Origin of the sequence: Luteibacter sp. (genome assembly GCF_036499525.1) — a bacterium.
Taxonomy (GTDB): domain Bacteria; phylum Pseudomonadota; class Gammaproteobacteria; order Xanthomonadales; family Rhodanobacteraceae; genus Luteibacter.
In genome coordinates, this window is record NZ_DASYDO010000011.1 from 1 (window position 1) to 57192 (window position 57192).

Sequence of the window (57192 nt, forward strand, 5' to 3'; positions counted from 1 at the left end):
CTGTGGCGCCGACGATCGCGATAGCTTCTTGCCGCCCGGGCCGCGTCGTAAGGGGCGTTCTGCACAATGCGACGGACCTCACGGCTTATCGTCGAAGGCGAGCGGCCGAGGCGAGCCGCGATGTGACGCAGGCTGCTTCCGTTCTGCCGCTCGATCATGATCAGGGCACGCTCTTCAGCACAAAGGTGATGGTAGGTTCTTGGCATGGCAACGCCTGTAGGTGGGGGCGTTGCACTTGGAATTTGAGTCTAAGCCGCCATGTACGCACAGGCGATGATGACGATGCCCAAGATCATCTGGATTGTCTGACGGATTTTCATGATGAACTCCCTTTCAATGGCGTTCGCCAAGGGGCGCATCGTCCAGGTGGATGCTGGGAGTACGTTGCGTGCGATGCGTCGTTGACTAGCGCACATTAGTCCGTTGTGATGGACATACACATACCGCGTTGATCGAAATCGCCATGGGATTACGTCAACGCTTTCTCTATGTATCGTGTGGCAATGAAATTACTCGGATAGCTCCCGCGCGAACGAGCCGGATTCGATGAATGTCCGAATCGTTATCGAGGGCGTTACCGATAGGCTCGCCGTACTGTTATTACCTCATGTGGATTTTTGAGCGGCCTCTCTTTCGCGCCTGTCTAACTCAGGTTTGAGCTTCTCCCACCAGAGTCTTTGCTCTTCCCGCTTGCTTTTGTAGTACTCGCTCAGTCGCTTCAAGGTAGCTTCGTCCGCGCAGCGATCTGTCTTGGCCAGAGGAAACCCGTTGACTCTGATGACACGATGACCGATGGAGCGTTCATCCCCCCAGTTGTATCCATCGAAGGCTGAGGGCGGGTCATAGACGATGGTCTCACCCAGGAATGTCCCGGTGCTGGCCTCATAGGCGCGGCGGAATACGGGAGCCTCCCATAATGCCCCCCAACGTGTCGACGCCTGCGGATCGGGATGGGGTAGTCCATGAAACGGCGATGGGAGTATCCAGAACGGATCGAAAGTGTCCACGCGTATGCAGCCATCGGGACTCGTTTCCGAGAAGTCATAAGTACCCCATGCCTTCTCCCACCAGTTGGAGGCGACATAAAGCAGGACGGCGACAAGGGTGAAGAACGCGACAAGGGTGGTCCGCATGCATTCAGCCCAGGTCGATCCAGAAATCGATGGCTTCCCAGTGGACGTCGGAATAGATCACGAAGTCGCCACCGCGGCCGCTTGCTTGACGGAACGCATTGAAGTCGTGATTGAAGACATTGCCGATGGGCTCGCCGTGCCATTGAAACACCATGCTGTCGAGCATCGTGTTCATGACCATGTGCGCCTTGGTAAGGACACCGCCATGTGTCCAGGTGCCGAGGAACTGGAATCCATTGAAATCGTAGTTGTCGCGAAGATAAAAACCAGCGTGCGTCACGTGCAGTGCCGTCCGATCTGTCCATTCGTTGCGTACTGCTTCACCGATCAAGGCCACTTTCAGCGTGGCCGCACCAAGTGCCCCGTACATGTCGTCCAGGGTGTCGTAAAGCTCACCGAAACCCCGGCTGTTCACCTGACATCTTTGGTCTAGTTCGATGGCGCCCATATTCCGATGTCCGAATTCCACAGAGTTCCTACCAGCCCAGTCCAGTGCTCCGACTCTCTCTTGAAGCAAGTCAATCGCCGCCGGATTGGACATGTCCTGGCGCAGCAATTCCATGGCCTTATGACACCGATGGAACGACCGCGCCCAGTCCATGCTTACGATTGATGTATTCAGATGATCGACTGGGATGTCTTTGGGTTCAGGCTGGGTTTCTTTCTTCTTCCACTCCTTCGGCATCGTCCAGGCAGGCGCCTCGAACCACCGCTCCATCAGCGCCGCCGACACATCCCAACTCATGCGCCGCATCGCCCCGGGGATCTCCCGGATGTGCATCGTCGGAATGACGACCTTCGTGGGCTCCGGGTCGCTGATGGGCTTCAGGCGCAGCTCCATATGCTCCGGGGTGATCATCGTGTCGGGGCCCAGGCCATCGGACGCGCGGGAGAAATCGATCAGGCTCACGGTGTCACCTCCATGGACGGAATACCAAATGCGGCACGGGCTGTTCCCGACGCCATCTGGACGAGCTGTCGGGTAGCGCCGCCGGCCGTCGTTTCGCCCTGTGTCTCGGGCATGGTGGCCGAACACTTGCGGTAGCGAAGATCGGCATGAGGGCGGCCGCCGGCATCGCAGGTTTGCAGGATCAGGTGAAACGACCGATCCAGCGAGGACAACGCCGTCGGCGCGCGGTGCGTGCTTCTCGATGCCTGGTTTTCGAAGGATGCGGTCGAGAGGACCGCATCCAGGCGAGCTGGATCCATCCGGCCCGGCGCTGGCCCGCAGACGTTCGCATGCCTATCCTGGCTGGCAATCAGTCGGGGCCGCGGTGAACACAGACAGGCACACTCGTCGTCGGACAGGGCCAGTTGGCGCCCCCTGACAAGAAACGAACCGGAGCGAGGACCGACGCAGACGATGCGCCCGATGGTTCCGCACGCCGGACAGGCAACGGGATCGCCTTCGACCGCCGCCGGCACATCGTCAACGACCATGCGGGGACCTTCGCCGCGCCTGATCGTTCCACCGTTCGTCGTCTTGTCGCCTTCACGGCAGGTATAGCGCTGATACATGAGTCATCCTCCACATGCGTGCGACGTGCGCGCCGCGAGGACGAGACGATAGGGCGATAGCGGGGGGTATGTCTTTGGGAGGATTCTGAAAGATCCGACAAGTTTCGACGCGTTGGCCTACAGAACTACGATGAATCTGAAGAACGGGCGAACATCCATTTCTGAAACCGAACGATTCGGCGCCCGGGCGGGTCGCCGGTGAAACCGTGAGAGTGAAGGGCCAGAAGATGGCGCATTCGCTTGAAAGCATCGACATGCTGATGCGGCTGGGATTGGAGTGCGCGGCGCAGGCGCACGCCTGTGTGACCGTAGAACTCTGAGAGTCGGTAGCTTCGGCGGAGTAGCCGCGAGGAACCATCGTGGTCCCTTGGGTAACGCTGGCGGATGACGCTCTCCGGATCAGCTGGCCGCGCCGTCGAATCCCGCCTGCCGCCAGGCCTCGAACACCGCGACCGCCACGGCGTTGGAGAGGTTGAGGCTGCGATTCCCCGGACGCATGGGCAGGCGGATGCGCCGGTCCTCGGGAAGGCCGTCGATCACGTCGCCGGGCAGGCCGGCGGTTTCGCAACCGAAGAGCAGCGCGTCGTTTTCTTCGAATGCCACGTCGGTATGCAGGCGCCGGCCCCGGGTCGAGAAGGCGAAGACGCGCGGATGGCCGATGGCGGCGAGGCAGGCGTCCAGGTCGTCATGGACGGCGACGCGGGCGAACTCGTGGTAATCCAGTCCGGCGCGGCGCAGGCGGGTGTCGTCCAGCTCGAATCCAAGCGGTCGCACGAGGTGCAAAGCCGCGCCGGTATTGGCGCAAAGGCGGATTACGTTGCCCGTATTGGGCGGAATCTCAGGTCGGAACAGGATGACGTGGGGCATGCGCCCATTATGAGGCCGAGAAGGGGCAGACGACGCCGTCCGGGGGCAGGGTGCAAACCGTGGCGGTGACTGTGGTGCGGGCGGCGCCCAGGTTGGCAAGCTGGATGGGTTCGCCGGCGTAGGTGAGCATGTTGCCGAGGATCAGCCCGCAGACCAGCAGCGAGGCCACCAGCAGGCTGCGCAGCATCAGGAGTTCGTGTTTCATGGTGTTCTCCAGGTGGGTGCCGGGTGGAAAGGCCAACCGGCTTGGCATGACTGGTAACGCAAACGCCGTGCCAGTCTTTAAGAACACGCAATCAGCTGATTCGCATGAAGTTTGTCAGGTCGGTCTCGCAGGGTCGGTTGTCCGCGGACACTGACCGCCTGTCAGCGGACAGCGTCCGTGTCCGGAACGGGCGAGCGATTGCGTCGGAAGGACGGCGCGGGCTAGCCTCACCGGAGAGTCGAGGCCACGAAGGCCCTGAGGAGCCGTACATGAAGAAACGTCAAGCCCTGCTCGCCGCGGGATTGCTGTCCCTGGTCGGTGCCGCGTCCGCCGCCCCCGCTTCGTCCGATGCCATTCCGGACATCCCTTATTCCCGCTTCCAGCTGCCCAATGGGCTCACCGTTGTGGTCCACGAGGACCACAAGGCACCCGTGGTGGCGGTAAGCATCTGGTACCACGTCGGCTCTGCCGACGAGCCCGCGGGGAAGACCGGCTTCGCCCACCTTTTCGAACACCTGATGTTCTCGGGATCGGAGAACCGCAAGGGCACCTACTTCCAGCCCTTCGAGCTCGCCGGCGCCACCGACATGAACGGCACGACGTGGTTCGACCGCACGAATTATTTCGAGACCGTACCGACCACGGCGCTCGACATGGCCTTGTGGATGGAGTCGGACCGCATGGGCCACCTGCTGGGCGCCATCGGCCAGAAGGAACTCGACACGCAGCGCGGCGTGGTGCAGAACGAGAAACGCCAGGACGAGAACCGTCCGTATGGCCGCGTGGACGAGAACATCCTGCTGAACACCTATCCCGCCGACCATCCCTACCACCACGACACCATCGGTTCGATGGCCGACCTTGACGCGGCCTCACTCGCCGACGTCAAGGGATGGTTCCACGACTACTACGGCGCCGCGAACACCACGCTCGTGCTTGCCGGCGACATCACCGCGGCGCAGGCGAAGGCGAAGGCCGAGAAATACTTCGGCGACATTCCCGCCGGCCCCCCGGTGCCGCGCCAGCAACCGTGGGTCACGCCGCTGCAGACCTCCACGCGCGGTACGCAGCACGACCAGGTCGCGCAGGTCCGCATCGTGCGCACCTGGGTCGTACCGCAGCTGGGCAGCGACGACGCCATCCAGCTGGACCTTGCCACCACCGTACTCGGCGGCGGCAAGACGTCGCGCCTCTACCAGCGTCTGGTCTACCAGGACAAGCTCGCCGACGACGTGAGCATCGGCATCGCGCCGTTCGCGCTCGCCAGCCAGGTGCAGCTCAGCGTCGATGTAAAGAACGGCGTGGACCCCGCGAAGGTCGAAGCCGCCATCGCCGATGTGTGGAAGGATTTCCTCGCCAAGGGCCCGACCGACGACGAACTGGCGCGCGCCAAGGTCGTCAACAGCGCAGGTTTCATCCGTGGACTGGAGAAAGTGGGCGGCTCGGGCAAGGCCGCGATCCTCGCCGCGGGGCAGGTGTACCGGAACGATCCCGGCGCCTACAAGAAGGATCTTGCCCGCGCTCAGGACGCGACCGTGGCCTCGGTGCTGACCGCATCGAAGACCTGGCTGGCCAAGGGCGATTACACGCTCACCGTACTTCCCGCCGGTCCGGGTTTCGATCCCGCCGCGGAGGACAAGGCCGTCGCAGGTCTCGGTCTTTCCGGGAAGAAGCCGACGCCACGCCTGCCCAGGCCGGGCAATTACTCGGTCACCAAGTCCGACGTGGACCGCTCCACGGGCGTGCCCTCGGTCGACAGCTTCCCCGACCTCGTCTTCCCCGCGTTGCAGCGGGGCAAGCTGAAGAACGGTGTGGAAGTCGTCCTGGCCGAGCGTCATACGGTACCGGTGACTCAGGTGCAGTTGCTGTTCGACGCGGGCTACGCCGCCGACCAGGGCGGCAAGCTGGGCACCGCCAGCTTCACGTCCACGCTGCTCGAGGAAAGCACGACGTCCCTCGATTCCGTCGAGGTGGCGCGGCGCAAGGAGCGCCTCGGCGCCTTCGTCAGCGCGAACTGCTCGCTGGACACCTGCGCGGTCGGGCTCAATGCGCTCAACGCGGAACTGAAGCCCTCATTGGATCTCTTCGCCGACATCGTGCGGAATCCCGCCTTCAAGCCGGAAGACATCGAACGGATTCGCGGCCAGTGGCTGGCCGGCATCGCGCAGGAAAAGACCGAACCCACGGGCCTGGCGCTGCGCACGCTTCCGCCGTTGCTCTATGGCCGCCACCATGCCTATGGCATTCCGTTCACCGGCAGCGGCACTGAAAAGGCCATCGCGTCGCTGAAGGCCGACGATCTCAAGGCGTTCCAGCGCGATTACCTGCGTCCGGACAACATGCGCATCCTCGTCGCCGGCGACACCACGCTGGCGAAGATCCTGCCGCAGCTCGACGCGGTGTTCGGCGACTGGACGCCGCCGGCCACGCCGGTGCCGAAGAAAAACATCGGCAAGGTGGCCATCCAGGCCAAGCCGCGCGTGTTCCTCATCAACCGCACCGACGCGCCGCAGTCGCTGATCCTCGCGGGCCTGATCGCGCCGTCGACCAAGGCGAAGAACGCCCTCGACCTGGGCATTGCCAACGGTGCATTCGGCGGCACCTTCACCTCGCGCCTGAACATGAACCTGCGTGAGGAGAAGCGTTGGGCCTACGGTGCCGGCAGCATGCTGTCGGATGCGCAGGGTCAGCGGCCGATGCTCATCTACGCCCCGGTGCAGACCGACAAGACGGCCGAATCCGCAGCGGAAATCCTCAAGGAGGCCAATGCCGTCGTCGGAACGAAGCCGCTGACGGACGACGAAATCGCGAAGATCCGTGCCCAGCGCATCCGTGCGTTGCCGGGCAGCTTCGAGACGACGGGCGCCGTGCTCGGCGCCATGACCGGTATCGTCGTGTACGACCGGCCTGACGACTACGTGCAGACGTTGAAGTCGCGTATCGAAGGCATCGATCGCAAGGCCGCCGAGGGCGCGCTGTCCGAGGTCATCCATCCGGACGCGCTCACATGGGTGATCGTGGGCAATCTGCGCGAGATCGAAGCGCCCATCCGGGCGTTGAACCTCGGCGAGGTGCACGTCGTGGACGCCGACGGCAATCCGGCGAAACCGGCGCACGTGAAGCCGGCGAAGGCCGGCGCCGGGAAGTGAGTACGGGTGGAGGTGCGATCGATAGATCGCGCCTCCACGTCCATCCGGCTAGCATAGACCCCGATCGTTCCCCCGGAGTTACCCATGCGCAAGATCCTTCTCCTCATCCTTCCGCTCGCACTCTCGGGTTGCGACTGGGGTATCAAGCTCGACGACGGCGCGCGCAACGTGCGCACCGCCTGGAACGGCGATGTCGGCAGCTGCCGCGAGCAAGGCAAGGTCACCGTCTCGGTGACCAGTCGCGTCGGTCCGGTGGACCGCAACGATCTCAAGGTCCGCGACGAACTGGAAGTGATGGCGCGCAACGAGGCCGCGAAGATGGGCGCGGATACGGTAAAGCCGCTAGGCGAGCCTAGCGAAGGTTCGCAGGAATGGGGCGCCTACACGTGCGGTAGCCGCACCGTGGCTCCCGCGCGCGGCAACAACCCGCCGCCGCCGTCGAACACCACCCCGCAAGGCGGCTTCGAAACCGTTCCCCTCAAGAACTAAGTGATTTTCCGACCCCTCATGGGGTCGGACGCCGCTACGGCATTCCAGTGCCGGCTTCTAACTTCCATGTTTCATCAGCATGGAAGGAGCGGCATGAAAATATCCATCGTTACCAGGCACCTGGCGAGGTTCGTGTTATTCGCTTCGCTCACGGCGGCCTGTGCCGGTAGCTCCGTGGCAGGCGGAGTCGCCTATAAGCGGCTGCGCTTGCCCAACGGACTCACCGTTCTCGTTCACGAAGATCACAAGGCCCCGATCGTCTCGGTAGGCGTCTGGTACGGGACCGGTTCCGCGGATGATCCGGCCGGTGAATCCGGCCTCGCGCATCTGTCCGAACACCTCATGTTCTACGGATCTGAACATCATGATGCCCCGCATCTCGAAACGATTCAGGCAATCGGTGGCACCGATATTCAGGGTGCGACTGATTTCGACGAGATGATCTACTCCGAAACAGTGCCGACGGAAGCTCTCGACAAGGTCTTGTGGCTGGAGTCCGATCGCATGGGCCATCTCACGGGAGCACTCGACGAGGCAAGGCTGCGAACGCAACGCGGCGTCGTGCTCAACGAACGCCGCGACATGCTGGAGAGTCCGAGCGGCAGGTCCCAGGCCAATTTCCTTCGGCATATCTTTCCTGCCAATCATCCCTATCATCGCGATGGGTATGGCCTGCCCGGCGATCTCGAAAAGGTTTCGCTGGAGCGTGTCCGGTCATGGTTCCACCAGCACCATGGTGCTGCCAACGCCACCGTGATCATGGCGGGCGATATCACACCCGAGGTCGCTCGCGAGAAAGCCATGGCTTACTTTGCCGATATCGCCCCAGGCCCGGACCAGGAGCGCCAACAACCATGGGTCGTTCCGCTTGCCGTGTCCTCGCGCGGAGTCATGCACGACAAGTTTGCGCACCGGCGTATCGTGAAAGCATGGCCGGTTCCCCAGTCTGGCTCGGCGGCGGTGGCGCCGCTCCGGCTCAGCGCGACCATCCTCGGCCACGGCGAAAGTTCGCGGCTTCATCGCCGGCTGGTGATAACGGACGGTCTTGCCACCGACGTGGGCGTGACGCTGTCGAGCCGGGCGCTCGCCAGTGCGTTCGTCATTACCGTGGATGTCGCTGAGGGTGCCGACCTTGCCGCCGTCGAATCCGCGATCGACGGCGAACTCGCGACATTCATCACGCAAGGGCCGAGCGAGGACGAGCTGATCCTGGCCCGGACGCGCGAGGAAGCCGACTTCCTCGCTTCCACTGAAACGATGTCCGGCGTGGTGCAAGCGATGGCGCTGGGCCAGGTCAGGCATGGCGATCCCGAGGCGGAATGGGGATTTCGCGAACGCCTGGGGACCACCGCGGCTGCCCATCTACGCGAGGTGGCGTCGACCTGGTTGGGCCGGCCCGGATACACCCTGACCGTGATGCCCGCACCGGATGGGTTCGACGCTGAGGCGGAAGACGCTTCCGACGCCGGGCGGGGGCCCGCTGCGGGTAAGCCTTCGACGGAAATCATGTCCACGCGCCACTTGACGGCGACGGAGGGGTGGAGCATCGACAGGAACCTTATTCCCGCCGTCGGCGGCGGATTTCCGAAGCTGTCGTTTCCGGTGCTGGAACGCGGACGGCTGGCGAACGGCGCGGAACTCGTCCTGGCCAGGCGCGAGGGCGCCGCGCTTACCGACGTGCGTTTCCAGTTCGGCGGAGGAACCAGGAGCGATCATCCTCCGGGCATGGCGGACTTCGTGATGTCGATGGTCCTGCAGGGTACATCCAGGGCAAGCGCGCCGGAGTTCGCACGGCAGATCGACCGGTTGGGGGCCAAACTAAGCAGTGATTGCGATGCCGATACCTGCTACCTCGACCTCAAGGTGCCGCGCGGTCGGCTGACGGACGGCGTGGCTCTCGTGGCCGAGGCACTACGGCATGCGGCTTTTCGTCCCGGTGACATCGAGCGGGTTCGCCGACAGCACCTGGCAATCGCCAGTGCCAGGCAAGCGGACTCCTACGAGCTCGCGGCAGGAATCATGGCCCGCTTGCACATCGACGAAAATCACCCCTATACCGGCGCGGTCCACGGGCCCGGCATGCATGAATCGATCGGCGTGGACACAAGGGACCTGCTGAGCTTTCGCGATGACATTCTTCGTCCCGACAACCTTCGCGTGATCGTGGTGGGGGATGAATCGAAGGAAACCGCGCTCGCTGCGCTGAAGATCGCGATCGGCGATTGGAAAGCCCCCGGCAAGCCCATGGCGTTACCGTCCTTCGAATTGGCCGAGGCCACGCCGGGGGAGGTTGCTTACCTCGTGGACCGTCCACAATCGCTACAGTCGCATATCCTTCTTGGCCTGCTGGCGCCGCGCGCTTCGAACACCCTTTCATTCGAATTAGCCAACATGGCTTTCGCCTCAGGCTCCGGTTCGCGGCTGGATGCCAATCTGCGCGATGCGAAAGGATGGACCTATGGCGTACTGGCGAATCTGGTCAGGCAACAAGGGCCCAGGCCGCTGATCATCGATATGCCGGTACAGGCGGATCGCACGGGCGACGCCATTGGGGAAGTTCGTCGGGAGATAGCCGTGCTCGTCGATGGGCAATCGCCTCTCACGGATACCGAGGTGCGCCAGCACACGATGGGGGTCGCACGCTCCCTCGCTGGAGGACTCGAGAGAGGCAGGTCCGTCCTGCTCCAGATCGCAGACGACGTCACGTTCGGGCGAAGCGACGACTTCCTGCAAACCCTCCCGGAAACACTCCGCCAGACGGCCGCCCGGGACGTCAACCAGGCCCTGAAGGATGTGTTGCAAACGAGTCGGAGGACATGGGTGATCGTCGGTGACCGGAAACATATCGAAGGCCCGCTGCGACAGCAGTTTCCGGGCCTGCGCATCCTCGACGTGGAAGGTCGAGTCATCGAATGACATGGAATGGCGTCAGGACATCCTGACGCCTTCGCCCGCCCGGGCTTTGAACGCCTCGGTGAGCCAGTCGATGAAGACCCGCACGCGCGGCGACAGCTGGCGGCTATGCGGGTAGAGCAGGGAGACCGGCAACGGTCTCGGCGGTAAGTCGGGCAACACCTCGACCAGCGTGCCGGCGGCGAGGTCGGCCGCCACGTGGTAGCGAGGCAGCTGGGTGAGCCCGAGGCCAAGGCGTACGAGCGCCGTATTGGTTTCCGCGCCCGCCACGGTCACCACCGACGGCAACGTGACATGGCGCAGTTGACCACCTTCGATGAATTCCATGGGCAAGGTGCTGCCGGTCGCCGTCGACAGGAAGCCGATGGCGACGTGGCCCTCGAGTTCCGCCAACGACTGCGGCATGCCATGCCTCGCCAGGTAATCCGGGCTGGCGCAGGTCACCTCCTCCAGCACGGCCAGACGCCGGCCCACCATGCTGCTGTCGTGGAGGTCGCCCACCCGCAGCACGCAGTCCACGCCTTCGCGCACCAGGTCCACCCAGCGATCGCCTTCGCCGATGTGCACGCGCAGGCCCGGGTATCGCGCCAGGAAATCGGGGAGGGCGGGAAGGACGAATGTGCGCGCCAGCGTGCCGTGCATGTCCACGCGGAGCAAGCCTGTAGGTCGCGCATCCACGAACGCGGCTTCCGCATCCTCGATATCCGCCAGGATGGCGATGCAGCGGCGATGGTAGGCCTCGCCGTCGAGTGTCGGGCTGACCTGGCGCGTGGTTCGCTGGAGCAGGCGCACACCCAGCCGGGCTTCCAGCCGCTTGATGGCCTGCGTCGCGGTGGAGCGCGGCAGGTCGAGGTCGTTCGCTGCCAGGGTGAAGCTGCGCCGTTCTACGATCCGGACGAACAGCCGCATGGTTTCGAACCTGTCCAAGGCCATAGTTTGTTCCACGTGGCGGAATAGTGAAGCTGGATATTGAGCGATTATCCGGACACCGACAACGCGCATGCTGTTCTCGCCTGGCAATCAAGCCGGTGCCGGAGAAACGACATGAACGTGAATACCCAGACCAGGATCGCCATCGTCACGGGTGCCTCGCGCGGTATCGGTGCCGCCGTGGCCCGGCGCCTCGCCCGCGACGGCTTCACCGTGGTAGTGAATTACGCGGGGGGTGCCCAGGCCGCCGAGAACGTCGTCGGCGACATCGAGGAAGCCGGCGGCAAGGCGATCACCGCGCAGGCCGACGTTTCCAAGGCGGCCGATGTCCGCCGCATGTTCGATACCACCGAAGAGGTTTATGGCGGCGTCGACGTGCTCGTGAACAATGCTGGCGTCATGGCCCTGTCCACCGTCGCCGACCTTAAGGACGAGGACTTCGACCGCCTTTTCGACGTCAACGTGAAGGGCAGCTACAACACGATGCGCGAAGCGGCCAAGCGCCTGCGCAGCGGCGGCCGCATCGTCAACTTCTCCTCAAGCGTGGTCGGCCTGTTGCAACCCACCTATGCGCCGTATGCCGCCACCAAGGCCGCGATCGAAGCGACCACGATGATCCTCGCCCGGGAGTTGCGTGGCCGCGGGATCACCGTGAACGCCATCGCGCCGGGCCCGACGGCAACGGATCTCTTCCTCGATGGCAAGTCGGCAGAACTGATCGACCGCCTTGCGAAGCTTGCGCCGCTCGAGCGTCTGGGAACGCCCGACGACATCGCCGCCGCGGTCGCCTTCCTCGCTGGCCCCGACGGTGCCTGGATCAATGGCCAGGTCCTGCGCGCCAACGGCGGCATCGTCTGAACCCCACACCTTCGACCGGAGAGACGTCATGAAGCAGATCATCCTCATCACCGGTGCGTCGAGCGGCTTCGGCCTATCGACCTGCTGGCGACCGAGGCCTGAAGACGCACCAAGAGTTACCTCTGTTGAATATACACAAATGAACTATATACTTCTGAGGTAACCAAGTCAGGACCTTCCCGATGCGCGATTTCGCCCCCACCGAGGCTCGCCTGGACGTCACCCGGGCCAAATATCCCGCCTTTCCGCGGGAGCCGGCGGTGCTGGTGCGCCTGATCAAGCACCTCTTCAAAGAGATCCACGACGAGGCGAACGGGAAGCTGCGCGCTTACGGTCTCAACCATCCCGAATACAACATCCTCATGATGCTGTACGGGTCGCCGGACAACCGCATGCACCCGTCGGAACTGGCCGACGCCGCGGGAGAAAAATCCGCCAACGTCACCCGGCTCACCACCCAGCTTTGCGAGAAGGGCTACATCGTTCGCTCGGGCAGCGAGGAAGACCGGCGCAAGGTCACCCTCACGCTTACACCGGAGGGCCTTGCCGCGATCGCGGACTTCCTGCCGGACATCGTCACGTTGCTTCACCGGCAGACGCGTAATCTCGCGAAGAACGAGCAAGAACAACTCGAGCTCCTGCTCAAGAAGATGCTGGCCGGGTTCGGGGGAATAGGCGGGCGCGCTTCATGACCGGCTCCGATCTTTCAGGCAATGTTCCCGTCACCCGGCAACTCGTCGTCGAAACGCTGCGCGAGGAAGCCTCGGTGTGGCTGTTCGCGACCAAAACGCTGGTCGCGCTCTTCCTCACCGGCTGGATCGCCATGCGCCTGGACCTGCCGTCGCCGTCCACGGCGATGATCACCACGATCATCGTGGCGAACCGCCAGACGGGCATGGTGCTGGCAAAGAGTTTCTATCGTGCTATCGGCACCGTCGCCGGGGCGACGGCTGGGATCGGCATCGTCGCCGCCTTCCCACAGCAGCGCGATCTCTTCCTCGTCGCGTTGTCGCTGTGGCTCGGGCTCTGCGCCGGCGGCGCCACCCTCTATCGCAATTTCAAGGCCTATGCCTTCGTGCTTGCCGGCTATACGGCCGCCATCATCGCGATACCCGTCATCGACCATCCGCCGGGCGTGTTCGACTCCGCCGTCGCCCGCTTCAGCGAGGTGATGCTCGGCATCCTGGTCAGTGGCGCCATCAGCGACATCGTGTTCCCCAGCCGCATGCGCGATGTCCTGCGCCGCAGCGCGCGCTCCCAGTTCAGCGATTTCCTCGGGTTCGTGCGCGGCAGCATGGGCGGCGCGATCCCGCGCGATGCCATGGAGAAGGCGCATCTGCGCTTCGTCCGCGCCGCGGTGACCCTCGAGGATCTACGCAGCTCGGTCATCTTCGAAGACGTGGAGACCCGTGCGCGCAGCAACCACCTGCGTCTGTTCAACCAGCGCTTCATGGCGGCGTCGACCAGCTTCCAGTCCCTGCATCATCTGATCAACCGGCTCAAGCGCGCGCGTCGCGATCTGGCTGCGAATACCCTCATCCATCTATATGTTCCCCTCGGCGAGGCACTGGATGGGCCGCTCGAAGCGGGCGAGGGCGCGCGCATCCTCCTGACGCGCCTGCTCGCCGCGCGCGAGCGCATGCGCACGAATACCGAGGCCGCCCGCGCCGGTCTCGCCGACGAGGACCTGCGAGACGTCGACACCGGCGCTTCGCTTCTGCAGCGCTTCGCCGGCGAGTTATACGACTATGTCGACGCGGCCACGAGCTTGCTGACGCCCCGCATCGTCAACGCGTCGGTGGAGCGCGTGCGCTTCGACCGCGGTAACGACTATCTCGGCGCCGGTATCGCCACACTGCGCACGACGCTGACCATGCTCGTCCTCGGCACGTTCTGGATCGCCAGCGCGTGGCCCCTGGGATCCAGCGCCATGCTGATCGCGACGATCTTCGCCGGCCTGTTCGCCGTGACGCCGAACCCGACACGGGTGACCTGGGATGTGACCTACGGTTACCTGATCGGCATGTTGCTCGGCTTCGTCTGCAACTTCTTCGTGCTCACCCAGCTCGATGGCTATGGCCTCCTGATCGCCGGCGTGCTTCCCTTCCTGCTCGTCGGTGTCGTCCTGCTGGCAAGTCCGCGCTGGGGCGGGCTCGGCCTCGGCTGGGCGCTGGGACTGGTCTATATCCTGGCCTTCCGCAATCTCCAGTCCTACGATCCCGCGTATTTCATCAACGACGCGATCGCACAGATCGTGGGCCTGATGGCGGCGGTAGGGTCGTTCGTCGTCATTCCGTCGGCCATCGGGAGTCCGTGGCTGCGTCGCCGCCAGATGGCTCGTCTGCGCGGTCAGGTGGCGCTGGCCGCCGAAGCCCCGCTGCCGGGTCTTCGCCATCGTTTTGAAAGCGTCAACCACGATCTGTTCAGCCAGGTGGTGGCGCAGACCGAACCTGGCAGTGCCGATTCGCGCGCGCTGATTGCATGGGCGCTGGCGGTTCACGAAACCGGCCGTGCGCTGATCGAACTGCGCCACGACATGGCGCGGGGCGACCTGCCGTCGACGCTGAGGCCGTACCTCGACGACGCATTGTCGTCGCTTTCGCGCTTCTACGAGAGGCCCGATCCGGCGAGCTACCTGCTGGCGCGCGATGCCGTTGCCACGGCCATTGCCGGCGTCTGCGAACACGAAGGCCACCGTTACCTGCTTGAACACCTCCGGCTCGTCCGCATGGCCCTGCTCGACGGCGAGTCCGTCCTCGCCGCCTACATGCCGGGTACGCGACTTGCCCAGGAGATCGCCCATGCCCCGTGAAATCGCCCTTGGCGACGCGCTGGTCCCGGGACTGCTCGTCCTCTTTGTCCTCGCACTGCTGGCGCTCTGGCTGCTGGACTGGCTGGCGGGCCGCTTCGGCCTGTACCGCCTGGTCTGGCATCCGCCTCTGTTCCGCCTTGCGGTCTTCGTCTGTGTCTTCGGCGCGTTCGCGCTGTTCCTTTACTGAGTGATGCCGTCATGAAACTCGCCACCCTTGTCCGCTTCGCCGTCACCGCTGCCGTCGTGATCGTCGCTGCCGTGGTCGGGCATGCGTTGTGGAAGCACTACATGTATTCGCCGTGGACACGCGATGGCCGTGTGCGCGCCGAGATCGTGCGCATCGCGCCCGACGTGGCGGGTATCGTCACCGGCGTGTGCGTGGTCGACAACCAGGCCGTGAAGAAGGGCGACCTGCTCTTCGTCGTCGACCAGGCGCGCTATGAGAACGCCGTCGCCCAGGCGAAGGCGAACCTCAACGCGGCCGAGGCCGCTGCGCGCGCCGCCGGTGCAAACATCAACGCCGCCTTCGCGGGTGCGCAGCAGAGCCGTTCGAACTACGAGATGTACGAGGCGCAGTCCGAGCGACGGCAGAAGCTCATCAACAATGTGATCTCGGCGGAAGACAAGGCGAACGCCGCGGCTGCCGCGAACGCGGCCCGCGCCGGATGGCAGCAGGCCCAGGCCGGCACGAAGCAGGCCGGTGCCGCGCAGCAGCAGGCCCTCGCCGCCGTGGCGCAGGCCGAGGTGGAACTGGCTTCCGCGCAGTTGAACCTCGATCGCACGCGCGTGCTAGCGCCGGTTGACGGCTATGTCACCAATCTCGACGTGCGCATCGGCGACTATGCGAGCGCAGGCACGCCGCGCCTCGCACTGATCGATCAAAATTCGTACTGGATCTACGGCTATTTCGAGGAAACGAAACTGCCGGGCCTGCGCGTGGGCGATCCGGTGGACATCCGCCTGATGAGCGGCGGCGTGCAGCTGAAGGGCACGGTGGAAAGCATCGCCCATGGCATCACGGATGCCGATAACCCCACCGGCAGCGACCTGCTCGCCGACGTGAATCCCACCTTCAACTGGGTGCGCCTCGCGCAGCGCGTGCCGGTGCGGGTGAAGATCGACACCACGCACCTGCCTCCCGGCACGGTGTTGTCGGCGGGCATGACGGCTACGCTGATCGTGCGGCCATCGCACGACGACACCGTGGCGGCCCGGTAGGGGCGCGCTTGCAGGCGCGCAGCACGCCCTCGCGTTTCGTCCCGGGTTTCCCGATGGCGCGCGACGTGGGCATTTTCCCGCCGAACGTGCGTCATCGGCGGGTTCAGGCGTCCAGATCGGGGATCAGCCGGCTTTCGATCCGGGCGATGGTGTCTTTCAGGAGCAGCTTGCGCTTCTTCAGGCGGGTGAGTTGCAGCTCGTCCCGGCTGATCGAGACCGCCAGGTGGTCGATGGCCGCGTCCAGGTCGCGGTGCTCCATCTTCAGTTCGGTGAGGCGCTGGGCAAGCTGTGCGGGATCCTGAACCTGCATCGCATTCGGCCGGCGGCGAGGGAAGGGACGATTGTAACTCCGGGCGGGGGCCATCGCAGCGGCTACAATAGGGTTCCCCTCCAGGTCCCTCCCGCAGCATGTCCGCCACCCAAGACGCCACCCGCAAGCAGACCTTCGAAGCCGGCAAGCTGGCCAAGCGCCTGCGCCGCCAGGTTGGCCAGGCAATCGCCGACTACGGCATGATCGAGGACGGCGACAAGGTGATGGTGTGCCTTTCCGGTGGCAAGGACTCGTACACATTGCTGGAGATGCTGCTTTCGCTGCAGGCGAAGGCGCCCGTGCGCTTCGAACTGATCGCGGTGAACCTCGACCAGAAGCAGCCGGATTTCCCGGAGCACGTGCTGCCGGAATACCTGACCGCGCGCGGTGTGCCGTTCCACATCATCGAACAGGATACGTACAGCGTCGTCACGCGGGTCATCCCGCAGGGCAAGACGATGTGCAGCCTGTGTTCGCGCATGCGCCGTGGCGCGCTGTACCAATGGGCCGCGGATAACGGCGTCACGCGCATCGCCCTTGGGCACCACCGCGACGACATCCTGGGTACCTTCTTCCTGAACATGTTCTACCAGGGCAGCCTGAAGGCGATGCCGCCGAAACTGCTGTCGGACGATGGCCGCCACGTGGTGATCCGTCCGCTCGCCTACTGCCGCGAGGACGACATCGCGGCCTATGCGGAAGCCAGGCAATTCCCGATCATCCCGTGCAACCTCTGCGGCTCGCAGGAGAACATGCAGCGCAAGGTCGTCAAGCGCATGCTCGCCGACTGGGAAAAATCGCATCCGGGCCGCAGCGAGACGATCTTCCGTGCCATGGGCAATATCGCGCCCTCGCAGCTCACCGATCGCCACCTGTTCGATTTCGTGTCCCTCGGCGCTCGGGAAGGCGCACCGCGCGCGGACGCGCACACCTGGCTTGCCGGCGGCGACGCCGTCGACGATAACGACTGATTCCTCCCTTTACACATGCTTCAAGGCCTGCCGACCATGACCCTGTTCTCCTCCGTCGAACTCGCCCCGCGCGATCCGATCCTCGGCCTCAACGAGGCGTTCGGTGCCGATAGCCGCACCGACAAGGTCAACCTCGGTGTCGGCGTGTACTACGACGCGAACGGGCACGTACCCCTGCTGCGTGCCGTGCGCGAGGCCGAGAAAGCGCGCGTGGAAGCGGCGCTGCCGCGTGGCTACCTGCCGATCGACGGCATCGCCCTTTACGACCTGGCCGTGCAGAGACTGCTGTTCGGTGACGATTCGCCCCTGCTTGCCGATCGCCGCGTTGTCACGGCACAGTCACTCGGTGGTACCGGTGCGCTGAAAGTCGGCGCGGATTTTCTCAAGCGCCTGAACCCGTCGGTGCCGGTGGCGATCAGCACGCCCAGCTGGGAAAACCACCGCGCGCTGTTCGAGAGCGCCGGCTTCCAGGTGCTGGAATACCCGTATTACGACGCCGCCACCCACGGGGTGGATGTGGAAGGCATGCTCGCCGGCATGGCGAAGCTGCCAGCCGGCGCGATCGTCGTGCTGCATGCCTGCTGCCATAACCCGACGGGCGTCGATCTCACCACCGGCGACTGGACGCGCGTGGTGTCGGTCGTGCGCGAACGCGGCCTGGTGCCATTGCTCGACATCGCCTACCAGGGTTTCGGTGACGGCATCGAGGCCGATGCCGAGGCGGTGCGCCTGTTCGCCGCGGCGGAGGTGCCGTTCCTCGTTGCCAGTTCCTTCTCGAAATCGTTCTCGCTGTATGGCGAGCGCGTGGGCGCGTTGTCGATCGTCACCGCATCGCACGACGAAGCGGTGCGCGTGCAGTCGCAGTTGAAGCGCGTGATCCGCACCAACTATTCCAATCCGCCGACGCATGGCGCGGCCGTGGTCTCCGCCGTGCTCAATCACGACGACCTGCGCGCGATGTGGGAAGCCGAGCTGGGCGAGATGCGCGAGCGCATCCGCCTGATGCGCCGCAGCCTCACCGAGCGCCTGTCGAAAGTCGGCGATTTCGCCTTCATCGAGCGGCAGCGCGGCATGTTTTCATATTCCGGCCTGTCGGCGACGCAGGTAGAGCGCCTGCGTGCGGAATTCGGCATCTATGCCGTAAGTACGGGACGCATCTGCGTCGCGGCGCTCAACGAGGGCAACATCGAACGCGTGGCCGAAGCCATCGCCCGCGTCGTGTAAATCTTCCGGACCCCCTTCGCCGGCGGCTGCATATGCGGCCGCCATGGCTCTTCTTTTGCATGGGATTCTTCGATACATGTTCTTTCGCAACCTGACGCTGTTCCGCTTTTCCCAACCTGTCGCCGCCGACCTGGAACGCCTCGACGAGGTGCTGCCCGAGCACAGGCTGCGCCCGGTGGGCCCCATGGAGTTGACGACTCGCGGTTTTGTTTCTCCACTCGGGCGCAACGAGGAGGGCCTGACCCACGTTGTCGGTCGCAACACGATGGTCACGGTGGGGAGCGAGGATAAGCTCCTGCCGTCGTCGGTGGTCAACGACGAACTGGCCAACCGAGTGCAGAAGATCGCGGAAGAAGAAGGTCGCAAGGTGAGCGGCCGCGAGCGCAAGAAAATCAAGGACGACGTGATGAACGAGCTTCTGCCGCGCGCTTTCGTGCGCAGTTCGCGCATGAAAGCCTATGCGGACCGGAAAAACGGATGGCTGGTGCTGGATACGTCCAGCCGAAAGTCGGCGGAAAATACTCTGAGCCAGGTACGCGAGGCCTTGGGCAGCTTCCCGGCGGTGCCCTTGGCCCCGGAAGAATCGCCCCGGCTCCTCATGACCCATTGGGTGGCCACGGGCGAGCTGCCGGCTGGTCTGGCGCTGGGTGACGAGTGCGAACTGCGGGACCCTGCCACGGCTTCCGGCGCCATCGCGCGCTGCCGCCGCCAGGATCTCGACACCGATGAGATTCGAGAGCACCTACGCACGGGAAAACAGGTGTTCCAGTTGGGTTTGGTCTTCGACGACCGCATCTCCTTCGTGCTCGGAGAGGACCTGATCCTGCGTAAAATCAAGTTCACCGACGTGGTGCTGGACGAACAGGCCGACAGCCCGGAGTCCGCCGCGGCGGAAATGGATGCGAATTTCGCCCTCATGGCGCTGGAGTACGAGCGCCTGCTGGGCAAGTTGGAAGAATGGTTCAAGCTGCCGCGGCCGGAGTGACGGACGAAGGCGTCGCAGGCATTGATACGGGTTCGTGGAATGTTCGTCGGGATCGATACGAGACTCGCGACATGGCATCGGAAGACGGCGACTGGCTGGAACTGGCGACTCCCACCGGAGGCACCATACGGGTGCTGAAGGCGGCGCATCCGCGTGCGCGCCGCCTGCGCCTCACGGTAACGCCCAAAGGCGCCCGGCTTACCTATCCGAACGGCACCCACGTGGCGCAGATCACGGCCTTCCTGCGCCACCATGCAGACTGGCTCGAGCAGAAGCTGGGCGAGTTCCATCTGGACGCCGTGCCGCTGCCACCCTTGCGCGTCGGCGTACCCACCACGTTTCCCTTTCGTGGCGAGGACATCGTGCTCGATTGGGCCGAAGGTACGTATCCGCGCGTGGATCACGAGGCGGGTGCCCTGGTGCTCAGCATCCCGCGTCCGCATACGCGCGCGCTTCTGGTCGCGCGTGGCCTGTTGGCCACCCACTTCGAGGCGCAGATCCGCCGCGACGTTTCGCGCTGGCTTCCCGCTTACATTCCGCAGGTCAACGCCGCGCCCACGGCCTTGCGTATCCGACCGCTGAAGAGCCTATGGGGCAGCCTGGATACACGCGACAGGATCAACCTCGACCTGGCGTTGGCGCTCGCACCGCCCGCAGCGTTGCGTTACGTGCTGGTGCACGAGCTCTGTCACCTGAAGGTGCGCAATCATTCGCCGCGCTTCTGGCATTGGGTGGAAAGCGTGTTCCCCGACTACAAGGAACAACGCGCATGGCTGCGCGCGAACGGCAGCGGTTTGAAGCGTCAGCTCGACAGGTTGATCGCCGACGTGGCCGACTGATCGGCTTCGTAGGAGCGCGCCCTGCGCGCGACAGCTTTTCGCGAAGAGCAACAGGTCCTGCCTCTCACCGCCTCAAAGGCTGTCGCGCGCAGGGCGCGCTCCTACGCATCGACGCTGGAGTAGCGAATGGCCACCGACTTTGTAGGAGCGCGCCTTGCGCGCGACAGCTTTTCGCCTCTGTCGTCATGTATACGCGCCAGCTTCCAGGCTCGGCCTCAAAACATGTCGCGCGCAGGCGCGCTCCTACAACAGCGTGCCCTGCGCGAAACGGCGTGCCCTGCGCGAATATCAATGCGCCAGCGCGAAGCCCGTGATGATCCGTGCGGTTTCCACCGGCTTCTCCAGCATCGGCATGTGGTTGCAGCCGTTCATGACGGTGGCGCCGATGGACGGCGAGCTCTTCAGGCCGGCGCGCAGCGTATCCAGCGCCGACACGTCGATGATCTTGTCGTCGTGGCACCACAGACCAAGCACCGGCATCGACAGCTTGCCGATGACCGGATCGAGCGAATACGCCTGCGCGGGCTCCTTCAGTTCGTCGAACGTGCGCTCGATGAAGGCCTGGTCCTTCTGGTTGCGCGCGATCAACGCGTCTTCGAGCCGCCCCGGAATATGCGGCGGCTTGACGAAGATGCGCGCGAGCAGCGCCTCGAGCCCTGCACGGTCGTGGTAGACGAAGGGGTTGTTCCCCGCCTTCACCTGGCGAACGAACGCGTTCTCCTTGAACGTGAGCCCGAGTGAACTCATCAACACGAGGCTGGCGACGCGCTCCGGATGCTTGTCGGCATAGATGCCAGCGATCGCACCGCCCATCGATTGTCCGACCAGGAGGAAGCGCTGTGCCCCGATGGCGGTGGCGAAGCTCTCCAGGCGTTCGGCCTGTGCGGGGATGCCGTAGTCGCCGTCGTCATGCCGGGAAGATTCGCCCCAGCCGGGCAGGTCGGGAATCACCACGTGGAAATGGTCGGTGAGGCCCTTGGCCATTTCCAGCCAGGTTTCCTTGTTCGCGGCAAATCCATGCAGCAGCATGATGGTGGGACCATCGCCGCCTTCGTAATACGACCAGGTCGTATCGCCGGCGGCGACGGTCTTCTTTTCGAGGTGCGCCGACATCGCCAGCCTCGTGGCATCCGCCTTGAGCAGCAGCGCTGGAGCGAGGAAGTACACCAGGCCCGCTCCCAGGCCCAGCACCACCGCCACCACGACAAGGAATTTCAGCCGGCGTAGCAACAGCCGTTGCCAGAGGGGGCGGTTATCGGGAGTGACGAGCTTGGGATTCCTGGCCATGCTTTTACTTCTTCTTGGACTTGCCGGCGAGGATGCGTTCCACCGCCTGTTGGGTCATCGGGTGGTAGCCGGCCTTCGCCTTCGCATAGGTTTCCTTCGCGAAGGCCAGACCTTCAGGCGTGCGGGCAAAAGCACGGTACACCGGCGTGGTGAGGTACAGCCGGCCGATGCGCGTCATGTGCTCGGCAGCAGCCGTCCACACGTCCTTGTCGCCTGCGGCGATGGCGTGCGCATACCAGCGCATGCCGATCTCGGCGTTGGGCGTGCCGGTGAGGTGCCAGGCCGCATCGATGTCCTTGATCTTCGGCAGCGGGGTCACATCGGGCAGGCGGTCGAGGAAGTACATCCACTCCTGGGTGTTCCAGCCCTTCGCATCGAGCTTGCCGGCGTCGAGTTTGCCGGCGAGGAAATTCGTGCGCTCCTTGTCGATGGCGTCGAAACGCGGCGACGAAGGCAGCGGGGCATCTTTCGGGATACCCGGCTGCCAGATCCATGCGCGGGCCTCGGCTTCGCTCATCTTGCCCGGATACTTGTCCAGGAGATTGGCCTTGAGGTACGCGAACATCGTGTCGGTGTCGATGCTCTGGAAGGCGAAGTGGGCGAAGTAGCCCTTCAGGTAGGTATCGAATGTGTCGCGACCGAAACGCAATTCGAGCGTGCGCAGGAACCATGAGCCCTTGTCGTACGCAACGTCCGAGAGCGCGTCATCGGCACCGGCGCCGCGCGGATCGGGGGTGAGCTTCTGCACGTTCGCGGGCATTTGTCCGATCGACTTCTGCAGCGCGCGCGCCGACAGCAGCGCTTCTTCGTCGGCCAGTGCCTTGCCGTACACGGCCTCGGTGATGCGGCCCTGCACGTAGGTGGTGAAGCCCTCGTTCAACCAGATGTCGCGCCACGCGGCGCTGGTTACCAGGTTGCCAGACCAGGAATGCGCCAGTTCATGCGACACCAGCGAGACCAGGCTCTTGTCGCCTACCAGCACGGTGGGCGTGGCGAAGGTCATGTTCGGGTTTTCCATGCCGCCGAACGGGAACGAAGGCGGGAGCACGAGGATGTCGTAGCGGCCCCATGCATACGGCCCGTAGAGCTTTTCGGTAGTGGCGATCAGCTTTTCGGTGTCTTCGAACTCGTGCGCCGCCTTGCCGGCGACGCTGGGCTCGGCGTAGACAGCGCTACGCGGGCCGGTTTCCTTCACCGCGATGTCGCCAGCGGCGATCGCGAGCAGGTACGAGGGAATCGGATGCGGCTGGTCGAAGGAGAAGTCGCCGTCCAGGGGATGCTTCGCATCGTTGATGGCGCTCATGACCACGCGGACGTCCTTCGGCGCGCTGACATGCGCGTCGTAGGTGAAGCGGATCGCCGGCGAATCCTGCAGCGGCACCCAGGAGCGCGCGTGGATCGATTCCGACTGCGAGAACATGAAGGGCTGCTTCTTGTCCGCGGTCTGCTCCGGCGTGAGCCACTGCAGGCCGGACGCTTCAGGGACGGTCGCGTAAGCGATCCGCACCGCGGCCGGGTGGGCCGGGGCCACGATGGTCAGCTTCGAGCCGAGCTCCTTGTCGCGCGGGGCGAGCGCGAAGGTCAGCGGCGTACCCTTGCCGGATGCGTCGACCGCTTCGACGCCGTCGATCTTCAGGTCGCGCGTGTCGAGGACCAGGTCCTTCGCCTTGGCATCCTTCCAGTCGAGCTTCAACGTGGCGTTGCCTGCAAGCTCGCGCTTGCCGAAGTCCAGCTTCAGGTCGAGGTCCAGGTGGGTGACGCGAACAGCGTCCGGCTGAGCATAGGAATGCGGATCGGCCGCGAACGCCACGACGGGGTACGCCATGGTGAGGGCAACGACGGGCAGCAGGCGCATGGCATGGTTCCGGTGGAAGAAGCGGGCAGTATGCCACCGCGGCCCCCATGCCGGATCGCGAACGTCGCCCGGGGCATTGACCGGTCATTGGATGTAACCCACTGTAAATTCGCTGCCATTCAATATAAACGGGCCGTTCATACGCAGGACGAACCCCGTTCCTCCGCTGCCGGCCACCTCGAGCAACTGGACGGATGGTGAGCTGGCCGAAACGATCGGCCGCATGGATAGTTGATTCAAGTTGATGCGAATCCAGCCGCCGTACACGCTGCCGAGATTGGTATTGGCTGACGCTCCTGCCTGACGAGGCAGCAAGGGAAACAATCCGGACGGCACCGAGGTCATGGGTGTCACGGGCGGCAAAGTGGTCACGGGGATGCCGTCGGTAGCGAGATCGAGCCGCAGGGACGGTAACAGCACACTATTTCCCGTCCCCATCCTGACAGTGTGGGCGGGGACGTACGCGTAAACCTCCGCTGGCCACTGCCGGGCGACCTGTGTCGTCACCAGGCCGGCTATTGGCGGGGACGAAATAGTTTGGATCCTGCCGATCGCGAGCGTCTGGGTGCCGGCGGTCGTCGCGGGGGCGGTACTGGCTGGTGTTCGCCTGGCCGTGTCAAGCGCTGAGTCCCAGGCAAGTAATTGCGCCGGCGACAGAACGCCCGGGCGTGGAATGCGGTCGACCATGCTTCGCAGGACGAAAACGTATTCGTAGAACGGAAGACTGGCATGGAGCGATTCGATCAGCACCGCGCGCTGTTCGACCGTGAGCGGAATAAGGGCCGGATTTACCCGCGCGTTATCCAGCAGTTGCTGGCCGGCTCGCCGCAGATTCCGGTGAGTAAAGGTTGTGTATGCGGAGAATGGGTACGGCGTACTGGTGCCCGTGCTGCCGGCTTGCGCCCCGGCGGTGCTGGTCCCCGCTCCACTGCTTGATCCCGGCCGCACCGAGAAATCGATGGGTTGCGCCGTGGCCGTGGCACTCGCCGGTAGGCGTCTGGCTTCCTCGAGCGAAAGCTCCCAGGCGCGCAGTTGCGAGGATGACAGGGCGATGTCATCGCCAGGGCCGCGGTCGATCATGGTCCGTAGCGTAAGGGCGAATTCGCTTTCCGGAAGACGGGCGGACAATTCATTCGTAAGGCACTTGCGTTGGGCGACCGTCAGGGCGGCCACGGCCGGGTTTCGCGGCGTACCGTCCCTAAGAATCCGGACGGTCTCATGAAGTTGCGGCCTGCCGGAGCCGCCCGAAAGTCCGACTTTCCGGAAGTGCCATTGGCCGTTGGCGAGACGCTCGATGGCCGGGCCCGTGAAGTGGGTGTCGAGTACGTTTGGACGGGTGAGGCGCCAGCCATTGATGGCAGAGTCGAAACGCACCTGATAGAGCTTGCCTGCCTGGCGGATGTAGCGGTCGGCACCCATGGTGAAGACGCCCAAGGCAGGTTCGCGGGCCGGGGCGGTAACACCGCGGGCGAGGAAGCGCGACTCGAAGAGCGTGTCGGGCGCCGGCACGGGGCGGGCGTTGGTGGCGAGCCTGCTCGAACCCGTCGCGACGCGCACGCGGGCGCCGGCTAGCGCGGGTACCTGCGTATAGAACGGCAGGACGTTCAGTGCCGAGGTATACCCGTCTACAAAGGCGAGGAAGGCGCCCGTGGCATCGCCGGCCTTCACGTCGTCGTAGACGCGCCACGCGGAATTTGCTGCGCGCGGGATGCTCTGGACCATGCCGGTGACGAGTTCCTTGCCCACTTGGACGGGCAGGTTCCAACCCCAGAACACATCCCATGCGCCGCTGGTGTCGGCCGCCAGCGTGGAGCGGGTAAGGTCGTTCGCGTTGCGCTTGGCCAGCGCGATGGCGGTGTCGTAGCCGGCGTCGAGGAAGGAGGTGGCGACCTCACGCTCCTGGAAGCGCTCGGCGAGCTCGGTGCACCTGGTCGGGGCACATTGGGGGAGGCTGAAGACCCAGCTGGGCGTGCGGTTGCCATTGAGGCGAGTGAGCTTGAAGTGGCGCTGGCCGAGAGCGTCGAATTCGGTGAATGCCGCCGGTAGGCGGTCGAGGAGGTAAGTCTTGAAGGACGGATTGACGATGAAGTCGCGAGTGAGTTCGGCGCGGTCACCGAACTCACGGAAGGCGATGCCGTCGGGGGCATCGGGGGTGTAGAGGACGACGCGGGAGACCGCCTCGCTTTGGCGTGCGCTTAGCAGGAATACTCCGGCCAGCGGCGCGCCGCCGTAGGTGAGTTGGTGGACGACTATCTCGTGGCCGCCGATACGTGCGCGACCGGCGGGATAGGGATGGTCCAGGACTGCCTGCGCCCACAGGAATCCGCGTTCTTCGCGGTCGGGCAGGAAGGAGCGCGGTTCCGAGGTGTCATAAAAGGACAAGCGGGCATCGGCGGCTTCGAGGCGCATGCGTGCGCTTTGCACGTCGTTGATCGCCTTGCGTTGTGCCAGCCCCGCGGGCGATTTACCCAGGGCGTCGTCGAGATGCCGCGCATAGCCGTTGGGCAGGTCGAGGTCGCGGACGATGTCACGCAGGGCCTGTGCCGGAACGCCGGGTCGCGGCGAGCCATCGGCATAAACCACGCTCAGGCTCTCGGCTGGCAAGGCGCCGATGTTACGGAACGCCAACTCGGCCAGGGACATATCTTCGAACGAAAAACCGGAGATGGCGGTCGCGACGGGATTTTCCAGTGTGCGGCGGGTGAGGCGCACGCGCAGTTCGTGTGGCGGCACGTCGATGCCGCGCTTGCGCAGCGCAGTCGCCAGGGCGTCGTTGGCAAAAGCCGCCAGCGAAAGCGGCGCGCGAAGATCGGGATGGTCTGCTCCAATCCAGCTATCGCGGTAGTCGGTAGCCGCCCGGCGCCAATGGTCGGCAACTTTCGCTGGCTGGCCGGCCAGTCGTTCCTCGGCCAGCCTGGCGGCCAGGGCAAGGTCGCGGTGACGCACGATGGCATGCACATCGAGCAGCGCATGCAGGTCGAGCGCGGGATGGAGTGCCTCGTGCAGTTCCTCGAGGGTGGAGGCGAGGTTCCAGGCAAGCAGGGCTCGTTCGCGCATGCGCGCACCGAGGCGGCGGGCCAGGGTGTCGAAGATATCGCGGTCTATAGGGCGGGTATCGAGGAAGTGCGTGCCGATGACCGTTTCGATGTCGTGCGACGCGATGCCGGGCAATTCGTCACGATGGACGAGTTGCGCGCGCATCTGCAGTTCGACGTCGCGATACAGGATGTCGAGCGAGTCGAAAACCTGCCAACCCGCCTCGACGGTGAAGAGCAGGATGCGCTCCGGCTGGCGATCGTCCTGGAGCACGAGGGCGCCGGCGTAGGGCACAGCGCCGAAGAGCAGTTCCCGCGCATGCAGGTGACCCGGCAGCGGGCCGCCAGGATGCAGGGCGATGGCACCGATCAGTTCGACGGCCGCATCGGCGAGCGTGCCGTCGTTGCCACGCAGCGCGGCATCGTCGCGAATGGTCTGGGCCAGGCGCAGGGCGAAGGCTTGCCGACGCGACACGAGCGGTTTCCCCGGCGCATGTTCAATGGAGGCTTCCCAGAAGGCATCGAGTTCGTCGAGGAAAGCGTTACGTCCGTCGACGGCTGGAGGCAGGTCGGGCAGGGCGTCTTGCTGCCGGGCCAGCCAGCGCTGGGTATCGGCCAGGCGCTGGAGGGAATCGATGGCAGCCTGGTTGGCGTGGGAGACGTGTGCAGGGGGCGCCTGCGGGGGGAGCATGTCCAAAGGCAATCCTTGGCGTTGGAGGAACGCCAAGGTTAGGTGCGGGTGAACGGAACGTCTGTCGACGCCCCGGATGACAGATCGTAGGTTCCGTCGCTACAACTTGTAGGCCCGATGGATCGCGACGATGCCGTTCGAGAGGTTGCGCACTTCCACGTGCCCGAAGCCCGCTTCGAGCATCATGCCCTTCAGCGCTTCCTGGTCGGGGTGCTTGCGGATCGACTCGGCGAGGTACTGGTAGCTGTCGGCGTCGTTCGCAAACAGGCGGCCGAGGCGCGGCAGGATCCTGAACGAGTGCACGTCGTAGAGCTTCGACAACATCGGGCTCTGTACCTTCGAGAATTCCAGTACCAGCGCGCGGCCACCTGGCTTGAGGATGCGGTGCATGTCCGCCAGTGCCTTGTCCTTGTCGGTAACGTTGCGCAGGCCGAAGGCGATGGTGACGGCGTCGAAGCTGTTGTCCGGGAACGGCAGCGTCTCGGCGTTCATCTGCGCCCAGCGCAGGCCCGAGACGAGGCCGCGATCGGTGAGGCGGTCGCGGCCGACGCCGAGCATGGCCGCATTGATGTCGCCAACCACCACCTCGCCTTCCTCGCCGACCACCGGCTTCAGCAACGCGGCGATGTCGCCCGTGCCGCCGGCGAGGTCGAGCACGCGATCGCCGCGGCGCACGCCGCTGACGGCCACGAAATGCCGCTTCCACAGGCGATGGATGCCGAACGACATGAGGTCGTTCATCAGGTCGTAGCTGCGCGCGACCGAGGTGAACACCTGGCCGACGAGGGCTTGTTTCTCGGCGACGGGAACGTCGCGGAAACCGAAATGGGTGGTCGGGGGCGGGGTCGGCTCAGTCATGCCGTGCATGGTAACCGATACGGCCCCGCGGCCAGGGTGAAGGCCGGCCGTGGCCTTAAGCGGTACTGGCCTGGTCCAGCAGGCTGATGTCGTCAGTGGAGAGCTCAAGCTCCGCCGCGCGGGCGATTTCGCCTAGCTGCTCAACGGTGGTGGCGCTGGCGATGGGCGCGGTGATGCCAGGGCGGGCCATCAGCCAGGCCAGGGCTACCTGCGCCGGCTTGCTGTTGTGCCGGCCGGCGACCTCGTCGAGCGCGTCGAGCACCTTCTTGCCTCGGGCATTGAGATACTTCTTCACCGAGCCACCGCGGGCGGCGCTCTTGGCCAGGTCCGCCTCGCTACGATACTTGCCAGTCAGGAAGCCGCTGGCCAGCGAGTAATAGCTGATCACGCCCACGCTTTCTTTCAGGATCACCGGTTCGATGTGGTCCTCGTAGGCCTTGCGATCCATCAGGTTGTACTCCGGCTGCATCGATTCGTAGCGCGGCAAGCCTTCGGACTGCGAGGTTTTCAGCGCATCGGCGAAGCGCTCGGCGCTGTAGTTCGAGGCACCGATCACGCGCACCTTGCCGTTCTGGATCAGTCCGGCGAAGGCGTGCAGGGTCTCGGCCAACGGGGTCTTCGGGTCGTCCTCGTGGGCCTGGTAGAGGTCGATGTGGTCCACGCCCAGGCGGCGCAGGGAATCATCCGCTGCCTCGTTGATGTTGATCGGCGAAAGCCCCGGGTGTTGCTGCCACTTGGCCACTTTGGTGGCGATCAACACCTTGTCGCGCTTGCCGCTGGTCTTCAGCCACTTGCCGATGATCGCTTCCGACTCGCCGCCCTTGTTGCCCGGCACCCAGGCCGAATAGGCGTCCGCGGTGTCGATCAGGTTGAAACCGTGGTCGACGAACGCGTCCAGCAAGGCGAACGACTGTTTTTCATCTGCGCTCCAGCCAAACACGTTGCCACCGAAAGCGAGCGGCGCGACTTCCAGCATCGACTGGCCGAGCTTGCGCTTGTTCATGGGGCATTCCTCGCAGAAGACAAGCGGTTATCTTGCCATCTGAGAGGTCGAGGCGGCGTATGCACCGGTGAATTTATGGGTATTTCACCTCGCGAGTCAGGCGCGTGCTCCAGGGGCACCATTCATGGTCGGGCAGGAAACCTGTACCCACCCGGCTGAGGTTTTCTTCGACATATAGCGACGAGGCATCGCAAACTTCGGTCGAGTTTGAAAAGAACCGGATCGATGTCGGATCGAGGTGGAAGGGCCATGACTCGTTGTAATCGGTTCGGCCCTTGATGACGATGCCCCTGATGCGCGTGGTACTGCGTTCATGTCCCAGAAGGATGTCCTCGGCCAGCGCGGCAGTAACAGGATCGTCAATCTCAACAATGAATTCATGCGGCTGACGCGTCGGGGCACCACTCGCCTCGAAAGCAAAATAGCGAGGGGCCATTGAAGGCGTGGCCATGGCGGGGGAGATCGCCGTCGCCAACGCGATGGCGGCCACGGCGATGGATGCGGGGGAAAATGTCATGATCGTTAGTGCTCCTTGGGTGAGGTTGTTGCCTCGTCAAGCTGACGGCGCCCAAGGATGAAGCTCGGATGATGTCACTGCCGCAAAATATCGACCATCGTGTTCAATCGCGCCAACGCAAGTCGATGCCGACCAGAAACGTGCGGCCTGGTGCAGGCTCGTAGTAGCGCCCATTGCCGTCGTTGACGATCACCGAGCCGACGTAGGTGCGGTCGAAGGCGTTGTCGACGCGAGCGAAGCCATGGATGCGCCAATGCTGGCGATCGATCACGTAGCCGCCGGATACACCCACGGTTGTATAAGCCGGTGCGTATTCGCTGTTGGTGTCATTCACAGGCGTCTTGTCGTTATAGGTGGCGTCCGCGCCGAACTGCCAGCCGGTATCGGCACCCCAGGCCAGGGCGGCATACGCGTAGCTTCCCGGCACACCGGGAATGCCTGTGCCCGCGGCGACGGGGGTGTCCGGGCTTGAGCAGCCGGCGACGACGCAGGTCAGGAACGGTGAACGGAAGGTCGCCTGCACGCGCGTATAGGCCAGGTTGAGCGTCAGGCGGTCGGCCAGCTGGCTGGAGAGCGAGGCTTCAAAGCCCTGCCGGCGCGAGCGGTCGATGTTCTGATACGTAGTACGGCCGCCCAGGTTCGTCGCCACGGCCAGTTCGTCCTGGCTGTCGGAGCGGAACACAGTGAACTCCGCGCGCGTGCCTTCGGAGGGCCGCAGCTTGACACCCACCTCGGTGCTACGGGTGTGAACCGGCTGCAGGTTGAAGGCCAGGCCCGGGCCTCCGTCGTTGCGGTATCCAAGTTCTGAAAACGTGGGTGTCTCGAAGCCCTTACCGTAGTTGGCGTAAAGGTGCACCGACGGACTGACATTGAACATCAGGCCTGCCACGGGCGTGGTTGCGCTGTAGTCCTTCGAGCCGCTGTCGTCGGGATTGCCTGCGCGGATGTAGCGATCGTCGGAGTTGAACTTCACCTGGGAGTGGCGGATGCCACCCATCACCGTCCAGCGGTCAGCAAGCTTCCACGTGGCCTGGACGTACTGGTCGAAGTCGAACACACGGTCGATCTCGTCGCGGCGCAGGTCGCCACGTACGCCAAGGATGTCGCCCACGTAGTTGTTGTAGCCGGTGCGGTGCTGGTGCTGGTTATCGTAGGTGGCGCCGGTGGCAAGCTCAAACGGCCGGCCGGCGAGGTCGCCCGACCATGTCCAGCGCGCATCGCCGCCGCCGTATTCATTGGAAAGATCCACCATGCCACCGGAGTTCCCCGGCTGGCTGGCTTGCGTGGCCTTGGGGATGGACAGGTACTGCAGCACATTGCGGTCGCCGTAATAGCCCATTACCCGCAGGCTGTTGTGTTCGTCCAGCGTATCGTCGAACACCAGGCCACCCTGGGTCTGGTTTACCGTCTTGCGCGTGTCGTAGGTACTCGCCACCGAGGTCGCCTGGCTGGGATCGGCCTTCCATTGGCTGCGGGTAAGGCCCAATGGATCCTGAGCGAAGGGAACATCAAGCGTGTTCAGCACCAGGGTCAGGCGCTTGCCGTCATCGATTTGCCAGCCGAGCTTGGCGTTGCCCGATTCGCGCCGCGCCGCGCTGTGGTCGCGATAGCCATCGGTTCGGAAGTGGGTGTAGTCGATGTTGTAGTCGACCGGGCCGTCCTTGCCACGCGCACCGACATCCGCTCGCAGCATGCCGTTGCTGCCTCCGGCCAGGCCCGCGCGCAACTCGTCCGGCTGCGCGCCGTCGGCGGTAAACAGTTGCACCACACCGCCCGAGGCATTGCCGTACAGCGCGGAAAACGGACCGCGCAGCACTTCCACCCGATCGGCCGAGCCCAGGTTGAAATGGGAAACCTGGCCCTGGCCGTCAGGCATGCTGGCCGGGATGCCGTCGGTGTACAGGCGCACGCCGCGGATGCCGAAGGTCGATCGCGCACCGAAGCCGCGGATGGAAAGCTGCTCGTCCTGGGCGTAGTTCTGCCGGTCGCGGGCAAGGATGCCGGGCACGCTGCCGAGCATCTCTGACAGGTTCACGTTGAGTGCGCCATCGGGCGGGGCCGGAACCACGTTGATGGTAGCCGCCACGTCGTAGGGCGATTGCGCGCTGCGGGTGGCGGTGACCACCACCGGTTCCAGGCGCTGTGCCGGCGGGGTGGTTTCCTCGGCATGGACGATGCTATGGACGATGCCGGCGATGCCGCAGGCCGCCAGGGCGGCCTGGATTGTGATGCGCTTCAAGGAAGGTGATCCTGCCCCGGGGGAAGACCGATTATGATGCCTTTGCCTAACGATGGCCCACCCCGCAGGCCGGCTGTCGTCCCACCCCCACCGATGGATCGCCATGAAGACACTCGCCACCGTTTTCGCCGTCTGCGCGCTCGCCGCCGCGCCGCAGGTTTTTGCGCAGCCGGAAGACCAGCCGGCCACCGCCGTACCGCCAACCTCCGCCGGGCAATTCACCACCGGCCAGCTTGATGCCGTGATTGCCGGCAGCTGGCGCTCACCCGCCAACAAGGCACGCGATACCTACCGTCATCCGAAGCAGACCCTCGCCTTCTTCGGTCTGCGTCCGGACATGACGGTGATCGAGATCGCCCCGGGCGGCGGCTGGTACACCGAAATCCTCGCGCCGCTGCTCAATGACAACGGTCATTACATTGCCGCGGTGATCGGACAGGGCGAAGGCAAGGAGATGACCTCGTTGAAGGCGCGCGTCACCAACGACGCTGCGCATTTCGGCAAGGCCCGGGTGGAAAGCATCGACCCGAAGGCGCCCAGCCTCGGCGCCCCGGGGTCCGCCGACATGGTGCTGACCTTCCGCAACGTGCATAACTGGACCGACGACGGCACGGCGCCTGCGATGTTCAAGGCATTCTTCGACGTGCTCGCCCCAGGTGGCGTGCTTGGTGTGGAAGACCACCGCGCCGCCGAGGGTGCCGACCCTGCCAAGCTCAAGGACACCGGTTACCTGCCCACGGCCTACGTGGTGAAGCTCGCCACCGACGCTGGCTTCAAGCTGGCCGGGTCCAGCGAGGTCAATGCCAACCCGAAGGACACCAAGGATTACCCGAAGGGCGTGTGGACCTTGCCGCCCACCTACGCGCTGAAAGACAAGGACCACGCCAGGTACCAGGCCATTGGCGAGTCCGACCGCATGACCTTGCGCTTCGTCAAACCGCACTAAGGTCCATGTTGCTGGCACTGAACAAGCCTTACGGCGTGCTGTGCCAGTTCGTCGACCGCGAGGGTCGCCCGACCCTCGCGGCATTCGTCCGCCAGAAGGATATTTATCCTGCCGGACGGCTGGACCATGACAGCGAAGGCCTGTTGCTGCTTACCGACGATGGTGCCCTGGCCCACCGGCTGACCGACCCGAAGCACAAGGAGGCCAAGACCTACCTGGTGCAGGTGGAAGGCCTGGCTACCGACGACGCCCTGGAGTCCTTGCGTCGTGGCATCACGCTTAACGACGGTCCTACCTTGCCGGCCGGCGCCGTGGCGATCGATGAGCCTTCATGGCTTTGGCCCCGCGACCCGCCGGTGCGATTCCGCAAAACGATCCCCACCAGCTGGGTGGCAATCACACTGCGCGAGGGGCGCAACCGCCAGGTCCGCCGGATGACGGCTGCCGTGGGACTTCCCACCTTGCGCCTGGTGCGTGAATCGATCGGGCCTTATCGCCTGGATGGCCTGGGCCTGGGCCAGACCCGGATATTGAAGGGCTAGCCGGCGCGTTCGAGCCGGAAGAAAAGTTCGGCCGTCCGCGTGCTTGCCGCGGCGACCGCCGCGGCGTCCTCGCCACGATCACGCGCCACTTCCTCGCAGATGTGCTTCAGGAACATCGGTTCGTTCCGTCGGTGCGCCGGTGGCGGCTTCACGGTGCGTGGCAACAGGTAGGGCGAATCGGTTTCCAGCATCAGCCTGTCGGCCGGTATCAGCTTTACCAGTTCCCGCAAGTGCGTGCCGCGCCGCTCATCGCAGATCCATCCCGTGATGCCAATGTGGCAATCCAGGTCCAGGTAGTGGCGAAGCGCTTCACCGTTGTCGGTGAAGCAATGCACTACCGCGGCAGGCAGGCGGTCGCGTACGGAACGCAGGAGGGCGATGAAGTCGTCGTGGGCATCGCGCTGGTGCAGGAACACCGGCATGTGCAGGTCCACGGCGATAGCGAGCTGGCGCTCGAAGACGGCCAGCTGTATGTCCCGCGGTGAATAGTTTCGATGGTAGTCCAGGCCGGTCTCGCCGACGGCGACCACCTCGGCCTGGGTGGCCAGTTCCCGAAGCCGCGCGTCCGTCGTGTCGTCGTAATCCACGGCGTGATGGGGATGCACGCCCGCGGTGGCAAAAAGCACTCCGGGCCGTTGGCGGGCGAGTGCCAGGGCATCGACGCTGCCCTGGAGCGAGGCACCCGTCACCACCAGCCGGGATACGCCCTGTCCGGCCGCCCGTTGCAGCACCTGGTCGAAATCGTGGCGGAAGGACTCGTGGGTGAGGTTGGCACCGATGTCGATCAGATCCATGCGGATTTCATGCTGCGCTGCGACAGGACCGGCCATTATTCCACGTCAGCGTATTGCCCGCCTCCGTGTAGGCGGCTTGTTTCGCAATTCCAGGCGGCCTGCGCCGCGGTTCGCTACGGAACTACCAGATGCTGAACACGGTCACATTCATTCGCAAAGCTTTCCGAATTCTCGCCATCATCGGGTAGCTTGGGCCGGGTTATGCTAGATCGTTCACCCCTAAAGACGCGGCAGGGACGGGAAACAACCATGGCGGCAGCAAGCGGAGCCACGCGCACGGAGCGCCCGGGCAAGACACCCTCGCTCAGCGAGGCGGATGTCTGCGCGGCATTGGTGGCGCGCGGTCGCCTTAAGGACGCCGATCTTGCCCGCGCCCGCCGCCTGCACGAGGAGTCCCCCGAGGGCACCCTCACCTCCCTGATGGCCCGCCTGGGCCTGGTGTCCGAGCGCGACCTGGCCGAAGGCTGGGCGGAACTGCTTGATGCCCCGCTGATGTCGGCCCGCGATGCCCCGGACATGCCGCCAGCGGAAGTGGAACTGTCGCTGAGGTTCCTGAAGCAATACCACGTGGTACCCGTGCGCGAAGGCGACGACGGCCTGGCCCTGATCGTGGCCGACCCCGCCGATACCTTCCCGCTGGAGGCCGCGCGGCTGGCCACCGGCCGCCCGGTTCAATTGCGCATCGGCGTGCGCTCTGAAATCGACGACCTGATCGAGCGCTATTACGGCCAGGGCCGTTCAGCCATGGGCAGCATCGTGGAAAACCTCGATGGCACCGCCGCCGAGGAAGAAGACGTCGAGCATCTGCGCGATCTCGCCTCCGAGGCGCCGGTGATCCGCCTGGTCAACCTGATCCTGCAGCGTGCCGTGGAGCAACGCGCGTCCGACGTACATATCGAGCCCTTCGAAAGCCGGTTGAAGGTGCGTTACCGCATCGATGGCGTGTTGCACGAGGTAGAAGCCCCGCCTGCCAGTTCCACCGCCGCGGTGATCTCCCGCGTGAAGATCATGGCGCGGCTGAACATCGCCGAACGCCGCCTGCCGCAGGACGGCCGTATCCAGCTGCGCGTGCAGGGCAAGGAGCTGGATCTTCGCGTATCCACCGTGCCCACCAGCTTCGGCGAATCGGTGGTAATGCGCATCCTGGATCGCGAGTCAGTAGTGTTCGACTTCGCATCCCTGGGGTTTACCGACAATTTCCAGCAGCGTTTCATCGAGGTACTCGAGCGCCCGCACGGCATCCTGCTGGTGACCGGCCCCACGGGCTCGGGTAAAACCACCACGCTTTACACCGCGCTGTCGAAGATCAACACACCCGACGTGAAGATCATCACCGTCGAAGACCCGGTCGAATACCAGATCGAGGGCATCAACCAGATCCAGGTGAAACCGCAGATCGGCCTGGATTTCGCCGGCGCCCTGCGCTCGATCGTGCGCCAGGATCCGGACATCATCATGATCGGCGAAATGCGCGACCTGGAAACCTGTCGCATTGCCATCCAGTCCGCGCTCACCGGCCATCTGGTCCTTTCCACCCTGCACACCAACAGCGCCTCGGGCGGCATCACCCGCCTGCTGGACATGGGGGTCGAGGACTACCTCCTCGGATCTACCGTCAACGGCATCCTGGCCCAGCGCCTGGTGCGCCGCCTGGACCCGGAAACCGCCGTCGCCTACGAGGCCCTGCCCGAGGTGGTGGAGCAATTCGAGCTGCACAAGTACACCAACGAGCGCCCCATTCGTTTATGGAAGCCCGGCTCGAGCACCGCCAACCCCACCGGGTACCGCGGGCGCCGCGCCATCATGGAGTTTTTGGTGATGACCGACCCCTTGCGCCGCCTGGTGATGCAACGCGCCGATGCCGGCGAGATCGAGCGCCTGGCCCGGTCTGAGGGTATGCGCACGATGTACGAGGACGGCCTGGCGAAGGCTGTCCAGGGCATTACCACCATCGAGGAAGTCCTGCGTGTGACGCAGGAATCCTGACCGGCCGCCTTCAATCATGTCGCAGTTCAGCTATCGCGCCGTCACTGCCTCAGGCGAAGTACTGCAGGGTCAGATGGAAGCGGCCAGTGTCGATGACGTCATCGCCCGCCTGCAGGACCAGGGCCACACGCCGCTGGATGCTCGCGAGGCCAACGCCGCTGGTGGCGGCGGCATTGGCGGCATGTTCAGCCGCGGGCCGTTCAGTGGCGATCAGTTGGCACTGTTCACCCATCAGCTGGCTACCCTGCTCGGTGCCGGCCAGCCGCTCGATCGCGCGCTGGGCATCCTGCTTGATCTTCCCGACAGCGAGCGGGCGAAGAAACTGGTCGAACGCGTGCGCGATCGCGTGCGTGGCGGCAACACGTTGTCCCATGCGCTGGAAGAAGAACACGGCGTGTTCCCGCGGCTGTACATCTCGCTGGTACGCGCCGGCGAGGCCGGTGGTTCGCTGGAAGAAACCCTGCGCCGCCTGGCCGACTACCTCGAACGCGCCCAGGCCCTGCGCGGCAGCATCATCAATGCTCTGATCTATCCCGCCTTCCTGATGGTGGGCGTGTTCGGTTCGTTGATCCTGTTGCTGGCCTATGTGGTGCCGCAGTTCGTGCCGATCTTCCAGGACATGCAGGTACCGGTGCCGTGGATCACCAGCGCGGTGCTGGCGCTGGGCGAATTCATCAGCAACTGGTGGCTGGTGGTGTTGGTCCTGATCATCGTGGGCGTGTTCTTCGTGCGCATGCGCTTGCGCGACCCGGCCACCCGCCTGGCATTCCACGGCAAGCTGCTGGAGCTGAAAGTATCCGGGCCGCTGCTGCTTAAGGTGGAAACCGCACGCATCGCACGCACGCTGGGTACCTTGCTCAAGAACGGCGTGCCGCTGTTGTCTTCGCTCACCATAGCCCGTCAGGTCACCGGCAACCGGGCGCTCGACGAAGCCCTCGGCAAGGCTGCCGAACAGGTCAAGGGTGGCGCGGGCCTTGGCACCGCGCTGGCAGCTACCCAGCGATTCCCACGCCTGGCGCTGCAGATGATCCAGGTGGGGGAGGAGGCCGGCGCGCTCGATACCTTGCTTCTGAAGGTTGCCGACACCTTCGATGTCGAGGCCAGGCGCGCCATCGACCGCCTGCTCGCTGCCCTGGTGCCTGCCCTTACCATCGTCATGACGGTACTCGTGGCGATCATCATGTCCGCCATCCTGCTTCCGTTGCTCAGCCTGACGAGCAACATCCAATGATTGCATCACGAGGTTCAAGCATGATCCAGCGTCGCTCACTTCCCACCCACGCACAGCGTGGCTTCACCCTCCTTGAAATGCTCGCCGTGATCGTGCTGATCGGCATCGTCGGCGCGATCGTGGTCAACCAGGTGGTGAAAAACCTGGACAAGGGTAAATACGGCGCCGGCAAGGCGCAGGTGATCACGCTCGGCCAGAAGGTCGAGAACTACGCCCTGGACAACGGATCGGCGCCACCGAGCCTCGACGACCTGGTCACCAAACCCGCCAATGCCGGTAACTGGCAGGGCCCCTATGCCAAGCCGTCGGACCTGAAAGACCCCTGGGGCCACCCGTTCGGCTACCAGGCGCCGGGTGAGCACGGCAGCTACGACCTCGTGTTCTATGGCCAGGACGGCAAGCCCGGTGGCGACGGCTACAACGCCGACTACGGTAACTGGCAGTAACGAGCCCCCATGCGACCGCGCGGCTTCACGCTTTTCGAGATGCTCGCGGTCATCCTGCTGCTGGGCCTGGCGGCAGCTGCGGTATCCATTCCGGTAAGCCAGGGCCTGGCCTCGGCACGGGTGAATGCCGCATCCGGCGAGCTGGCAAGCGCCCTTCGCTACACGCGCATGCAGGCGATCGTGCAGGGCAAGGAACAGCGTTTCCTGGTGGATGTATCCCCACCGACCTACCAGTCTCCCGGGCGCGATGTGCAGCATTTGCCCGAGGGGATGAAGCTCTCGGTGAACAGCGCCAGGGCCGACCAGTCCAAAAGCCAGGCAGCCATCCGCTTCTTTCCGGACGGCAGTTCCACCGGTGGGCGCATCACGCTTAGCCGCGGCACGCGGGAGTGGCGAGTGAATGTGGCGTGGCTTACCGGCGCGATCAGCGTGGACCGCCAATGAGGCGGAGGTCGCATCAGGGCCAGCGCGGCTTCACCCTGCTCGAGGTGATCGCCGCCATCGCCGTGCTGGCGGTGGCCTTCGCTGCACTGATGCAAGTGGCAGGCTCGTCGCTGCGCCTGACGGCGAAGGCCGGCGACCGCAGCATCGCGGCCCTGCACGCGCGGGCGGTGCTCGACGGCGCCTATGTGGTGGATCCCTTGCAGCCTGGCGTCACCCAGGGCAAGTTCGACGACAACTATAGGTGGCGGCTCACCGTGTCGCCGTGGCAGCCGCCCGGCCAGCAGACCTCGCCGCTGCAGCTGCAGGCGTCCCAGCAGAATCTGTCCGCGCCGCGTTTGTTCCGGCTGGACCTGGAGATCGGCTGGGGCAACCAGACGGCCCGTTTCTCCACCCTGCGCCTGGCTCCGCCTCCAGGGGCCACGGGTGTCGGCAACGCAATCACGGGCATGCCATGAAGCACGAACATGGTTTCACCCTGATCGAAGTGCTTGCGGCCATCGTGCTGCTGAGCCTGATCCTGCTGGGCGTGTATTCGGGCATCCACTCGGCAACGCGGATCGTGCATGGCGGCGAGGAACGTATCGGACGTATGGACGAAGTGCGCTCCACCGCGCAGTTCGTCCAGCGCGAAGTGGCGCAGGCCCTGGCGCTGCCCTTCGCCGTCACTGACGACGGCGATGGCATTGTCTTCGACGGACAGCCCGATTCCGCGCGTTTCGTCGCCCCGTTGCCGGGATATCTTGGCAGGACGGGGGCACAGATCATGACGTTGCAACTTGTGCGCGACAACAACAGCAACCGGCTGCAGGTGACCTTCAGCCCGCTTCCGCCCGATGGTTCGCCACCGGCGCCGCCGGGTGATCCGGAGATCCTCCTGGCTGGGGTGAACAGCGGTACGTTCGCCTATCAGGGCTATGACGACCAGGGTAACCCCGGGCCATGGGTGGATCGCTGGCCCGATGGCCGCCGCCTTCCCGCCATGATCGCCCTGCGCATGAAGCTGGCCGGCAGCGTGAACTCGCCGGAGATCATCGCACCCTTGCGCATCGATCCGACCTCGGTGAACGGGCGCAATCCGCTTGGCAACCTGCCGCGCCGGCCGTCGGTGCTGCGATGAGCACGCCTGTCCGCCAGCGCGGCGTGGCCATGCTGATCGTACTGTGGGCGTGCACGTTGCTGGCGATCCTGCTCGGGGGCTTTGCGGTGATGTCTCGCACCGAAGGCCTGCAGGCGCGCTATCAGTTCGCCCAGACACAGGCGCACTATGCGGCCGAGGCCGGCCTGATTCAGACCATCAACGGATTGATGTCACAGGACCCCCAACAGCGTCCGATTCCTGACGGTCGACCCTATGCGATCACCTTCGACGACGCCAAGGTGAGCGTCACCGTAGTCGACGAAGACGGCAAGGTCGACCTCAACAGTGCCGGCGGCGCCGTGCTGCAAGCCCTGTTTCAGGCGGCCGGTGCGCCGCAACAACGTGCGATCTCCCTGGCCGCCGCCGTGCAGGATTGGCGCTCGTTTGGCATAGCGGGATTACCGAACGGAGCCAAGGCACCGGCCTACAAAGCTGCCGGCTTACCTTACGGGCCACGTAACGGACCCTTCGCCACCATCGAGGAACTGCAACAGGTCCTTGGTATGGATAACGACCTTTATGAAGCGGTGGCGCCCGTGGTGACGATCTGGTCCGGACGTGAGAGACCCAATCCGGTGCATGCGCCGCCGCTGGCGCTGGCCGCGATTCCGGGCATGACCCCGGACCAGGCCAATGCCCTGCTGGCAACACGGCAGGACCCGAATGCTTCGGTGGCGGGCGCCAGTGGAGTAACGCATAGTATCCGGTCCGAGGCGACGCTGGCGGACGGCACCCGCGCGGTGCTCCGCGTCGTGGTTCGATTGCGCGGGGCGCAGGCGGGAAGCCAGCCCTATGCAGTGTTGCGATGGCAGGAAGGAGATTCCGAATGACGGCGTGGCAGGAAGCACTGCACGAACCCATGCGCCAGGTGCGCCAGGCCTGGCGCGACTCGCCGATGCCAGCGTTTTTTACCTGGTGGTCGGGCGAGCTGTCGGGCCTGCTTCCCACGCGCCTGCGCTCGGCCATAGCGGCCGGTCCGCACTGGTATCTGCTCGCCGCCGAGCCGAAGGGATGGTCGGTACGTTCTTCGGGCGGGGGCGAGATCCATTTCATCGATGGCGAACTTGACGGCGCCGCCCAACTGGCGGCGTTCCGCCGCGCCACCGCTTCGGTGGCGCCGGGTGATCTTCGCGTCGCCCTGGTGCTGCCACCGGGCCAGGTGTTGCGGCGCCAGCTATCCCTGCCTGCCGCTGCGCGTTCCAACCTGCGCCAGGTGGCCGGTTACGAAATCGATCGGCAAACGCCGTTCCGTCCGGAACAGGTTCACTTTGGCGTGCGCGAACTTCGCGACGTCGCCGCGCCCACGGGCAAGGTGATGGTGGAAATGGCCGCCACGCCGCGTGGCGCGGTCGATCCACTGCTGGACAGACTGATAACCGCCGGCTTTGCCATTGATGCGGTGGATACGCTCAAGGACGACCACCGCGCCGGCTTCAACCTGCTTCCGCCCGAGCGTCGTGCGCAGCGCGTGGATCGCCGCCGCCGCATGAACCTTGCCCTGGCCGTCGGTGCACTGGTGCTGGCCATCGCCGCGATGGCCACCTGGGTACATAACCGGCAGTCCGCGCTCGATGCCATGAATGCTGAAGTGGAGGACATGCGCGCCGATGCACAGAAGGTATCCGCCCTGCGCCAGCGCTTGACGGAAAGTGCCGGTGCCGCGGGCTTCCTGGCCCAGCGCAAAGCCAGCACGGTGTCCGTGTTGTCCGTGCTTGATGAACTCACCCGCCGGCTCCCCGATGACACCTGGCTTGAACGGCTGACCATCAGCAACACGGGCGACCTCGGCTTCCAGGGACAAAGCCCCACGGCGGCAAAGCTGGTCGATGCGCTCAAAGGCGCCAGGTTGATCGGTGAACCCAGCTTCCAGGGCACTATCGCCACCGATCCATCATCGGGCAAGGAGCGCTTCTACATGGTGGCCAAGGTAAAACCGCCAGCGACCGCACCCGCACCCGTGCAGGTCAAGACCGCTCCCACCTCCGCCAGCACCGGAGGCAAGCGTGCGCCTTGATCCCGCCCCCTCGCGCCTGCTCGCCGTGCTGCTACTCGTGGTGGTGGTGGCGATAGCCTATTTCGTGCTGGTGCACTGGTGGTTCGTGGCGCCGCAGATGCGCATCGCCGACGACATGGCCGATGTCCGCGACACGCACAGCCGCTTCGCCGCGGCCATCGCCGAACGCCCCGCTCTGGAGAAGCGCATCGCGCAGTTGTCGCAGAACCAGGTGCAGAGCGACGCCTTCCTGCCCGACGACGACGCCAACACCGCCGCTGCCAACCTGATGCAGCGCGTGGTGACGGTGGCCGAGTCGCACAAGGATGCCGGCCCCTGCGACGTGGTGCAGAAGATGCCGGTGCCTACTGCCGGCAAGGCCGGCGAGCCCTATACCCGGGTAACGGTGAACATCAGCCTGCGTTGCGGCGTGCAGCCGTTGGCCGCCGTGCTGCACGACCTTGAAGACGGCGTGCCATACCTGTTCGTGGACGACTTCAGCGCCTATCGCAACCCGGTGGCCGCCAAGGCATCCAACGCCGCGCCGCTGGAAACCCAGTTCACGCTGTCCGGCTACATCCGGCGCGCTTCCGCTACCGCGGCCACCGCCAGTGCCAACGGAGGCCGGCGATGAACGCCGTTGGCCAGCAGCGCCTGACTCCCTGGCTGGTAGGCACCTGCGTCGTCACCGGCGCAGCCCTGTTGGTATTCCTTGCCGGTGTAGGTCGCCATGTGGCCTGGAACGACGTGCCGGGCACACCCGAAGAAGCCCGCGCCGTGCACGGCGCGGTGATGCCCCAGACCATGCCCCTGACGAGCTTCGCCGAGGTCTGGCAACGTCCGTTGTTCGCCGCTGACCGCAAGCCGGGCGCGGTGGCCGCCACCAGTGACACGGTAAGTCTGGGCGATCTCCAGCTCACCGGCATCATCCTTACCCCCACGCTGAAGATGGCCCTTCTGCGCAGCACTTCAGGCGACAAGCAGGTACGCGTGAAGGAAGGCACGGCGTTGCCCGATGGCCGCTGGACGCTGACCACGCTAGGACCGCGCAGCGCCACTTTCGACAACGGCGGGGAACGCAAGGACCTCACCTTGGTCACCGCGCGGCCGGACGCCCTGGCCAAGCCGGCGGAAAATGCCGCCGCCGATGCCCAGCGACCGCCGATTGCGGGACAGCCGCCTGCAAACACCGAGCATGCCCCCGACAACCGTACCGCACAGAATCCGCCGCCGCCGGGCGACGATCCAGGCAGTGAAGCCGCGCAACGCCGCGCTCGCATCGACGCCCTGCGGGCGGCGGTGCAACGACGGCGTGCTGAACAAGCCGCGCAACAACAGCAGGTCCCCGAAGGAGTACGTTGACGCATGTTTGCCATCCGACCGATCACGGCCGCCGCCCTCGCCATCCTGCTGGCGAGCTGCGCCTCCTTGCCGCAACCACGCGACGACTCCCTCCAGCGCGAGGCCGTCGCCGGCGCCGGTGCCCCCGTTCCTGCACCGCTGGCCCTGCATCAGGACGCCGCGCCGCCGCAGGTGCCGGAGAAGCCCGAACTTACCCGCGGCAGCGGCGAATACGTGCATCCACAGAACCTGGCCAAACCGCACAAACAGGCCGCCGGTGATGGCGCGGTGACCTTCAATTTCGAAAACCAGCCGGTGGAGGCCGTGGTCAAGGCCATCCTGGGCGACCTCCTGCACGCCAACTACAGCATCGTTCCGGGCGTGCAGGGCAATATTTCGTTCTCCACTTCGCAGCCGGTGTCCAGCGGCGACGCCCTGCCCATCCTTGAGATGCTGCTGTCGTGGACGGGCAACGCGCTGGTCAACCAGAACGGCCGCTACGTGGTGATGCCGGTGAAGGAGGCCGTCGCCGGCAACATCGTGCCCAGCCTCGGCGCCGGGGCGCCGCGCGGCGGCCTGCAGGCACGGTTGTATCCGTTGCGTTTCATCAGCGCCACCGAGATGGTAAAGCTGATCAAGCCGTTCACCCGCAACGATGCCATCCTGCTGGCCGACCCGAACCGCAATGTCATCATCCTGTCGGGTACTGGCGATGAACTGGCCAACTACCAGCGCACTGTAAACATCTTTGACGTCGACTGGCTGAAGAACACCTCGATCGGCGTGTTCAATCTTGAGCGCGCGGATGTTCGCGAATTGATCCCGCAACTCAACGGTATGTTCGGCCCCAAGGGTGATACGCCGCTCGCAGGCCTGCTTCGCTTCATCCCCATCGAGCGCACCAACTCGCTGGTGGTGATCAGCCAGCAGCCACGCTACCTGGACGAAGTAAAGGACTGGCTGGACCGCATCGACAAGGGCAGCGGCAACGACCCGCAACTCTACGTCTATGATGTTCGCAACGTGCAAGCTTCCGACCTTGCCCAGTACCTGGGCAACATCTACGGCGGTGGCAGTAACGGAAGCAGCAGCAACAGCAGCGGCAATAACGGCCGTGTCGGACGGGGTCTGTCCGGCGGTTCACTCGGCACCGGTGGCGGCGGCGCCTTCGGCAGCAATGCCGGCGGCTTTGGTAATTCCTCCAGTTACGGCAGTACCTCCGGCTACGGCGGTGGTACCTCGGGCCTGGGGAGTACAGGCGGCGTGGGTGGTGGCGGCTTTGGAAGCGGCGGCGGGTTCGGTGGTGGCGGTGGCCGCTTCGGCCAGAACAACAACAACAGCAGCAGCAATAACTCGAACAATGCCGGTCAGGCCAATGCCTCGGTCACCACCGACGAGGGCGTGCGCATTTCGGCGGTGGACAACAACAACCAGCTGCTCGTGCGTGCGCGTCCGTCGCAGTGGCACGAAATCGAAGGCGTGATCCGGCGCCTGGACGCTGTGCCGCTGCAGGTGCAGATCGAAACGCGCATCCTGGAAGTAACACTTACCGGCCAGTTCTCCTTCGGCGTGCAGTGGTACCTCGAAGGCCTGGTCGGTAGCACCGACGGCAACGTCACCCAGCCCGGCAACAAGCAGCAGTACGCACTGGGGCAGGGTGGCTTCAACTTCAACAAGCCTTCCGGCTCCAGCCTGGGCGACGCGTTCTACTATTCCTTCGCCAACAACAATCTATCCGCCGCCATTCATGCAGTGGAGCAAAGTGGCAACGCCAAGGTGCTTTCCGCGCCCTCGCTGGTGGTGTTGAACAACCAGGACGCCGCGATCAACGTGGGTGACCAGATCCCGGTCACCACCACCTCGGTGGACACCAGTTCGTCGACCAACAACACAGTCAGCAGCAACACGTACATCTCCACCGGCGTCACCTTGCAAGTGCGCCCCCGCGTGAATCCCGGTGGCCTGGTGTACATGCAGATCGACCAGCAGGTGAGCAAGCCCAACACCACGTTGCTGCTCAGTGGCAACGCCAGCGGCAACACGCCCATCAGCACCCGCGAAGTGGCCACCCAGGTGGCAGTGCAGAGCGGTCAGACGGTGCTTCTGGGCGGGTTGATCGCGCAGGATGAAGCCAGCACCGATACCGGTATCCCGGGCCTGAACCGCATTCCGATCCTCGGACGCCTGTTCGGCAGCACCAGCCGCAACCGCAACCGCACGGAGCTGATCGTGTTGATCACCCCGCGTGTGATCCAGAGTGCCGAGGACGCCCGCGACATCACAGACGAATACCAGAAGAAGTTCGAGTCGCTGGCGCCCATCCGCAGCGACGCCACGCCGGCAGGCAAGGGCGTGGTGGCGCCGGTGACCACCACGCCACTCAAGAACTGACGGCGCCCACGGGGTCGGAGTTGAACTCCGGCCCCGAACCGACCGACGGCCAAAGCCATGAATGATGTTGTCTCTCCCTCCAGACTTGCTTCTGCCCTGACCGACTACTGGTCACCCCGCGTAATCGGCGAAGTGGACGATGCTTACATCAAGGTCGCCAAGGTCAAGGGGACGCTAGCCTGGCATAGCCATGAGCATGAGGACGAACTCTTCCTTGTCCTTAGCGGCCGCCTCCGCATCGAGATGGAAGACCGAACGGTGGAGATTGGCCAGGGCGAGATGTTCATCGTTCCCAAGGGCGTGCGGCATAACCCGGTGGCTGACGAGGAATGCGAGATCATGCTGATCGAGCGGAAGTCGACGTTGCATACCGGCGATGTCGTGATCGAAGGCACGCGGTCGGTGGAAGAGCAGCTTCGGGCTAATTGATCGAATATTATCGATATGTCGTGCTGGTTCGGTCGGGTAGGGCGCGGCTTTCGTTGTCGACGATGACTCTCGCTCCGATCGGGAACGAATCGTCAGCCTCCTTGAATGCGGCAGTTAATCGCCTTGCATTTACCTTTGAACCGAACAAGTACGCTAGCTCGTTCGTGCCCTCTGCATTTCACAGCGCCTCTCGTATCGATTGAGCTTCATTCTGTATTCTTCCCGTCGCAACTTTGCGACCATTCTTATAGACCCTCTTCGCGAAAACCCGGATCATTTGCCTGTTGCCAGAGACTTGGCAACCGGGTGTGAGAGCCTGTGTTTTACGGCCGGTCGCCGCAGGTTCGCCTGTGGCAGCCGGGGTCTCCCGCTTTATGGCGGGCGACCAGGCGGGCTATGCCCGACCCGTTCCCGTAGCGGCTCTCACCCTGGCTCGCCCGCCACCTGCGCTCTTCAAGGCAGTGGCGCTTCCCTACCGAGTCTGGGCCGGGTGGATGAACGCATTGGGACGCGGCGGAAGCGGTCCCCGGCTGCGCCGATGGCCTCGACCATCCCGGCTGCATCCGTCGGGAGTCAGAACCCGTGGCGTTCATCTGCCCGCATTCGTCAGGTGGCCCGGCCGCCGATCGGTTCATTGTCGGTCGCAATACATTGCGACCGAACCGGTGCTTCCCTGCGTTGACGCCGCTCTAGCAAGGTATCTGGCACTCTTGTGATTCCGTCCGGCTCGCCCGGGCATTTATGATCCGGAGTACTTGCATGACTACCAAGGCCCTGTTCGTCGAACTGCATGCCAAGAGTGGCCGCGAAGACGACGTAGCGGCGTTCCTCAAGAGTGCGCAGTCGCTGGTCGACGCCGAGACCGGCACGGTGACGTGGTTTGCCGTTCGTTTCGACAAGAGCACGTTCGCCATCTTCGACGCCTTTGATGGCGACGAAGGGCGCGATGCGCATCTCAATGGAAAAGTGGCAGAGGCCCTGATGGCCAACGCTGCCGAGCTCCTCGCCAGCGTGCCGCAAATTCGCAACGCAGACGTTCTGGCGGACAAGCTTCCTCGCTGATACACCTGCCTCGAACGGACATGCACCGATCGAATCGATTGCCGCTCATCGATTCGCATCGGTATCAGTCTAGATCTGAGGGCAAAGAAAAAGGATATCTCTGGAGGTCATTGCCTGTCGGCATGTAAGAATCTGCTCGGAATCATCGGTGCGATTCCTGCGCGATCTGGCTCTCTTATCTTCTACGTCGAGCCGACTCATCTTTCTATGCTTGCTTCGCTCCATCGAAGGAGCTTGACGGACGCAGGCGATGAGGAAGCCGATGCTTTTATGTGCACTGTTGTCAGTGCCCTGGTCGGAGGCGACAGCCGCCGCTGGTGTTGTGATGGTTGATACCGGGTCAGCCCATAGCAAGGAGCCAGTGATTGATCCTGTCATGGCCCGCAACGCCATTGGGCAAGGAATCGATCTGACGAAAGCAAACACGAAACCTGGGCTCCGAACGATTTCACTGGATGAATCGTGGTTTGTAGGTGCTCGACTTGAAACGATCAAAAAGCAGCTCGCCGAGCAAGCAAAAAATGGCTATTACAATGCGTCCGACGAGGAAGTTCCAGATCTGTCACGCGCCATTGCGCCATCGCCCGTGGCAACGAATGAGCTGGATCGGGTGCTTGAGAAGCGGTACTCGTCGATGACGGCAATCAGGCCGAAACTGCACGCCGAGCCCATTTCAATCCATGGAACAAGGCTCGAGGCTTCGCGCTTCATTGAGGCGGCAACGGCGGGTGGATGGGAAGATGGCGTCTGGACAGGACTTGCGCGATATTTTGAAGTTCCCGATCTGGGTTTGATCAAACTCGAAGAAATCGATTTTGCGGCGTCCAAGGCTTCTGTTTCCCTGATACGCGAACTCGTCACGAGTGACGTCAACGGACGCCCGGCCATCGCAAAAACTGCACGAACGCCGAACGGGCGGACACTCGTTTCCGTGGCATGGATGACGGACAGCATGTCTTATTCGCTGATGTTGCAGCCGCTTCGGCCCGATCGCATTCACGAAAACCAAAATTCGCTGGAGGCGTTGGCGAGGCGGTTGGGCCGGTGATCCGGGAGCGGCTTTTCGTAATGACAAAGTCATTACGGCCCGGTAGAATGCCTCTCTACGTTGAGGTTCGGACCATGACTGCACACCACAATCTGCCGGCCAAGCGGGAAACCTTGAACATCCGTATCAAAGCCGAGGAGCGGAGCCTGATTGACCGCGCGGCCAAAGTGCGAGGGAAGAATCGCACCGATTTCGTGCTGGAGGCAGCCAGAGCCGCGGCCGAAGAAGCTGTACTCGACCAGGCCGTCATTGCTGTAGGCCCTGATGCCTATGCAGCCTTTCTCGCCCGACTTGATATGCCGCCCCAGCCGAATGAGCGCTTGCGCAAGACGATGCAAACGCCACCCCCATGGGACAAGGCGTGAGTATTGGGGCGCCTGAGCCCCTGGGTTCACATCACGAGTTGGGAGTATTTACATCAAGCGTCGATAGCCTGGACCATTGGCTGAAACGTCGCGCGTTGAGAAACCAGGCAACCGGCGCCTCCCGTACGTTTGTCGCTGCCGAGGGTCGCAGTGTGCTTGCGTACTACTCGCTTGCCTCAGCCGCGATCAATGTCGAAGCCACACCGGGGCGTTTCCGCCGCAACATGCCGGACCCAATACCAGTCGTGGTCTTGGGTCGGCTGGCCGTCGACAAATCGCTACACGGTAACGGAATGGGCCGCGCCCTGGTGCGCGATGCTGGCCTTCGTGTGATCCAGGCTGCGGACACTATCGGCATTCGAGGAATGATCGTGCATGCGCTGTCCGATGAGGCGAAGTGTTTCTACGAGCGGGTCGGTTTCGAATCATCCCCGTTGGATCCCCAGACGCTGATGGCGACGCTCGCCGACTTGAAGGCCGGTGGGTAACCTTTAGGGATTGTGGTGAGCAAGCGGTGGGCGCAAGCACGCCGAAGATTCGCACCGCCGACGTGCTGGCGGACAACCTCCCGAGCTAATGCGTCACGGAGTTCGCAAGCGACTGCCGTGCCATTGCCGGTAGGCCGGAAATCACGCGTGAGCCATCGATTGACTGTTTGGCTGCGGCTGCGAAGGCGGCCAACGGACATTCGTCGCGCCCACCGCATCCGCTTACATGCAGCTTCGCCGGCTTCATGTCGTCGAAGTGGTTGCCGCGAAGATCGTCCATTGACGGCATCAGCGCGCTTACCTTCACTACATAATGGTTTCCACGCTTGAACAGGTCAAATACCAACCCGCCGCCGGGCGGATAGTCGTCCGGCCGCCTCGCATCGTGCCAATCCAGCCCGAAGACCCCGGCGATATTGGCCAGGTTCGTGTCGTGGCCAATCAATACAAAGACGCCACGGCCGTGAGGCGATAACGCTGTCGTCGTCGTGGGTTCGCCGGCTGCGGCCTGCAACGTTGCAAGGATGTGTGCCGCCAGGTTCGATCCGGCCTGCGCCGCGGCGGGCATGCTCTTCTTGTCGCGGGCAAACGCGTCGTTGTGCAGCACGATGACTTTGCCCAGCCTGGCGGCATCGGCTCGTCCCCACGCCACCTCGTTGACCGGCTTGCCTTCAGCGTAAGCCAACATGAGGTTTTCGCTTAACGTGCCTGACAGTTTGTAGGCCTTGTGCGTGGGTTTGTCGTCTTCGACCAAAAGTTTTTTGCCTGAATCTGACGCCGTCTTCAGGCAAGCCTTGTCGGTACATCCGAGCACGATCGCCTGGAGCTCCGCCAGCGCGGGGGAGACTTCCGTCGGTGCAGGGCTGGCGTCGTCGTTCTTGTCGCCCTTTGCGTAGTGGAACAAAGGATTGTTGTCGTCGCCGGACATGGCCAGGAATGACAGATGACAGCCGGGAACCAGTCCATCGATGACGGCCTGGGCACTTTCCTTGTTGCGCGGCGTGGTGTCGGCGATCACCTGCAGCTGGTCAGCGGTGGGGCAGGCCTGGCCGAGATTGCCGTTGGCGATCAAGCGTTGGCGATAGAACGCGCCAAGCGCCTGCATGCCTGCATGCCCGTGCGGGGTCAGGATGCCAGGCGCCACGGGCCACGATGGCCACGGTTGGCTGGCATAACTTGCGTGGGCGTCTGGTGCGGTCGTAGGTGAGCGCACACCGTGGCGAAGCAGCACGATCTCCGCCACAGCCGTTTCGCCGTGGGGTGCGGGCGCAGCCATGGCACCCACGCTGCCGACGGCTGCAAGCACAAGCGACGTCCATACAGTGGTACGAATCCAACCAGGGCGCATGTCCAACCTCACAGCTTCACCGACACATCAAGGAAGATACCGCGACCGGGCAGGCCGAAGTACAGCGGATCGCCACTGACGGCCTGGGTCCCGGCGTAACCGGTGAACTTCTTCACATTGAAGAGGTTGTTCACGTCCACGCTGACAGAAAAGCCCTTGGTGCCCCAGGGACCGGTTTCCGTGCGGTAGCCCGCTGCGGCGTCCACCGTCAGGTAGCCGGCGATGCGCTGGTCGTTCTTGAATACCAGGTTGCCGTCGTCGTCGGTCGTGTTATCCAGGCCGTACTGGTGCCCCAGGAACTTGCCCATCAGCGAGCCGAAGTAACCGGTGCTGCCGCTGTAGAGCAGGCCCAGCGCGGCGGTGACCTTCGGTGTTCCGGCCACCTGCACGCTGCTGTTCTTGTAGGTGGCCTTGTTGTAGCTGGCGTTGCCGTAAAGGCTGAGCGCATGGGTGAGGGCCCAGGTGCCTTCGACTTCCGCGCCCTTGTAGATCGCGCCGCCGCCGTTGACGAAGGTGTCTTCGTTGCCGTTGCCGGTATCGACTTCCGTCTCGGTGATGAAGTTGGAGAAATTGACGTAGTACACATCCGCGCCGAAGGTAAATTCACGCGAGGCGTAGGCGGTGCCGATCTGGTAATTCTTGGTGAGTTCCGGATCGAGGCCGCGCGATCCGTTCACCTGGATCACGTCGATTGGCGGAGCCAGGAAGCCCTTGGCCGCCTGCGCATAGGCTGTCCACGAATCACTGAGCTTGTCGTGCACGCTGATCGACGGCAACGTGGCACGGTAGGTGGCCTCGGCATTGATCGGGACCGGCGGCGACACCTTGTTCAACGGCGCGTCGAGCGAGCGCGTCACTTCCGAATAGCGTACGCCAGGGCTTACCGTGATTGCATCGGTCACTTTCCAGTCGTACTGCACATAGGGCTGCACGGTGTCGGTGCGGTCGTCGAGAAGGTAGTTGTCGACCGGGCCGTACTTGGTGCCGGTCTTGGCGCCGGTGGTGAGGTCCAGCGGGTATTGGTACCGCGCATCCAGGCTGCGCTCGAGCCAGATGCCGGTCAGGAAGGTACCGGGGCCAAGGTCGTGACCCAGTCGCAACACGTTGCCGAAGGCGCGGAAACCGGAGTCGGAGAGCTTGCCAGGAAGGTCCGTCTTCGACGTGGATACTTTCTTGCCGGCGGCGTTGTAGAACGTCACGCCGTTGTCGGCCGGGTCGATGTCCGAAGCGTCGGCCGCCTTGCGGGCCCAGTGGTCGAAGCTGTTGTAGTACACCTTGTCGTCCAGATCCCAACCAGCAAGCTGGGTGGCAAGACCAAGGTAGGTGAAGCTGGAATAGTACGCCGCGTTGTTGGCGTCCTTGTCATTCTGCACGGTGGGGTCATCGCCCAGGCCGAAGCGCCAGCCGTACTGGTCGATCTCGGCCTTGGTGGCGCCTTGCACGGTGTTCTGGTGCTCGCGGTTGTAGCTGGTGAGGAAGGTGAGCGTAGTGACATCACCCAAGTTGCTGATGGTCTTGATGAAAGCGTGGTCGCGCTTGTCGTCGGTGCCCTTCAGGAACGTTTCGCTGGACTCCTTCGACAGGTCGGCGAAGATCTTCGTATTGCCTACCGTCTCATCGGCCGTCACGCCACCGGCGTGCGTATCCCAGCTGCCTACAGTGAGATAAGCCGTGATGCCGGGATCATCCGACGGATCGCGCGAGCGCAGTGCCACGGTGCCGCCGAAGGTGGCGTTACCGATGGTGGTTCCGCCGCCCGGACCGCGGTCGATCTCGGCCTGCCCCAGCACGTGGTTGTTGAAGTACGCCGAGGTGGTGTGGTGCAGGTCGCTGGCGTCGCCGAAGGGAATGCCATCGAAGGTGATGTTGAACTGGCCGTCCTGGAAGCCGCGGATGCTGATGCCTTCGTTCTTGCCCAGGCCTGGGCCTTCGGGCGAAGTCACGGTAACGCTCGGCGCGTACTTGATGATGTCGTCGAAGTTGGCGTTGAAGCGCAGGCCATCGCGGATGAAACGCTCATCGATCACCGAGGTCGGCTGGCTGGCTTCCAGCGGCGCCGCGCTGGGGGCAAGCGTATCCACGGCATTTGCATGCACGCTCACCGGCGCGAGATCGCGCGCCTGGTCACGGCTGTCGATCGCCGGGATATTGGTGCTTGCCGGCGCCGGGCCGGCCCCGACGTTTCCCGGGATGACGGTCACCGTGGTGGGAGTGACGAAACGGTAGGTCATGCCGGTACCGCGCAGCATGGCGTCCAGTTGCTGGGTGGGTTTCAAGCCCGCCGTCGTGGCATTGCTGCGCACGCCGTCGGCGATCTCGGTACCGTAGACCACTTGCAGGCCCGCATCCTGCGCAAAGCGATCGAGCGCCTGCGCCAAGGGCATCGACGGAATGGCTTGCGCGACGGGAGCGGCGTCGACGGGCGTGGTGGCGAGGCTGGCAAAGGCCAGGGCGATGCAAAGGGCGAGCGGCTTACGCATGGAGGCAAATACCCGGAGGGGAGAAATCGGCGCGGAGTGATCCGCTAGGTCCCCAGTTAAGAGTGGCCGGGCGCACAAGTGGGTACCGCCGATTCGATGAATTTTTTCTTACAGCTTCGTTGCTGTTTTGCGCTTGTCGCTGGCCACCGTTACGCGTACGTCCGTTGCCGTGCGCTCTACGCGCACGCCGGGAAGCGTGGCCAGGTAAGCGAGGAAGGCGTCCGCATCGTGCGCCTTGAATACACCGCTGATGCGCTTGGCCGCCAGCGTCTTGTCGTCCACCACCAGTGGTCGGGCGACGTATGCATTGAAGCGCTGCGCTACCTCCGCTACCGGCATGTCGTGGAAGCGGATCTCCGTGGGAAGCCAATCCGTGGCGCGGGCGATGTCCGTGCTGCCATGGTCAAGCAACCGGCCGTCGCGCGCCACGCGCGCTGATTCGCCACCGCCCAGTTCAACCACCGGTAACGCCGGTGGCTCGCTACCGGCCAGACGTGGTGCCAAGCGATCGATCCAGCGCAGCGTGCGCTCCGCCACGGCGACGCGGCCGCTGATCACGGCAACGTCCGTGGCATCGCCATCCGTGCGTACGGTGAATACGGTGCCGATATCGGTAAGCACCTGGGTGCCCACGTGGATGGTCATCGGGCGACCCGGATCCTTGCCCAGGTTGAACAAGGCCGCGCCGCGGAGCAGTTCGATCGAGCGTGTCCCGGTGTCGAAGCGCACCACCATGGCACTGTCGCGGTCCAGTTCCACCACGCTGCCATCCTCGAGCGGCACTGTACGGGGCGTCGACGCGTCCGCGGCATACTGCTGGCCCGGTGCGGTCGGCACTGGCTGCATGGCCACACGAATACCCACGCCAAGCACTAGGATCACGCCTGCCGCGACTGCCAGCCGGCGAAGGGTCCGCGGACGCGGGGCACCGCTTGTGCGCTCCCGCAGCATGGCGGGAACCGGGTGAGCCTGCGTCGGAGTGATACGGAAGGGCACCACCGACGGCTCGCTGGCGGCCAGCGCCTTCAGTTGCGCGTGCGCTGCCTTTTCTGCGGCAGCGGCGGCTGGAAGATCATTGTGCAGCCCTGCGATAGCAAGGTATTCGGCCACGTGCTGTGGAGAGCGTTGCAGCCACGCCAGGAAGCGCGCGTTGGTCCGGTGGTCACCGCCGCCGCGCAATTCCAGGTACCAGGTGGCCGCTTCCTCGGTCAGGCGCCGCGAGGCCCGGCTGTTGGCATCAGTCATAACGAGCCATCCCTTGCCGGCACAGGGCCAATCCCTTGACGATGTACTTCTTCACCATGTTCGGCGAAATGGAAAGCGCTTCGCCGATGTCCTTATAGGGCATCTCGTCGCGGTAGTGCATCACCATCACTGCACGGCATTTGGGCGAAAGCCGTCCCATGATGTCGGCCAGGCGCTGGCGCCGCAGTTCACGATCCAGATCGTTGCCGGCCTGGCAAGGCGTGGCCAGCCGCTCGAGCACTTCGGGAAGCCCCTCGCTACTCACCGGCGCGCGCCGGCGCATCTGCGCATGCTCCTTCACCAGATTTCCCGCTACGGTGAAAAGGTAGGCCTCGGGATTGCGGATCGCGGCAACATCGCCGCCGCCGGTACCCAGCAGGCGCAGGTAAACCTCCTGGACCAGGTCCTGGGCATCCCAGCGGTGCGCCACGCGGCGCAGGAAATAGTTGGCGAGCGCAGGACCCTTGTCGGACAACAGCCGGGCCCAGCCCTGCAGGTTGTCGGCGGACACGAGAAGCTCCCGGGTGGAACGATCAGCCTAGGGAGCGATCATGACGGTTACGTTGCGCTGGATAGGGGCGCGACGGCCATCCATTACCATGGTCGTATGACCGATTTCCCCATCGGGGAGGTACTCCCCGACATCCTCACCTCCCTGGTCGCACACCCGCGCCTGGTGCTCGAAGCGCCACCTGGCGCGGGCAAGACCACGCAGGTGCCGCTGGCGCTGTTGGATGCACCGTGGCTGGAAGGCCGCAACATCGTGGTGCTGGAGCCGCGCCGCATCGCCGCGCGTGCCGCGGCGTCGTTCATGGCGCGACAGCTGGGCGAAGAGGTGGGCGTGCGGGTGGGTTACCGTATCCGCTTCGAATCGCGGATCAGTGCGGCAACGCGGATCGAGGTGGTGACCGAGGGCATCCTTACCCGGATGCTGCAGGACGATCCCGAGCTCGCCCATGTGGGCGCGATCCTCTTCGACGAATTCCATGAGCGGCATCTGGCCGGCGATCTGGGTGCTGCGCTGGCCCTGGACGTGCAGGCGGCGATGCGGCCGGACCTTCGCCTGGTGGTGATGTCCGCCACGCTCGATGGCGAGCGCGTGGCGAGGTGGTTCGACTGTCCACGCATCAGCAGCCCGGGGCGCAGTTTTCCCGTGGTAGTGGAATATCCGCCGGCACGCACGCAGGAAACCATCGAGCAGCACCTGGCGCGCACCGTGGTACAGGCGCTGCGCGACAACGAGGGTGACGTGCTGGCCTTCCTGCCGGGACGGCGGGAGATCGACCGCACGCGCGGCATGCTCGAAGCGATGACGGGCGATGAAGTCGAAGTGATTCCCTTGCATGGCGAACTATCGCTGATCGACCAGCAAGCGGCACTTGCGCCGTCTGAACCCGGCGCCCGACGCGTGGTACTGGCAACCAATGTGGCCGAATCCAGCGTCACGCTGCCTGGAATTCGCGCCGTGGTGGATTCCGGGCTTGCCCGCGAGCCCCGATTCGATCCGAATTCGGGCTTCACCCGGCTGGCGACGGTCAATATTTCCCAGGCCTCGGCCGACCAGCGTGCCGGCCGTGCGGGAAGGGTGGCTGCGGGGCGGGCGTATCGCCTTTGGGCGCAGAGCCGGCGGCTGGAGCCGTCGCGCACGGCGGAGATCGCGCAGGCGGAGTTGTCGGGCCTGGCGCTGGAGTTGGCGACCTGGGGCAGCAATGACTTGCCCTGGCTCGATCCGCCACCAGCCGGGGCGATGGGCCAGGCACGCGACCTGTTGTTGCGGCTGGGCGCCCTCGACGCTGGCGGCCGGCTTACGCAAGTGGGGCGTGGCATGGCTACGCTGGGCGCTACGCCACGACTGGCGGCTGCCGCCCTGCGCGCGCCTGACACCTTGCGTCCGCTGGTGGCGGATCTGCTTGCCCTGATGGATGCACGCTCGCCCCTGCGCGGCGAACTGTCGCGCAGCGACGACTTCCGTGCCCGGTTGTCCGCGCTGCACCTCTGGCGCGACGGTGGCGCACGGCGCGTGCGTGACGCCGATGTCGGTGCGCTGGCGGCCATCGAAAAGGCTTCCATGGGTTGGCGCCGCCGTCTGGGCGTGCGCCACGGGGCGTCCGGCGTGCCCGACAGCCGTACCGTGGGCGACTTGATGCTGCATGCGTTTCCCGATCGCGTGGCGCGGCGCGATGACGGCAACCCTCTGCGCTACACCCTCGCCAATGGTCGCGGCGCGCGCCTGCACGAGGCTTCGGCGCTCTATGGCGAGCCCTGGCTTATCGTGATTGAACTGCGCCACGAGTCACCGGACAGCTTTATCGTGGCCGGTGCCCCCTTCGACCCGGATTCACTCGAGCGGGAATATTCATCGCTGTTCACCGACGAGCGCACCTTGCGCTGGAACGACGAGCGAGATGCGGTGGAAGCATTCCTCGAGCGACGTTACGAAGCCATCGTGCTTGAGCGGCGCAGCGTGCCGGTGACGGCGGAAGACGCCCTGCCGGCGCTGATGGCCGTGGTGCGCCAACGTGGGTTGGGCGCATTGCCCTGGAGCGATCATGCCCGCAACCTGCGTGCGCGCATCCAGGCGTTGCGCGCATGGCGACCTGAGCTGGAGCTTCCCGATGTGGGCGACGAGGCTCTGCTGGGCTCTCTCGACGCATGGCTTGCGCCGCACCTTGCAGGCAAGCGCCGCCTCGATGCCATCGCAGCCGCCGATCTTTCACAGGCGATGGCCGGCATGCTCGACTACCAGCAGCGCATGGCCCTGGATGCCCAGGCCCCGGAGAGCCTGCGCGTGCCCAGCGGCATGACCAGGGCGCTTGCCTATGGCGTGCACGAAGACGACGCAGCCGCGGCGCCGGTGCTGGCGGTGAAGCTGCAGGAGCTGTTCGGCATGGCGGATACGCCCCGCGTGGCCGATGGCCGCATACCCGTGATGCTGCATTTGCTGTCACCGGGCGGCCGGCCGGTGCAAGTGACACAGGACCTCAAGGGCTTCTGGGACCGCACCTACCCTGAGGTGAAGAAGGAAATGAAAGGTCGCTACCCCCGTCACCCGTGGCCCGACGACCCCTGGGCCGCCACGCCCACGCATCGGGCCAAACCTCGCGGTACATGAATACCGCGAGGCCTCGGGCGCGTCAGGCCTGCTTTCGGTTGAAGAGTTTCTTGATCGCCGCCCCAATCGCGACAATACCGATGATCAGGAATTTCTTCAGGCCAAGCAGCAGCAAGCCGAGCTTGGCGAACAGGCCCGCCTTGGCGGCGATGCCGCCGGCCACCAGTGCGGCGATGCCATAGGCTGCCACCTTGTCGGTGCCGGGGCTGAAATCGGTGTAACGCACGCCTGGGTCGAACTCGGTCATGGCCAGCACCTTGGGCATGTCCGCTTCCACTTTCGGCAGCAGCGTGAGCGGCGCCACGGCAGAGAGCTGCAGGTAACCATGGCGGCCAAGCACGCGAATGTCGTAGTTGAGCGATCGACCGCTATGGCCATCCTTGGTGAACTTCAGATCGCGTGCCCAGTACAGTTTGTGCGCGGCGGCATCGTAATGCGGCGGCGTGGCCCAGCCCAC

At 64.5% G+C, this 57192-nt stretch carries 52 protein-coding genes (1 of these 52 only partly in view); 31 read left to right on the forward strand and 21 right to left on the reverse strand.

What is annotated here, in order from left to right; all coding sequences use genetic code 11:
- The 6 genes from VGM71_RS01235 to VGM71_RS01260 all read right to left on the reverse strand — a co-directional run.
- Positions 1–206, reverse strand: a 206-nt coding sequence (locus VGM71_RS01235; RefSeq protein WP_414675069.1) for a helix-turn-helix domain-containing protein, incomplete at its 3' end; no start/stop codon positions are given.
- Positions 207–605: 399 nt separating this feature from the next.
- Complete coding sequence (locus tag VGM71_RS01240; RefSeq protein ID WP_331541941.1) at positions 606–1133, reverse strand: hypothetical protein; 528 nt, start codon at positions 1131–1133, stop codon at positions 606–608.
- A gap of 4 nt (positions 1134–1137) precedes the next feature.
- Positions 1138–2043 carry a DUF6402 family protein gene (locus VGM71_RS01245; RefSeq protein ID WP_331541942.1) on the reverse strand — a complete coding sequence of 302 codons (906 nt, stop codon included), beginning with the start codon at positions 2041–2043 and terminating at the stop codon, positions 1138–1140.
- Positions 2040–2651, reverse strand: a complete 612-nt coding sequence (locus VGM71_RS01250) for a PAAR domain-containing protein (protein WP_331541944.1) — start codon at positions 2649–2651, stop codon at positions 2040–2042. Before VGM71_RS01250 ends, VGM71_RS01245 begins: the two co-directional genes overlap by 4 nt.
- A 399-nt stretch (positions 2652–3050) precedes the next feature.
- On the reverse strand, positions 3051–3518 hold the full coding sequence (locus tag VGM71_RS01255; protein ID WP_331541945.1) for a tRNA (cytidine(34)-2'-O)-methyltransferase: 468 nt from the start codon (positions 3516–3518) through the stop codon (positions 3051–3053).
- Between the two features lie 7 nt (positions 3519–3525).
- Positions 3526–3723 carry a hypothetical protein gene (locus VGM71_RS01260; RefSeq protein ID WP_331541946.1) on the reverse strand — a complete coding sequence of 66 codons (198 nt, stop codon included), beginning with the start codon at positions 3721–3723 and terminating at the stop codon, positions 3526–3528.
- Between the two features lie 269 nt (positions 3724–3992).
- Between VGM71_RS01260 and VGM71_RS01265 the strand changes: the two genes are divergently transcribed.
- The 3 genes from VGM71_RS01265 (at position 3993) to VGM71_RS01275 (ending at position 10277) form a co-directional block, all read left to right on the forward strand.
- On the forward strand, positions 3993–6872 hold the full coding sequence (locus VGM71_RS01265; protein ID WP_331541947.1) for a pitrilysin family protein: 2880 nt from the start codon (positions 3993–3995) through the stop codon (positions 6870–6872).
- An 84-nt stretch (positions 6873–6956) separates the two neighbouring features.
- Positions 6957–7361, forward strand: a complete 405-nt coding sequence (locus VGM71_RS01270) for a DUF4156 domain-containing protein (RefSeq protein WP_331541948.1) — start codon at positions 6957–6959, stop codon at positions 7359–7361.
- Positions 7362–7454: 93 nt separating this feature from the next.
- On the forward strand, positions 7455–10277 hold the full coding sequence (locus VGM71_RS01275) for a pitrilysin family protein (protein WP_331541949.1): 2823 nt from the start codon (positions 7455–7457) through the stop codon (positions 10275–10277).
- A gap of 12 nt (positions 10278–10289) precedes the next feature.
- On the opposite strand, the gene VGM71_RS01280 is transcribed toward VGM71_RS01275, so the two are convergent.
- Positions 10290–11201, reverse strand: coding sequence for a LysR family transcriptional regulator (locus tag VGM71_RS01280; protein ID WP_331542003.1), 912 nt, complete (start codon positions 11199–11201; stop codon positions 10290–10292).
- A gap of 123 nt (positions 11202–11324) precedes the next feature.
- On the opposite strand from VGM71_RS01280, the gene VGM71_RS01285 reads away from it, so the two are divergent.
- From VGM71_RS01285 to VGM71_RS01305, 5 genes are all read left to right on the forward strand, one after another.
- The gene (locus tag VGM71_RS01285) at positions 11325–12062 is read left to right on the forward strand and encodes an SDR family oxidoreductase (protein WP_414675071.1); all 738 of its coding nucleotides are present in this window, start codon (positions 11325–11327) and stop codon (positions 12060–12062) included.
- A 182-nt stretch (positions 12063–12244) separates the two neighbouring features.
- Positions 12245–12754: a MarR family winged helix-turn-helix transcriptional regulator gene (locus VGM71_RS01290; protein ID WP_331541952.1), complete on the forward strand. Its 510-nt coding sequence runs from the start codon at positions 12245–12247 to the stop codon at positions 12752–12754.
- Complete coding sequence (locus tag VGM71_RS01295; RefSeq protein ID WP_331541954.1) at positions 12751–14874, forward strand: FUSC family protein; 2124 nt, start codon at positions 12751–12753, stop codon at positions 14872–14874. The genes VGM71_RS01290 and VGM71_RS01295 overlap by 4 nt, the downstream gene beginning before the upstream one ends.
- Positions 14864–15061 carry a DUF1656 domain-containing protein gene (locus VGM71_RS01300; RefSeq protein WP_331541955.1) on the forward strand — a complete coding sequence of 66 codons (198 nt, stop codon included), beginning with the start codon at positions 14864–14866 and terminating at the stop codon, positions 15059–15061. Before VGM71_RS01295 ends, VGM71_RS01300 begins: the two co-directional genes overlap by 11 nt.
- Before the next feature lie 11 nt (positions 15062–15072).
- Entirely contained in the window at positions 15073–16092 is a 1020-nt protein-coding gene (locus VGM71_RS01305; RefSeq protein WP_331541956.1) for an HlyD family secretion protein, read from the forward strand.
- A 103-nt stretch (positions 16093–16195) separates the two neighbouring features.
- Here VGM71_RS01305 and VGM71_RS01310 read toward each other — a convergent pair whose 3' ends face one another.
- Positions 16196–16402 carry a YdcH family protein gene (locus VGM71_RS01310; protein ID WP_331541957.1) on the reverse strand — a complete coding sequence of 69 codons (207 nt, stop codon included), beginning with the start codon at positions 16400–16402 and terminating at the stop codon, positions 16196–16198.
- A gap of 98 nt (positions 16403–16500) precedes the next feature.
- Here VGM71_RS01310 and ttcA point away from each other — a divergent pair, with 98 nt between their 5' ends.
- The 4 genes from ttcA (at position 16501) to VGM71_RS01330 (ending at position 20421) form a co-directional block, all read left to right on the forward strand.
- Entirely contained in the window at positions 16501–17373 is an 873-nt protein-coding gene (gene ttcA / locus VGM71_RS01315) for a tRNA 2-thiocytidine(32) synthetase TtcA (protein ID WP_331541959.1), read from the forward strand.
- Between the two features lie 36 nt (positions 17374–17409).
- Complete coding sequence (locus tag VGM71_RS01320) at positions 17410–18597, forward strand: amino acid aminotransferase (RefSeq protein WP_331541960.1); 1188 nt, start codon at positions 17410–17412, stop codon at positions 18595–18597.
- 76 nt (positions 18598–18673) lie between these two features.
- Positions 18674–19582, forward strand: coding sequence for a recombination-associated protein RdgC (locus VGM71_RS01325; RefSeq protein ID WP_331541961.1), 909 nt, complete (start codon positions 18674–18676; stop codon positions 19580–19582).
- 71 nt (positions 19583–19653) lie between these two features.
- Positions 19654–20421 (forward strand): M48 family metallopeptidase, encoded by a 768-nt coding sequence (locus VGM71_RS01330; RefSeq protein ID WP_331541962.1) that lies wholly within the window; start codon positions 19654–19656, stop codon positions 20419–20421.
- 288 nt (positions 20422–20709) lie between these two features.
- Here VGM71_RS01330 and VGM71_RS01335 read toward each other — a convergent pair whose 3' ends face one another.
- The 7 genes from VGM71_RS01335 to VGM71_RS01365 all read right to left on the reverse strand — a co-directional run bounded on the left by VGM71_RS01335 (position 20710) and on the right by VGM71_RS01365 (position 31906).
- The gene (locus tag VGM71_RS01335) at positions 20710–21708 is read right to left on the reverse strand and encodes an alpha/beta fold hydrolase (RefSeq protein ID WP_331541963.1); all 999 of its coding nucleotides are present in this window, start codon (positions 21706–21708) and stop codon (positions 20710–20712) included.
- 4 nt (positions 21709–21712) lie between these two features.
- Positions 21713–23563 (reverse strand): M1 family metallopeptidase, encoded by a 1851-nt coding sequence (locus VGM71_RS01340; protein ID WP_331541964.1) that lies wholly within the window; start codon positions 23561–23563, stop codon positions 21713–21715.
- Between the two features lie 84 nt (positions 23564–23647).
- Positions 23648–27289, reverse strand: coding sequence for a dermonecrotic toxin domain-containing protein (locus VGM71_RS01345; RefSeq protein ID WP_331541966.1), 3642 nt, complete (start codon positions 27287–27289; stop codon positions 23648–23650).
- Between the two features lie 99 nt (positions 27290–27388).
- Complete coding sequence (ubiE, locus tag VGM71_RS01350; protein ID WP_414675070.1) at positions 27389–28147, reverse strand: bifunctional demethylmenaquinone methyltransferase/2-methoxy-6-polyprenyl-1,4-benzoquinol methylase UbiE; 759 nt, start codon at positions 28145–28147, stop codon at positions 27389–27391.
- A 55-nt stretch (positions 28148–28202) separates the two neighbouring features.
- The gene (locus VGM71_RS01355; protein ID WP_331541968.1) at positions 28203–29150 is read right to left on the reverse strand and encodes an aldo/keto reductase; all 948 of its coding nucleotides are present in this window, start codon (positions 29148–29150) and stop codon (positions 28203–28205) included.
- A gap of 73 nt (positions 29151–29223) precedes the next feature.
- Positions 29224–29667: a hypothetical protein gene (locus VGM71_RS01360; protein ID WP_331541969.1), complete on the reverse strand. Its 444-nt coding sequence runs from the start codon at positions 29665–29667 to the stop codon at positions 29224–29226.
- A 103-nt stretch (positions 29668–29770) separates the two neighbouring features.
- The gene (locus VGM71_RS01365) at positions 29771–31906 is read right to left on the reverse strand and encodes a TonB-dependent receptor (protein WP_331541971.1); all 2136 of its coding nucleotides are present in this window, start codon (positions 31904–31906) and stop codon (positions 29771–29773) included.
- Positions 31907–32009: 103 nt separating this feature from the next.
- Here VGM71_RS01365 and VGM71_RS01370 point away from each other — a divergent pair, with 103 nt between their 5' ends.
- Both VGM71_RS01370 and VGM71_RS01375 read left to right on the forward strand, forming a co-directional pair.
- Positions 32010–32852 carry a methyltransferase gene (locus VGM71_RS01370; RefSeq protein ID WP_331541972.1) on the forward strand — a complete coding sequence of 281 codons (843 nt, stop codon included), beginning with the start codon at positions 32010–32012 and terminating at the stop codon, positions 32850–32852.
- A 5-nt stretch (positions 32853–32857) separates the two neighbouring features.
- On the forward strand, positions 32858–33394 hold the full coding sequence (locus VGM71_RS01375; RefSeq protein ID WP_331541973.1) for a pseudouridine synthase: 537 nt from the start codon (positions 32858–32860) through the stop codon (positions 33392–33394).
- On the opposite strand, the gene VGM71_RS01380 is transcribed toward VGM71_RS01375, so the two are convergent.
- The gene (locus VGM71_RS01380) at positions 33391–34188 is read right to left on the reverse strand and encodes a TatD family hydrolase (protein ID WP_331541974.1); all 798 of its coding nucleotides are present in this window, start codon (positions 34186–34188) and stop codon (positions 33391–33393) included. The genes VGM71_RS01375 and VGM71_RS01380 overlap by 4 nt on opposite strands.
- A gap of 249 nt (positions 34189–34437) precedes the next feature.
- Here VGM71_RS01380 and gspE point away from each other — a divergent pair, with 249 nt between their 5' ends.
- From gspE to VGM71_RS01460, 16 genes are all read left to right on the forward strand, one after another.
- Positions 34438–36174: a type II secretion system ATPase GspE gene (gene gspE, locus VGM71_RS01385; protein WP_331541975.1), complete on the forward strand. Its 1737-nt coding sequence runs from the start codon at positions 34438–34440 to the stop codon at positions 36172–36174.
- 16 nt (positions 36175–36190) lie between these two features.
- Positions 36191–37405, forward strand: coding sequence for a type II secretion system inner membrane protein GspF (gspF, locus tag VGM71_RS01390; protein WP_331541976.1), 1215 nt, complete (start codon positions 36191–36193; stop codon positions 37403–37405).
- Positions 37406–37425: 20 nt separating this feature from the next.
- Positions 37426–37851: a type II secretion system major pseudopilin GspG gene (gene gspG / locus VGM71_RS01395; protein WP_331541977.1), complete on the forward strand. Its 426-nt coding sequence runs from the start codon at positions 37426–37428 to the stop codon at positions 37849–37851.
- A gap of 9 nt (positions 37852–37860) precedes the next feature.
- Positions 37861–38295, forward strand: coding sequence for a GspH/FimT family protein (locus tag VGM71_RS01400; protein WP_331541978.1), 435 nt, complete (start codon positions 37861–37863; stop codon positions 38293–38295).
- On the forward strand, positions 38292–38750 hold the full coding sequence (locus VGM71_RS01405) for a prepilin-type N-terminal cleavage/methylation domain-containing protein (protein WP_331541979.1): 459 nt from the start codon (positions 38292–38294) through the stop codon (positions 38748–38750). Before VGM71_RS01400 ends, VGM71_RS01405 begins: the two co-directional genes overlap by 4 nt.
- A complete protein-coding gene (locus VGM71_RS01410; RefSeq protein ID WP_331541980.1) occupies positions 38747–39412 on the forward strand; it encodes a prepilin-type N-terminal cleavage/methylation domain-containing protein in 666 nt (221 codons plus the stop codon). Before VGM71_RS01405 ends, VGM71_RS01410 begins: the two co-directional genes overlap by 4 nt.
- A gap of 29 nt (positions 39413–39441) precedes the next feature.
- Positions 39442–40263: a type II secretion system protein GspK gene (locus VGM71_RS01415; RefSeq protein ID WP_331541981.1), complete on the forward strand. Its 822-nt coding sequence runs from the start codon at positions 39442–39444 to the stop codon at positions 40261–40263.
- Complete coding sequence (locus tag VGM71_RS01420) at positions 40260–41447, forward strand: PilN domain-containing protein (protein ID WP_331541982.1); 1188 nt, start codon at positions 40260–40262, stop codon at positions 41445–41447. Before VGM71_RS01415 ends, VGM71_RS01420 begins: the two co-directional genes overlap by 4 nt.
- Entirely contained in the window at positions 41437–42060 is a 624-nt protein-coding gene (gene gspM / locus VGM71_RS01425; RefSeq protein WP_331541983.1) for a type II secretion system protein GspM, read from the forward strand. The genes VGM71_RS01420 and gspM overlap by 11 nt, the downstream gene beginning before the upstream one ends.
- Complete coding sequence (locus tag VGM71_RS01430; RefSeq protein WP_331541984.1) at positions 42057–42788, forward strand: hypothetical protein; 732 nt, start codon at positions 42057–42059, stop codon at positions 42786–42788. Before gspM ends, VGM71_RS01430 begins: the two co-directional genes overlap by 4 nt.
- Before the next feature lie 3 nt (positions 42789–42791).
- A complete protein-coding gene (gene gspD, locus VGM71_RS01435; protein ID WP_331541985.1) occupies positions 42792–45158 on the forward strand; it encodes a type II secretion system secretin GspD in 2367 nt (788 codons plus the stop codon).
- Between the two features lie 57 nt (positions 45159–45215).
- Complete coding sequence (locus VGM71_RS01440; protein ID WP_331541986.1) at positions 45216–45587, forward strand: cupin domain-containing protein; 372 nt, start codon at positions 45216–45218, stop codon at positions 45585–45587.
- 759 nt (positions 45588–46346) lie between these two features.
- On the forward strand, positions 46347–46649 hold the full coding sequence (locus VGM71_RS01445) for an antibiotic biosynthesis monooxygenase (RefSeq protein ID WP_331541987.1): 303 nt from the start codon (positions 46347–46349) through the stop codon (positions 46647–46649).
- Between the two features lie 250 nt (positions 46650–46899).
- Positions 46900–47697, forward strand: coding sequence for a hypothetical protein (locus tag VGM71_RS01450; RefSeq protein ID WP_331541988.1), 798 nt, complete (start codon positions 46900–46902; stop codon positions 47695–47697).
- Positions 47698–47771: 74 nt separating this feature from the next.
- A complete protein-coding gene (locus tag VGM71_RS01455; RefSeq protein ID WP_331541989.1) occupies positions 47772–48062 on the forward strand; it encodes a DUF1778 domain-containing protein in 291 nt (96 codons plus the stop codon).
- Positions 48047–48550, forward strand: coding sequence for a GNAT family N-acetyltransferase (locus VGM71_RS01460; RefSeq protein ID WP_331541991.1), 504 nt, complete (start codon positions 48047–48049; stop codon positions 48548–48550). Before VGM71_RS01455 ends, VGM71_RS01460 begins: the two co-directional genes overlap by 16 nt.
- An 85-nt stretch (positions 48551–48635) precedes the next feature.
- Here VGM71_RS01460 and VGM71_RS01465 read toward each other — a convergent pair whose 3' ends face one another.
- The 4 genes from VGM71_RS01465 to VGM71_RS01480 all read right to left on the reverse strand — a co-directional run bounded on the left by VGM71_RS01465 (position 48636) and on the right by VGM71_RS01480 (position 54134).
- Positions 48636–49898, reverse strand: coding sequence for a histidine-type phosphatase (locus VGM71_RS01465; protein ID WP_331542004.1), 1263 nt, complete (start codon positions 49896–49898; stop codon positions 48636–48638).
- An 8-nt stretch (positions 49899–49906) separates the two neighbouring features.
- On the reverse strand, positions 49907–52378 hold the full coding sequence (locus VGM71_RS01470; protein ID WP_331541992.1) for a TonB-dependent receptor: 2472 nt from the start codon (positions 52376–52378) through the stop codon (positions 49907–49909).
- A gap of 108 nt (positions 52379–52486) precedes the next feature.
- On the reverse strand, positions 52487–53623 hold the full coding sequence (locus tag VGM71_RS01475) for a FecR family protein (protein WP_331541993.1): 1137 nt from the start codon (positions 53621–53623) through the stop codon (positions 52487–52489).
- A complete protein-coding gene (locus VGM71_RS01480) occupies positions 53616–54134 on the reverse strand; it encodes a sigma-70 family RNA polymerase sigma factor (RefSeq protein ID WP_331541994.1) in 519 nt (172 codons plus the stop codon). The genes VGM71_RS01475 and VGM71_RS01480 overlap by 8 nt, the downstream gene beginning before the upstream one ends.
- A 96-nt stretch (positions 54135–54230) precedes the next feature.
- Between VGM71_RS01480 and hrpB the strand changes: the two genes are divergently transcribed.
- The gene (gene hrpB / locus VGM71_RS01485; RefSeq protein WP_331541995.1) at positions 54231–56735 is read left to right on the forward strand and encodes an ATP-dependent helicase HrpB; all 2505 of its coding nucleotides are present in this window, start codon (positions 54231–54233) and stop codon (positions 56733–56735) included.
- Positions 56736–56757: 22 nt separating this feature from the next.
- Here hrpB and VGM71_RS01490 read toward each other — a convergent pair whose 3' ends face one another.
- On the reverse strand, positions 56758–57192 hold the 3' end of the coding sequence (locus VGM71_RS01490) for a DUF2167 domain-containing protein (protein ID WP_331541996.1). 459 nt of this gene lie beyond the right edge of the window; only the last 435 of its 894 coding nucleotides appear in the window; the start codon falls outside the window, past its right edge — the gene reads right to left on this strand; its stop codon occupies positions 56758–56760.

Excerpts from the sequence above, each read along its gene's own strand:
- VGM71_RS01240 (WP_331541941.1), bottom strand. The coding sequence starts at position 1,133 with ATGCGGACCACCCTTGTCGCGTTCTTCACCCTTGTCGCCGTCCTGCTT.
- VGM71_RS01250 (WP_331541944.1), bottom strand. The coding sequence starts at position 2,651 with ATGTATCAGCGCTATACCTGCCGTGAAGGCGACAAGACGACGAACGGT.
- VGM71_RS01255 (WP_331541945.1), bottom strand. The coding sequence starts at position 3,518 with ATGCCCCACGTCATCCTGTTCCGACCTGAGATTCCGCCCAATACGGGC.
- VGM71_RS01260 (WP_331541946.1), bottom strand. The coding sequence starts at position 3,723 with ATGAAACACGAACTCCTGATGCTGCGCAGCCTGCTGGTGGCCTCGCTG.
- VGM71_RS01265 (WP_331541947.1), top strand. The coding sequence starts at position 3,993 with ATGAAGAAACGTCAAGCCCTGCTCGCCGCGGGATTGCTGTCCCTGGTC.
- VGM71_RS01270 (WP_331541948.1), top strand. The coding sequence starts at position 6,957 with ATGCGCAAGATCCTTCTCCTCATCCTTCCGCTCGCACTCTCGGGTTGC.
- VGM71_RS01275 (WP_331541949.1), top strand. The coding sequence starts at position 7,455 with ATGAAAATATCCATCGTTACCAGGCACCTGGCGAGGTTCGTGTTATTC.
- VGM71_RS01290 (WP_331541952.1), top strand. The coding sequence starts at position 12,245 with ATGCGCGATTTCGCCCCCACCGAGGCTCGCCTGGACGTCACCCGGGCC.
- VGM71_RS01295 (WP_331541954.1), top strand. The coding sequence starts at position 12,751 with ATGACCGGCTCCGATCTTTCAGGCAATGTTCCCGTCACCCGGCAACTC.
- VGM71_RS01300 (WP_331541955.1), top strand. The coding sequence starts at position 14,864 with ATGCCCCGTGAAATCGCCCTTGGCGACGCGCTGGTCCCGGGACTGCTC.
- VGM71_RS01305 (WP_331541956.1), top strand. The coding sequence starts at position 15,073 with ATGAAACTCGCCACCCTTGTCCGCTTCGCCGTCACCGCTGCCGTCGTG.
- VGM71_RS01310 (WP_331541957.1), bottom strand. The coding sequence starts at position 16,402 with ATGCAGGTTCAGGATCCCGCACAGCTTGCCCAGCGCCTCACCGAACTG.
- ttcA (WP_331541959.1), top strand. The coding sequence starts at position 16,501 with ATGTCCGCCACCCAAGACGCCACCCGCAAGCAGACCTTCGAAGCCGGC.
- VGM71_RS01320 (WP_331541960.1), top strand. The coding sequence starts at position 17,410 with ATGACCCTGTTCTCCTCCGTCGAACTCGCCCCGCGCGATCCGATCCTC.
- VGM71_RS01325 (WP_331541961.1), top strand. The coding sequence starts at position 18,674 with ATGTTCTTTCGCAACCTGACGCTGTTCCGCTTTTCCCAACCTGTCGCC.
- VGM71_RS01330 (WP_331541962.1), top strand. The coding sequence starts at position 19,654 with ATGGCATCGGAAGACGGCGACTGGCTGGAACTGGCGACTCCCACCGGA.
- VGM71_RS01335 (WP_331541963.1), bottom strand. The coding sequence starts at position 21,708 with ATGGCCAGGAATCCCAAGCTCGTCACTCCCGATAACCGCCCCCTCTGG.
- VGM71_RS01340 (WP_331541964.1), bottom strand. The coding sequence starts at position 23,563 with ATGCGCCTGCTGCCCGTCGTTGCCCTCACCATGGCGTACCCCGTCGTG.
- VGM71_RS01345 (WP_331541966.1), bottom strand. The coding sequence starts at position 27,289 with ATGCTCCCCCCGCAGGCGCCCCCTGCACACGTCTCCCACGCCAACCAG.
- ubiE (WP_414675070.1), bottom strand. The coding sequence starts at position 28,147 with ATGACTGAGCCGACCCCGCCCCCGACCACCCATTTCGGTTTCCGCGAC.
- VGM71_RS01355 (WP_331541968.1), bottom strand. The coding sequence starts at position 29,150 with ATGAACAAGCGCAAGCTCGGCCAGTCGATGCTGGAAGTCGCGCCGCTC.
- VGM71_RS01360 (WP_331541969.1), bottom strand. The coding sequence starts at position 29,667 with ATGACATTTTCCCCCGCATCCATCGCCGTGGCCGCCATCGCGTTGGCG.
- VGM71_RS01370 (WP_331541972.1), top strand. The coding sequence starts at position 32,010 with ATGAAGACACTCGCCACCGTTTTCGCCGTCTGCGCGCTCGCCGCCGCG.
- VGM71_RS01375 (WP_331541973.1), top strand. The coding sequence starts at position 32,858 with ATGTTGCTGGCACTGAACAAGCCTTACGGCGTGCTGTGCCAGTTCGTC.
- VGM71_RS01380 (WP_331541974.1), bottom strand. The coding sequence starts at position 34,188 with ATGGATCTGATCGACATCGGTGCCAACCTCACCCACGAGTCCTTCCGC.
- gspE (WP_331541975.1), top strand. The coding sequence starts at position 34,438 with ATGGCGGCAGCAAGCGGAGCCACGCGCACGGAGCGCCCGGGCAAGACA.
- gspF (WP_331541976.1), top strand. The coding sequence starts at position 36,191 with ATGTCGCAGTTCAGCTATCGCGCCGTCACTGCCTCAGGCGAAGTACTG.
- gspG (WP_331541977.1), top strand. The coding sequence starts at position 37,426 with ATGATCCAGCGTCGCTCACTTCCCACCCACGCACAGCGTGGCTTCACC.
- VGM71_RS01400 (WP_331541978.1), top strand. The coding sequence starts at position 37,861 with ATGCGACCGCGCGGCTTCACGCTTTTCGAGATGCTCGCGGTCATCCTG.
- VGM71_RS01405 (WP_331541979.1), top strand. The coding sequence starts at position 38,292 with ATGAGGCGGAGGTCGCATCAGGGCCAGCGCGGCTTCACCCTGCTCGAG.
- VGM71_RS01410 (WP_331541980.1), top strand. The coding sequence starts at position 38,747 with ATGAAGCACGAACATGGTTTCACCCTGATCGAAGTGCTTGCGGCCATC.
- VGM71_RS01415 (WP_331541981.1), top strand. The coding sequence starts at position 39,442 with ATGCTGATCGTACTGTGGGCGTGCACGTTGCTGGCGATCCTGCTCGGG.
- VGM71_RS01420 (WP_331541982.1), top strand. The coding sequence starts at position 40,260 with ATGACGGCGTGGCAGGAAGCACTGCACGAACCCATGCGCCAGGTGCGC.
- VGM71_RS01430 (WP_331541984.1), top strand. The coding sequence starts at position 42,057 with ATGAACGCCGTTGGCCAGCAGCGCCTGACTCCCTGGCTGGTAGGCACC.
- gspD (WP_331541985.1), top strand. The coding sequence starts at position 42,792 with ATGTTTGCCATCCGACCGATCACGGCCGCCGCCCTCGCCATCCTGCTG.
- VGM71_RS01440 (WP_331541986.1), top strand. The coding sequence starts at position 45,216 with ATGAATGATGTTGTCTCTCCCTCCAGACTTGCTTCTGCCCTGACCGAC.
- VGM71_RS01445 (WP_331541987.1), top strand. The coding sequence starts at position 46,347 with ATGACTACCAAGGCCCTGTTCGTCGAACTGCATGCCAAGAGTGGCCGC.
- VGM71_RS01450 (WP_331541988.1), top strand. The coding sequence starts at position 46,900 with ATGAGGAAGCCGATGCTTTTATGTGCACTGTTGTCAGTGCCCTGGTCG.
- VGM71_RS01455 (WP_331541989.1), top strand. The coding sequence starts at position 47,772 with ATGACTGCACACCACAATCTGCCGGCCAAGCGGGAAACCTTGAACATC.
- VGM71_RS01460 (WP_331541991.1), top strand. The coding sequence starts at position 48,047 with ATGGGACAAGGCGTGAGTATTGGGGCGCCTGAGCCCCTGGGTTCACAT.
- VGM71_RS01465 (WP_331542004.1), bottom strand. The coding sequence starts at position 49,898 with ATGCGCCCTGGTTGGATTCGTACCACTGTATGGACGTCGCTTGTGCTT.
- VGM71_RS01470 (WP_331541992.1), bottom strand. The coding sequence starts at position 52,378 with ATGCGTAAGCCGCTCGCCCTTTGCATCGCCCTGGCCTTTGCCAGCCTC.
- VGM71_RS01475 (WP_331541993.1), bottom strand. The coding sequence starts at position 53,623 with ATGACTGATGCCAACAGCCGGGCCTCGCGGCGCCTGACCGAGGAAGCG.
- hrpB (WP_331541995.1), top strand. The coding sequence starts at position 54,231 with ATGACCGATTTCCCCATCGGGGAGGTACTCCCCGACATCCTCACCTCC.